Source organism: Dactylosporangium thailandense (assembly GCF_059739745.1).
In genome coordinates this window covers 4,617,839-4,673,315 of the sequence record NZ_AP029195.1, presented here as the reverse complement: position 1 = coordinate 4,673,315, position 55,477 = coordinate 4,617,839, and the positions used below count along the sequence as shown (strand labels likewise).

56 protein-coding genes and 4 pseudogenes (2 of these 60 cut by a window edge) are annotated in these 55,477 nt (G+C 71.2%); 42 read left to right on the top strand and 18 right to left on the bottom strand.

The genetic code is table 11. The annotated features are described in order from the left end of the window. A protein-coding gene (locus AC6JBM_RS20175) for a S8 family serine peptidase (protein WP_497985132.1) crosses the window boundary here: on the bottom strand, positions 1-682 show its 5' end (the start). Its footprint begins 881 nt before the window's first position; only the first 682 of its 1,563 coding nucleotides appear in the window; the start codon lies at positions 680-682; its stop codon lies beyond the left edge, outside the window. Between the two features lie 165 nt (positions 683-847). On the opposite strand from AC6JBM_RS20175, the gene AC6JBM_RS20170 reads away from it, so the two are divergent. The 8 genes from AC6JBM_RS20170 to AC6JBM_RS20135 all read left to right on the top strand — a co-directional run bounded on the left by AC6JBM_RS20170 (position 848) and on the right by AC6JBM_RS20135 (position 10,976). Then, complete coding sequence (locus tag AC6JBM_RS20170) at positions 848-2,905, top strand: hypothetical protein (protein WP_497985131.1); 2,058 nt, start codon at positions 848-850, stop codon at positions 2,903-2,905. A 1,396-nt stretch (positions 2,906-4,301) separates the two neighbouring features. Further along, positions 4,302-5,948, top strand: coding sequence for an RICIN domain-containing protein (locus tag AC6JBM_RS20165; protein WP_497986498.1), 1,647 nt, complete (start codon positions 4,302-4,304; stop codon positions 5,946-5,948). Between the two features lie 158 nt (positions 5,949-6,106). After that, positions 6,107-6,847 carry a carbohydrate-binding protein gene (locus tag AC6JBM_RS20160; protein ID WP_497985130.1) on the top strand — a complete coding sequence of 247 codons (741 nt, stop codon included), beginning with the start codon at positions 6,107-6,109 and terminating at the stop codon, positions 6,845-6,847. Between the two features lie 9 nt (positions 6,848-6,856). After that, on the top strand, positions 6,857-8,047 hold the full coding sequence (locus AC6JBM_RS20155; protein WP_497985129.1) for a sensor histidine kinase: 1,191 nt from the start codon (positions 6,857-6,859) through the stop codon (positions 8,045-8,047). After that, positions 8,044-8,703, top strand: a complete 660-nt coding sequence (locus AC6JBM_RS20150; RefSeq protein ID WP_497985128.1) for a LuxR C-terminal-related transcriptional regulator — start codon at positions 8,044-8,046, stop codon at positions 8,701-8,703. Before AC6JBM_RS20155 ends, AC6JBM_RS20150 begins: the two co-directional genes overlap by 4 nt. A 154-nt stretch (positions 8,704-8,857) precedes the next feature. Next, a complete protein-coding gene (locus AC6JBM_RS20145) occupies positions 8,858-9,214 on the top strand; it encodes a hypothetical protein (RefSeq protein ID WP_497985127.1) in 357 nt (118 codons plus the stop codon). 632 nt (positions 9,215-9,846) lie between these two features. Next, on the top strand, positions 9,847-10,491 hold the full coding sequence (locus tag AC6JBM_RS20140; protein WP_497985126.1) for a hypothetical protein: 645 nt from the start codon (positions 9,847-9,849) through the stop codon (positions 10,489-10,491). Positions 10,492-10,670: 179 nt separating this feature from the next. Then, positions 10,671-10,976, top strand: a complete 306-nt coding sequence (locus AC6JBM_RS20135) for a CoA-binding protein (RefSeq protein WP_497985125.1) — start codon at positions 10,671-10,673, stop codon at positions 10,974-10,976. On the opposite strand, the gene AC6JBM_RS20130 is transcribed toward AC6JBM_RS20135, so the two are convergent. The 6 genes and pseudogenes from AC6JBM_RS20130 to AC6JBM_RS20105 all read right to left on the bottom strand — a co-directional run bounded on the left by AC6JBM_RS20130 (position 10,952) and on the right by AC6JBM_RS20105 (position 13,941). After that, entirely contained in the window at positions 10,952-11,785 is an 834-nt protein-coding gene (locus tag AC6JBM_RS20130) for an alpha/beta fold hydrolase (RefSeq protein WP_497986497.1), read from the bottom strand. The two genes, AC6JBM_RS20135 and AC6JBM_RS20130, sit on opposite strands and share 25 nt — an antisense overlap. Then, positions 11,782-12,237: a malonate decarboxylase holo-ACP synthase gene (locus tag AC6JBM_RS20125; RefSeq protein WP_497986496.1), complete on the bottom strand. Its 456-nt coding sequence runs from the start codon at positions 12,235-12,237 to the stop codon at positions 11,782-11,784. The genes AC6JBM_RS20130 and AC6JBM_RS20125 overlap by 4 nt, the downstream gene beginning before the upstream one ends. 189 nt (positions 12,238-12,426) lie before the next feature. Continuing rightward, positions 12,427-12,519 (bottom strand): annotated as a pseudogene (locus AC6JBM_RS20120) (malonate decarboxylase subunit alpha); the annotation flags it as partial. Positions 12,520-12,627: 108 nt separating this feature from the next. After that, positions 12,628-12,802, bottom strand: a pseudogene (locus AC6JBM_RS20115) (malonate decarboxylase subunit alpha); the annotation flags it as partial. A gap of 197 nt (positions 12,803-12,999) precedes the next feature. After that, a pseudogene (locus AC6JBM_RS20110) lies at positions 13,000-13,206 on the bottom strand (malonate decarboxylase subunit alpha); the annotation flags it as partial. 102 nt (positions 13,207-13,308) lie between these two features. Beyond that, the gene (locus AC6JBM_RS20105; RefSeq protein ID WP_497985124.1) at positions 13,309-13,941 is read right to left on the bottom strand and encodes a hypothetical protein; all 633 of its coding nucleotides are present in this window, start codon (positions 13,939-13,941) and stop codon (positions 13,309-13,311) included. A 44-nt stretch (positions 13,942-13,985) separates the two neighbouring features. Between AC6JBM_RS20105 and AC6JBM_RS20100 the strand changes: the two genes are divergently transcribed. The 5 genes from AC6JBM_RS20100 (at position 13,986) to AC6JBM_RS20080 (ending at position 17,840) form a co-directional block, all read left to right on the top strand. Then, positions 13,986-14,204: an ArsR/SmtB family transcription factor gene (locus AC6JBM_RS20100; protein ID WP_497985123.1), complete on the top strand. Its 219-nt coding sequence runs from the start codon at positions 13,986-13,988 to the stop codon at positions 14,202-14,204. Positions 14,205-14,273: 69 nt separating this feature from the next. Continuing rightward, a complete protein-coding gene (locus tag AC6JBM_RS20095) occupies positions 14,274-15,044 on the top strand; it encodes an SDR family NAD(P)-dependent oxidoreductase (protein WP_497985122.1) in 771 nt (256 codons plus the stop codon). After that, positions 15,041-15,892 (top strand): SDR family NAD(P)-dependent oxidoreductase, encoded by an 852-nt coding sequence (locus AC6JBM_RS20090; RefSeq protein WP_497985121.1) that lies wholly within the window; start codon positions 15,041-15,043, stop codon positions 15,890-15,892. Before AC6JBM_RS20095 ends, AC6JBM_RS20090 begins: the two co-directional genes overlap by 4 nt. Before the next feature lie 767 nt (positions 15,893-16,659). Next, complete coding sequence (locus tag AC6JBM_RS20085) at positions 16,660-17,118, top strand: GNAT family N-acetyltransferase (RefSeq protein WP_497985120.1); 459 nt, start codon at positions 16,660-16,662, stop codon at positions 17,116-17,118. Continuing rightward, positions 17,088-17,840 carry an NADPH-dependent F420 reductase gene (locus AC6JBM_RS20080; RefSeq protein WP_497985119.1) on the top strand — a complete coding sequence of 251 codons (753 nt, stop codon included), beginning with the start codon at positions 17,088-17,090 and terminating at the stop codon, positions 17,838-17,840. Before AC6JBM_RS20085 ends, AC6JBM_RS20080 begins: the two co-directional genes overlap by 31 nt. A gap of 164 nt (positions 17,841-18,004) precedes the next feature. Here AC6JBM_RS20080 and AC6JBM_RS20075 read toward each other — a convergent pair whose 3' ends face one another. Further along, on the bottom strand, positions 18,005-18,436 hold the full coding sequence (locus AC6JBM_RS20075; protein WP_497985118.1) for a PPOX class F420-dependent oxidoreductase: 432 nt from the start codon (positions 18,434-18,436) through the stop codon (positions 18,005-18,007). Positions 18,437-18,684: 248 nt separating this feature from the next. Here AC6JBM_RS20075 and AC6JBM_RS20070 point away from each other — a divergent pair, with 248 nt between their 5' ends. Then, entirely contained in the window at positions 18,685-19,518 is an 834-nt protein-coding gene (locus tag AC6JBM_RS20070) for an LLM class flavin-dependent oxidoreductase (RefSeq protein ID WP_497985117.1), read from the top strand. A gap of 56 nt (positions 19,519-19,574) precedes the next feature. On the opposite strand, the gene AC6JBM_RS20065 is transcribed toward AC6JBM_RS20070, so the two are convergent. Genes AC6JBM_RS20065 through AC6JBM_RS20055 form a run of 3 tightly spaced genes read right to left on the bottom strand, consistent with a single transcriptional unit; the run spans position 19,575 to position 21,810 of the window. Beyond that, complete coding sequence (locus tag AC6JBM_RS20065) at positions 19,575-20,219, bottom strand: isochorismatase family protein (RefSeq protein WP_497985116.1); 645 nt, start codon at positions 20,217-20,219, stop codon at positions 19,575-19,577. A gap of 35 nt (positions 20,220-20,254) precedes the next feature. Next, positions 20,255-21,286, bottom strand: coding sequence for an LLM class flavin-dependent oxidoreductase (locus AC6JBM_RS20060; RefSeq protein WP_497985115.1), 1,032 nt, complete (start codon positions 21,284-21,286; stop codon positions 20,255-20,257). Further along, on the bottom strand, positions 21,283-21,810 hold the full coding sequence (locus AC6JBM_RS20055; RefSeq protein WP_497985114.1) for a hypothetical protein: 528 nt from the start codon (positions 21,808-21,810) through the stop codon (positions 21,283-21,285). Before AC6JBM_RS20055 ends, AC6JBM_RS20060 begins: the two co-directional genes overlap by 4 nt. A gap of 56 nt (positions 21,811-21,866) precedes the next feature. Here AC6JBM_RS20055 and AC6JBM_RS20050 point away from each other — a divergent pair, with 56 nt between their 5' ends. The 8 genes from AC6JBM_RS20050 (at position 21,867) to AC6JBM_RS20015 (ending at position 31,727) form a co-directional block, all read left to right on the top strand. Beyond that, complete coding sequence (locus AC6JBM_RS20050; protein ID WP_497985113.1) at positions 21,867-22,538, top strand: TetR/AcrR family transcriptional regulator; 672 nt, start codon at positions 21,867-21,869, stop codon at positions 22,536-22,538. Positions 22,539-22,977: 439 nt separating this feature from the next. Further along, positions 22,978-24,522 carry an APC family permease gene (locus tag AC6JBM_RS20045; protein ID WP_497985112.1) on the top strand — a complete coding sequence of 515 codons (1,545 nt, stop codon included), beginning with the start codon at positions 22,978-22,980 and terminating at the stop codon, positions 24,520-24,522. A 132-nt stretch (positions 24,523-24,654) separates the two neighbouring features. Continuing rightward, on the top strand, positions 24,655-25,455 hold the full coding sequence (locus tag AC6JBM_RS20040; protein WP_497985111.1) for an alpha/beta fold hydrolase: 801 nt from the start codon (positions 24,655-24,657) through the stop codon (positions 25,453-25,455). 3 nt (positions 25,456-25,458) lie between these two features. Continuing rightward, positions 25,459-26,592: an LLM class flavin-dependent oxidoreductase gene (locus AC6JBM_RS20035; RefSeq protein WP_497985110.1), complete on the top strand. Its 1,134-nt coding sequence runs from the start codon at positions 25,459-25,461 to the stop codon at positions 26,590-26,592. After that, a complete protein-coding gene (locus AC6JBM_RS20030; protein WP_497985109.1) occupies positions 26,589-27,791 on the top strand; it encodes an acyl-CoA dehydrogenase family protein in 1,203 nt (400 codons plus the stop codon). The genes AC6JBM_RS20035 and AC6JBM_RS20030 overlap by 4 nt, the downstream gene beginning before the upstream one ends. Before the next feature lie 26 nt (positions 27,792-27,817). After that, entirely contained in the window at positions 27,818-29,017 is a 1,200-nt protein-coding gene (locus AC6JBM_RS20025) for a GNAT family N-acetyltransferase (protein WP_497985108.1), read from the top strand. Positions 29,018-29,025: 8 nt separating this feature from the next. Beyond that, complete coding sequence (locus tag AC6JBM_RS20020) at positions 29,026-30,423, top strand: LLM class flavin-dependent oxidoreductase (RefSeq protein ID WP_497985107.1); 1,398 nt, start codon at positions 29,026-29,028, stop codon at positions 30,421-30,423. Further along, complete coding sequence (locus AC6JBM_RS20015; RefSeq protein WP_497985106.1) at positions 30,420-31,727, top strand: NtaA/DmoA family FMN-dependent monooxygenase; 1,308 nt, start codon at positions 30,420-30,422, stop codon at positions 31,725-31,727. Before AC6JBM_RS20020 ends, AC6JBM_RS20015 begins: the two co-directional genes overlap by 4 nt. Here the strand turns inward: AC6JBM_RS20015 and AC6JBM_RS20010 are convergent. After that, positions 31,705-32,250, bottom strand: coding sequence for an OsmC family protein (locus tag AC6JBM_RS20010; protein ID WP_497985105.1), 546 nt, complete (start codon positions 32,248-32,250; stop codon positions 31,705-31,707). The genes AC6JBM_RS20015 and AC6JBM_RS20010 overlap by 23 nt on opposite strands. Positions 32,251-32,302: 52 nt before the next feature. On the opposite strand from AC6JBM_RS20010, the gene AC6JBM_RS20005 reads away from it, so the two are divergent. The 11 genes from AC6JBM_RS20005 to AC6JBM_RS19955 all read left to right on the top strand — a co-directional run bounded on the left by AC6JBM_RS20005 (position 32,303) and on the right by AC6JBM_RS19955 (position 44,590). Next, on the top strand, positions 32,303-33,421 hold the full coding sequence (locus AC6JBM_RS20005; RefSeq protein WP_497985104.1) for a helix-turn-helix domain-containing protein: 1,119 nt from the start codon (positions 32,303-32,305) through the stop codon (positions 33,419-33,421). 234 nt (positions 33,422-33,655) lie between these two features. Beyond that, on the top strand, positions 33,656-35,263 hold the full coding sequence (locus tag AC6JBM_RS20000) for an ABC transporter substrate-binding protein (protein WP_497985103.1): 1,608 nt from the start codon (positions 33,656-33,658) through the stop codon (positions 35,261-35,263). Between the two features lie 2 nt (positions 35,264-35,265). Next, positions 35,266-36,222: an ABC transporter permease gene (locus AC6JBM_RS19995; protein WP_497985102.1), complete on the top strand. Its 957-nt coding sequence runs from the start codon at positions 35,266-35,268 to the stop codon at positions 36,220-36,222. Beyond that, positions 36,219-37,091, top strand: a complete 873-nt coding sequence (locus tag AC6JBM_RS19990; protein WP_497985101.1) for an ABC transporter permease — start codon at positions 36,219-36,221, stop codon at positions 37,089-37,091. Before AC6JBM_RS19995 ends, AC6JBM_RS19990 begins: the two co-directional genes overlap by 4 nt. 9 nt (positions 37,092-37,100) lie before the next feature. Further along, the gene (locus AC6JBM_RS19985; RefSeq protein ID WP_497985100.1) at positions 37,101-38,828 is read left to right on the top strand and encodes a dipeptide ABC transporter ATP-binding protein; all 1,728 of its coding nucleotides are present in this window, start codon (positions 37,101-37,103) and stop codon (positions 38,826-38,828) included. A 2-nt stretch (positions 38,829-38,830) separates the two neighbouring features. Next, entirely contained in the window at positions 38,831-40,081 is a 1,251-nt protein-coding gene (locus AC6JBM_RS19980) for an acyl-CoA dehydrogenase family protein (RefSeq protein ID WP_497985099.1), read from the top strand. 1 nt (position 40,082) lies between these two features. Then, on the top strand, positions 40,083-41,126 hold the full coding sequence (locus AC6JBM_RS19975; RefSeq protein WP_497985098.1) for an LLM class flavin-dependent oxidoreductase: 1,044 nt from the start codon (positions 40,083-40,085) through the stop codon (positions 41,124-41,126). A 32-nt stretch (positions 41,127-41,158) separates the two neighbouring features. Next, positions 41,159-42,073, top strand: a complete 915-nt coding sequence (locus tag AC6JBM_RS19970; RefSeq protein WP_497985097.1) for a hypothetical protein — start codon at positions 41,159-41,161, stop codon at positions 42,071-42,073. A gap of 16 nt (positions 42,074-42,089) precedes the next feature. Beyond that, positions 42,090-43,382 carry an NtaA/DmoA family FMN-dependent monooxygenase gene (locus tag AC6JBM_RS19965; RefSeq protein WP_497985096.1) on the top strand — a complete coding sequence of 431 codons (1,293 nt, stop codon included), beginning with the start codon at positions 42,090-42,092 and terminating at the stop codon, positions 43,380-43,382. A gap of 20 nt (positions 43,383-43,402) precedes the next feature. Then, positions 43,403-43,915, top strand: coding sequence for a flavin reductase family protein (locus AC6JBM_RS19960; protein ID WP_497985095.1), 513 nt, complete (start codon positions 43,403-43,405; stop codon positions 43,913-43,915). Between the two features lie 363 nt (positions 43,916-44,278). Beyond that, positions 44,279-44,590 carry a hypothetical protein gene (locus AC6JBM_RS19955; RefSeq protein ID WP_497985094.1) on the top strand — a complete coding sequence of 104 codons (312 nt, stop codon included), beginning with the start codon at positions 44,279-44,281 and terminating at the stop codon, positions 44,588-44,590. 76 nt (positions 44,591-44,666) lie between these two features. Here AC6JBM_RS19955 and AC6JBM_RS19950 read toward each other — a convergent pair whose 3' ends face one another. Further along, positions 44,667-45,617 carry an NAD(P)-dependent oxidoreductase gene (locus tag AC6JBM_RS19950; RefSeq protein WP_497985093.1) on the bottom strand — a complete coding sequence of 317 codons (951 nt, stop codon included), beginning with the start codon at positions 45,615-45,617 and terminating at the stop codon, positions 44,667-44,669. Between the two features lie 59 nt (positions 45,618-45,676). On the opposite strand from AC6JBM_RS19950, the gene AC6JBM_RS19945 reads away from it, so the two are divergent. Next, positions 45,677-46,054, top strand: a complete 378-nt coding sequence (locus AC6JBM_RS19945) for a MerR family transcriptional regulator (RefSeq protein WP_497985092.1) — start codon at positions 45,677-45,679, stop codon at positions 46,052-46,054. Positions 46,055-46,099: 45 nt separating this feature from the next. Here AC6JBM_RS19945 and AC6JBM_RS19940 read toward each other — a convergent pair whose 3' ends face one another. After that, positions 46,100-46,498, bottom strand: a complete 399-nt coding sequence (locus AC6JBM_RS19940; protein WP_497985091.1) for a hypothetical protein — start codon at positions 46,496-46,498, stop codon at positions 46,100-46,102. A gap of 32 nt (positions 46,499-46,530) precedes the next feature. Between AC6JBM_RS19940 and AC6JBM_RS19935 the strand changes: the two genes are divergently transcribed. The 4 genes and pseudogenes from AC6JBM_RS19935 to AC6JBM_RS19920 form a co-directional block, all read left to right on the top strand. After that, on the top strand, positions 46,531-46,854 hold the full coding sequence (locus AC6JBM_RS19935; RefSeq protein WP_497981682.1) for a transposase: 324 nt from the start codon (positions 46,531-46,533) through the stop codon (positions 46,852-46,854). After that, the gene (locus tag AC6JBM_RS19930; RefSeq protein WP_497985090.1) at positions 46,851-47,636 is read left to right on the top strand and encodes an IS3 family transposase; all 786 of its coding nucleotides are present in this window, start codon (positions 46,851-46,853) and stop codon (positions 47,634-47,636) included. The genes AC6JBM_RS19935 and AC6JBM_RS19930 overlap by 4 nt, the downstream gene beginning before the upstream one ends. Next, on the top strand, positions 47,576-48,925 hold the full coding sequence (locus AC6JBM_RS19925; protein WP_497986495.1) for an IS30 family transposase: 1,350 nt from the start codon (positions 47,576-47,578) through the stop codon (positions 48,923-48,925). The genes AC6JBM_RS19930 and AC6JBM_RS19925 overlap by 61 nt, the downstream gene beginning before the upstream one ends. A 10-nt stretch (positions 48,926-48,935) precedes the next feature. Then, positions 48,936-49,232, top strand: a pseudogene (locus tag AC6JBM_RS19920) (integrase core domain-containing protein); the annotation flags it as partial. Between the two features lie 199 nt (positions 49,233-49,431). Here AC6JBM_RS19920 and AC6JBM_RS19915 read toward each other — a convergent pair. Both AC6JBM_RS19915 and AC6JBM_RS19910 read right to left on the bottom strand, forming a co-directional pair. After that, positions 49,432-49,749 (bottom strand): hypothetical protein, encoded by a 318-nt coding sequence (locus AC6JBM_RS19915; RefSeq protein WP_497985089.1) that lies wholly within the window; start codon positions 49,747-49,749, stop codon positions 49,432-49,434. A gap of 241 nt (positions 49,750-49,990) precedes the next feature. Next, positions 49,991-50,962, bottom strand: a complete 972-nt coding sequence (locus AC6JBM_RS19910) for a hypothetical protein (RefSeq protein ID WP_497985088.1) — start codon at positions 50,960-50,962, stop codon at positions 49,991-49,993. A 115-nt stretch (positions 50,963-51,077) separates the two neighbouring features. On the opposite strand from AC6JBM_RS19910, the gene AC6JBM_RS19905 reads away from it, so the two are divergent. From AC6JBM_RS19905 to AC6JBM_RS19895, 3 genes are all read left to right on the top strand, one after another. Further along, positions 51,078-51,233 carry a hypothetical protein gene (locus AC6JBM_RS19905; RefSeq protein WP_497985087.1) on the top strand — a complete coding sequence of 52 codons (156 nt, stop codon included), beginning with the start codon at positions 51,078-51,080 and terminating at the stop codon, positions 51,231-51,233. 62 nt (positions 51,234-51,295) lie between these two features. Beyond that, the gene (locus AC6JBM_RS19900; protein ID WP_497985086.1) at positions 51,296-51,820 is read left to right on the top strand and encodes a SigE family RNA polymerase sigma factor; all 525 of its coding nucleotides are present in this window, start codon (positions 51,296-51,298) and stop codon (positions 51,818-51,820) included. Between the two features lie 2 nt (positions 51,821-51,822). Beyond that, positions 51,823-52,665, top strand: a complete 843-nt coding sequence (locus AC6JBM_RS19895) for a hypothetical protein (RefSeq protein WP_497985085.1) — start codon at positions 51,823-51,825, stop codon at positions 52,663-52,665. Between the two features lie 93 nt (positions 52,666-52,758). On the opposite strand, the gene AC6JBM_RS19890 is transcribed toward AC6JBM_RS19895, so the two are convergent. Beyond that, complete coding sequence (locus AC6JBM_RS19890) at positions 52,759-52,974, bottom strand: hypothetical protein (protein WP_497985084.1); 216 nt, start codon at positions 52,972-52,974, stop codon at positions 52,759-52,761. A 38-nt stretch (positions 52,975-53,012) separates the two neighbouring features. On the opposite strand from AC6JBM_RS19890, the gene AC6JBM_RS19885 reads away from it, so the two are divergent. After that, complete coding sequence (locus tag AC6JBM_RS19885) at positions 53,013-54,491, top strand: Hsp70 family protein (protein ID WP_497985083.1); 1,479 nt, start codon at positions 53,013-53,015, stop codon at positions 54,489-54,491. A gap of 25 nt (positions 54,492-54,516) precedes the next feature. Here AC6JBM_RS19885 and AC6JBM_RS19880 read toward each other — a convergent pair whose 3' ends face one another. Continuing rightward, positions 54,517-55,477, bottom strand: the 3' portion of a protein-coding gene (locus AC6JBM_RS19880) for a substrate-binding domain-containing protein (RefSeq protein ID WP_497985082.1). 842 nt of this gene lie beyond the right edge of the window; the window shows 961 of its 1,803 coding nt (coding positions 843-1,803); its start codon lies beyond the right edge, outside the window; it ends in the stop codon at positions 54,517-54,519.

The following is a 55,477-nucleotide window of genomic DNA, read 5'->3' as shown; positions in this document are numbered from 1 at the left end:
CGGTGTCGCCCCGGCCCGTGCCCGCCACGACGTCGGTGCCGACCGTGACGTGCCCGGTGAGCGGCGCGAGGCTGCCGTCCGCGCCGGAGTCCACGATCGCGACCAGCTGACCCTTGCCGCTGGTGTGGGTCAGTGCCGTCTCGGGCGCGAGCCGGAGCGTCGCCCAGTCGGACTGGGCCGAGCCGGACGTGGCGGCCACGCTGCACGAGCCGCCGGCGCCGGGGGCGGTACTCGGTGCGATGGAGGGCGCCGGCGGCTTCGGAGCGGCGACGGTACTGGCCTGACCTGGACTTGGCGCCGGGCCGGACGCCGCGGGCGCCGTGGTGGGCAGCAGGCCGTACTGCACGCCGGGGCCGACCGCGTCCCAGGGCAGTACCAGCTGCCACCCAGCGTGCAGCTGGTTGCCGTCGGCGAGCGCGCTGCCGTCGGGCTGCGGGCGCCCGGTGTTGAGGTCGAAGACCTGGACGGAGCGCGCGCCGTCGCCGAGGAACCGGGCGGCGATCTCCACCAGGTTCTCCGGTGTGCCGTTGTACGACGACGTGACCGTGTAGTACTTCACGAAGTCGTCGTTGTCGGACGGAGCCGCCGCGACCGGTGGCGTCGCGAGGCCGATGATGCCGGCGCCGAGCGCCACGGCCAGCCCGAACCCCACCCCGGCGCGCCGGGCGGTGGACAACGTCATCGCATCTCCCAGGTCGCTGTTGGCATCACTACGGCCGGGGCCGGGCGTGAGTTCATCGCGGCCGGAAAATTGCCGGCCGCATGTGTGACCCTCCGGGGATCGGGACGCGTAGTAGGGGCGTTGACGGGCCGGTTGCGTCCCTCGGCCCCGGTCAGGAGGTGTCCTATGCAGCCAGCCGTGCGTCACCGCCCGGCCGGGGCACTCGAGCGTCGGCGCATCGCCGGCCTGTTCGACCTATGCCTGGTCCGGGACTCCACCGGCGCGGTGACCCTGCCTCACGGCCCGGCCGAGGCGCTGAGCGCTCGCCGGCTCGCCGATCTCGTCCTCGTAGGCGGAGGCGGCGAGGACGACGTGCGGATCCTGGTCGACGACGGCGCACGGTCGGCGGCGCTCTTCGGCGAGCTGGCCGGGTTGCTGGGCCGCGACGTGCTGGTGTCCCCGGCCGGCACGGCGATGTCGTCCCGGCGGGCTTCCGGCGGCGCGCCAGAGCTCGTCCCGGTGGACGCCGAGGGCAACGTCCGGGACTGGCAGGTGATCCAGCCGCCGGAGTTGGCGACCGCGCTGCCCGGCTGGTTCACGCTGAGCGGCGGTACTGTCCGCCACCGCCGGGGCACGGTCGCGCTCCCGCTGCCCAATGGGCTGGCGCTGGCCACCCGGGCGGACTTCGTGAGCCGCCGGGCGTCCACCGCCCGGCTGCGCGCCGGGCACCCGGACCTGACGACGGTCGCGGTGACCGTCCGCGACGGCGGGTTCGTGATCGGCGCATATGACGGGACGCAGGACGTGCGCTCCGCGGCCGGCCTCGCCGCGGCCGTGGCCGACCTGCCGCTGTTCGGCACCGATCTGCGGCTGTGGCTGGCCTGGCCGTCCGCGCCGCACGAGCGCAGCCGCCTGGCCGCGCAGGCCGCCGAGCTGGCGCGGCTCAGCGGCGCCACCGTGTGGACCCCGCCGATCGGCGGCCGCGCGGTCGTCATGGACGACGGCGGCGACCTCGGCGCGATCGACGCCGACGGGCGTCCGGCCGGCTGGCACGACTACCCGCCGACGGGCGAGCACCGCTCCGCGGCGTTGGAGACCGATCGGCACGGCCGGCTGGTCCCGGCCAAACCGATCACGATCAGTGCCCCGCCGGTCGCCGCTGCTGATGATGAGGTCCCTCCGCCGGAGGTGGCGCCGCTCGACGTGCCCCCGTCGGCCGATGCGCCTCCGCCGGACGAGGTGCTCCCGGAGCTGGCGGCGCCGGTCACCGACGGGGTCCTCGAGCGTCGGCACGAGGACCCCGGCCCACCGGTCGGCCTGCGGCCGCCCATCGCACGCCGCTCGCGCCGGGGCAGCGCCCACGGGGTCGCGTGGCTCCCGCGCCGCCCGCCGGTCAATACCGAGCCGTTCGAGGTGTACGTCCCCTGCGCCACGACGCCGCGACGGGCGGCGGTCGACGGGGTGCCGAGCCCGGACCTGTTCCTGCTCGGGCGACTCGAACCCCGGCCGATCACCGAGCCCAGAGCCCCGCAGTACCTCCTGCGGATCCGGGTCGAGGCCGGCGGAGCGGTCGAGCTCGGGCACCTCAGCGTCCGGGTGCCGTCCCACCTGCAGCATCTGGTCCACCTCGGCCTGTACCTGCTGCCGATCGGCTGGCTGGAGCAGGCGCGCCTGGTCGGCGGGTACGAGCTGACCGAGGGTGGCCCTGTCCCCGTCGACCGGATCGCCGACGAACCGGTCACGATCCGCAGCACCGGTGCCCGGCACGGGATCGACGGGCTGCCGAACGAGGCCGTGCGGTGGCCGCAGCGACGGCCCGGGACGGCGTACGCGATGGTGCCGGAGACGGGAACCGAGGCCGGTCAGCCGGGCCACCGGCTGCCGCTGCTGCGCCGCCGACCGCGGCCGGAGGACGGGTTCCGGCTGGTGCAGCTGCGCATACCGCGCCGCCGGGCGATCGACGCCGGGCGGACCGCGGCCGCACTGGGCCAGCTCACCGCACTGCGGCCCGGGGACGCCGAGCCGGCGGAGGCCGATCAAGGCCTGGTGCTACCGTCCCGTTCCTACGAACGCGTCGAAGTCCGGCGCGTCTACCTGCCCGTCGACGGCCGCTGGCGCCGGGCTGCCGGCGCCGCCGCGCCCCTGGCGGACCTCCTCCGACCGGCCGACGCGCAGAGCCCAGCGGGCCCGGAGCGCGCCGCCGACGACGATCGCGACGCTGCGCCCGGCGCTGCTGCCGACTAGATCGCGCACCTCGCGCAGCTCCTGGCCGTGCAGGGCGCCGGCAGCGCAGAACACGGCGCCGGTGAACGGGGCATCGGTGGCCGTCCCGGCGAGTACTGTCATCCCGCCGTCCGGGTCGGGACCGTCCGCGCCCCGGGCCGGTAGGGCATTGTCGAGCACCGCCACGTCGAGTCCGCGGGCGGCCAGCCGGCGGGTGATCGTGCCGGCCAGCCACTTGCGGTCCTCGGCCGCCCCGGCCACGGTGATGACGTCCGGCGCGCGGGCGAGGTCGAGGTACAGCCGCCGGCCGTCACCGGATCCGAGGATGACCGGCACCATGCCGGCGCCGGGCGCCCGTTCGCCCGGTCCGAGCCAGCGGTAGGCCGGTCCGGAGGGCGCGGTGCGCGCCCCGATGAGCGAGACGCCGATGGTGTACCCGCCCTCGTCCACCTCACCGAGCAGCGCCGGGAAGGAGCCGGGGTCTTGCTCGTCATCGCGGATCGGCGGGCCATCCGGCTCCCCTTCGTCAGCGGGTTCGTTGCCGGTCGGGTCAACGGCGGGTTCGATGCTCGCCGGTGGAGCCGGGCGCTGCAGGACGGCCCGCGGGATACGGACGGTGGGGGAGGCGGCGGCGGCCGGTCGGTCCCACCACGCGTCGGCGGGTGCGGGCACCGGCCGGCGGCGCCGCGGCATCTTCTTCGTGAAGGCCAGCGCCATGGCCGCGAACAGCACCATGAGGACCACGGAGGCGATCCGGATCAGCGCGGTGTCCGCCAGGGCGGACCCGGCCCCGGTCGAGGCGGTCCCGGCCGGTGGCGCCTCCGGCGGGCCGGACGCGGGCCCGGGCGGCCGGGATACCGCCGCGGAGGGTGCGCCCGCCGCGGGCGTGAACTGCGGGAGCGGACCGGTGCGCACGCCTGGGCCGCCGGCGTCGGGCGGCAGCACCAGGATCCACCCGGTGTGCAGCTCCAGCGGGTCGGTGAGCCGGCCGCCGTCCGGCTGCGCCCGGTCCTGGTTCAGCACGAAGATCTCCTGCGCCCGCTTGCCGCTGCCGAGCGTCTTGACGGCGATCTCGTACAGATATTCGCGCTGCCCGTTGAGGGGCGGCCCGACCACGTAGTACTTCACGGTGTCCGCCGACGCCGCGAGCGGATGGACGAGCAGGGCGAGGAGCCCGCTCAGCACCGCGACGACGAGACCCCGCCGATTCGTCATGACCGTACAACGTTACGGGCGCCGGGAATGTTCATCGGCCACACGCATCGAGCCGCGGCGCTCGGGCGGTGTCCTGAGCCCCCGGATGGGCCCCTCCGGGCCTTTCGGCTCACTCGGCCCGGCCGGTGGACCGGTTAGCGTTCACGGCAGAGCCGATTTGGGTCTTTCTGTGCTCCGGTGAAGGGAGCGGGTGGTGGCGGCGATGTCGGACGGCGGCCGGCGGCTGACATTCTGGTGGACCGGCATGAGCCGGCGCACGTCGGCGGTGGTGTGTGCGCTGCTGACGCTGGCAATCGTGGCCGCCGGGCTGGTCGGCTACGCGGTCACCGCGGTTGGCAGCAACACGCTGCAGGGTACGGCGATCGACGACGCGACCGCGCGGACGGTGTCCCTCGCCGCACTGTCGTGCCCGCAGCTGTCCGGCCCGAAGCTCGCCGGCCAGTTGCTGGCGAACGCGGGACTCGCGGCGGACGGCACCGCCCCGTCGCGGCCCGGTGACGCGCCGGCCGGGCTGACCGGCGGGGCGTTCGAGCGGTGGAAGCCGTGGCCCAACGCGAATCCACGGGATCGCTCGGCCACCGTCTACGCGCTGGCCCATTTCATGTGCGACCTGGCGGGCCAGGTGCGGCTGACCGGACTCGCCGGCGACCAGTGGCGGCTCGCGCTGGCCGCCTACCACTCGGGCCTGCCGGCGGTCGGCTCGGCCCGGGGGATACCCGAAGCCGCGAAGGGCTACGTCGGTACGGTCGAGGGCTACACGGCCTGGTACGCCCGGCAGTCCGCCTTCGGCGGCTCCGAGCGGCCGCCGTCGCCGAGCACCTCGGCGCGCTTGGGAGTCCCTCCGGCGGCGGGCTCGCCGGCAGCCGTCCCCGACAAGTACCTGGCGGCCATCGGCGCGGCCGGTAGCGTCTGCCCGCAGGTCACGCCGGCCCGGATCGCGGCGCAGCTGATGGCCGCCTCCGGCTTCGACCCGAATCACCGCTCCGCAGACGGCGCGATGGGCATCGCCGGCTTCCGCAATGACGTGTGGAGCTACTACGGGCCCCCGTCCGGCTCACCGTGGGACCCGGAGCTGGCCGTCTGGGTGCTCGGCACCGCGATGTGCGATCTGCTCGGCACCTTCACCAGGGTGGGCGGCGATCCCTACGACTCCGCGCTCGCGGCGTTCCGCACCGGCACCACGGCCGTCCGGCAGGCCGGCGGGGTGCCGAGGGTGCCTGGCGTTGCCGACTTCGTGTCGCGGGTGGACGGCTTCGCCGACTTCTACCACACCGTCGGCGCGTTCGGGCCGCCGAGCCCGATGCCGTCCACGGCGCCGCCCACGCCGAGCCCGTCGCCGGTCGCGACGACGGGTCGCCCGCCGGCATCACGGGCCACGCCCACGCCCACGCCGACGTCGATGCCGACTGTGACGAAACCGGCGCCCACGCGGTACAAAATCATCAATGTCCTGAGTGGCAAGGTGGTCGCCGTCGCCGGCTCGTCCCGCAAGGAGGGCGACGTCGTGGTGCAGGCGGCGGACGGCACGGACGCCTCGCGGCTGTGGATCCTGATCGCCGACACCGGCGGCACGGTGCGCATCCGCAGCGTCTTCAACGGATTCGACCTGTCGCCGCAGAACGCCTCGACCAGCGAGTTCGCGTTCATCACGCAGGTGCGCGACACGAGCACGCCGGCGACCCGCTGGCAGCTCGTCGACACGGGCGGCGGGGTGTACAAGGTCAAGAACGCGGGGAGCGGCTTCCTGCTGGCCCTGCAGCGGATGGTCACCACCGACGGCACCAAGCTGTTCCAGCACCACGACAACGGCACGGCCGACCACCTCTGGCGGATCGTCCCGGCCGGCTGACGTCGATGCTGCACCGGACCGGAACGGCCGGCATGGCGATCGTCACATAGCCGGTACGCAGGGTCGATCTGCGCCGATGACGGATTTGTTTGATTCCCTGGCAAACCGTCAGTACGGTGAGCGCAGAACGCACGGCCAATGCCCTAGGAGTACGTTCCGTGACCGTCCCGGAGGCATCCACCGAGCCGAGCGATCCACCGGTCGTCGGGCCGGCCGGTCTGGACGGAAGTCTGCGGCCCCGGCACTGGGTCGGCATCGGCGTCCTCGCCAGCAGCGTGATCGTGGCGGCGTTCGTCCTGCCACCCCTGATCATGACCGGTGACGGCACGCCGCCGCAGGGCGCGGGCGGCCCGGCCCTGACGCCGGCCTCGACGCCGGCAACGGGCGCGAGCCCGACCGGCCTAGCCGGCAGCGCGGCGCCGGACGCGGACGGCGGACCGATGCTGGCGGGCACGACCGAGACCTGCGCGCCCGCATCGACCGGTCGGCCCACGGCGACCGGCGCACCCAGGTCGACCATGCGGTTCGAGCCGCTCACCGTACAGGCCGAGGACCCGGCCAGCACGCTGGTCGGCGGCGCCGCGGTGAAGGACTGCGAGCTGTGTGACGGGGGCGCCCGGGTGCGCTACATCGACGGCGATGCCAGCGTGACGCTGCACTTCGCCGTCCCGTCCGCCGGCAACCGGCAGATCACCGTGGTCTACGAGCTCGACGGTCGGCGGCGGCTCAAGACCTCCGTCAACGGCAGCGAGCCGCTCTCGGTCACCCTCACCGGCACCAGCTGGAACAAGCCCAGCTCGTACATGTTCTCGGCCGCTGTGCCGGCGGGCCGGGTCGACATCCGGTTCTACAACGACGAGGGCCCGGCTCCGGACCTCGACAAAGTCGTCCTCTCCTGAGGGCGGACGATGCACCGGATCGCCGCTCAGGCCGCCGTCTGCCGAGCCCTGCTGCTGGGGCGCCTGGTGCTCTCGTTCGCCGCGGTGGGCGTGGGCATCCGGCTGGTCGGTGACTCTTCACGGCAGTTGCTCACGCTGGCCGTCATCGGCATCGCCACGGGATTGCAGCTGTGGGCGTTGAGCCAGTTCCCGCAGGTCGTGCGGTGGCGGCTGCTTGCGCTGGCCGCGGACTCCGTGCTCGTGCTGGGGGTCCTGCTGTCCAGCCAGGGCGGGGTGGCCTACTTCTGCTTCGCGGCCGCCTCCGCCGCGCTGGCCGGATCGCTGCTGGGCACCGCCGGTCTGCCGTTGTGGGGCGGGCACGCCGTGCTGGGTTTCGCGGTGTCGGTCCAGGTCCTCCGCGCCGCCGGCCCGGTACCGGGCATGCTCGCGCAGTTCGTGGTGGCGCTGCCAATGACCGACCTCGTGTGCGGCCTCGGCGCCGCGGCGCTGACCGGCGCGGTCGCCCGCTATCTCGAGATGTCGATGGCCGCCACAGCCGCGGCGCAGCGCGCCGCCGCCGCGTCCGAGCGGGCCCGGCTGGCCCGCGAACTGCACGACTCGGTCGCCAAGACCCTCCGCGGGGTCTCCTTCGCCGCGCTGGCACTGCCCGCCTCGCTGCGACGCCAACCTGACCTGGCCGAGCAGCTCGCCCTGACCATCTCGGCGGGGGCGGACACTGCCGTGCGCGAGTCTCGTGAGCTGCTGGCGGCGCTGCGCCGGGACGTACCCGACCGGCCGTTCATCGACACCGTGCGCATGGTCTGCGACGCCTGGCAGGACAGCGCCGGCATCCGCGTCGAGCTGGTCGCCGCCGCCGTGGAGCCGCCCCTCGCGGCGCGCTACGAGCTGGCCCAGATCCTGTACGAGGCGCTTCGCAACGTCGCCGCCCACGCTCGCGCCACGCTCGTCATGGTCCGGCTCGCGGCCACGGCCGGGACGCTGGAGCTGTCCGTGCGCGACAACGGCACCGGCTTCGCCGTACCCGAGGACCTGACCGTCCTGTCCGTCGCCGGCAGTTTCGGCATCATCGGCATGCGGGAGCGGGCCCAGGCGGTGGGCGGGACGTTGGACATCCGATCACGCCCCGGCGCCGGCACCGAGCTCGTCGTCCGGGCTCCGGCGACGCCCGAGGACGCGCACAGCAGGAAGGTGTACCGATGATCGACGTCCTGATCGTGGACGACAACCCGATCGTACGGGCGGCGATCCGGGCCTACCTCGCCGCCGCCGACGACATCCACGTCGCCGGTGAGGCGGGCGACGGCCGCACGGCGGTCACCGCCGTGCAGCGGCTGCGGCCCACGGTCACCCTCCTCGACCACCGAATGCCGATCGCCGACGGGCTGAGCATCATCGGTCAGCTCGCCGAGCAGACGTCGGTCCTGGTCCTGACCAGCGACTCCGGCGAGGCGCTGATCGCCGGGATGCTGCGCGGCGGCGCGCGGGGCTACCTGGTGCACGGCGAGTTCGACCCGCCGGACCTGCTGCGCGCGGTGCGTGCGGTCGCCGCCGGGATGGCCTGGCTCTCCCCGGTGGTCGCCGCCGTCACCGTCTCGACGATGCGCGAGCAGGCCGCCCGCGACCAGGCCGAGCTGGGCCGGGCCGACCGGCTGCGCGAGATCCGGGAGCAGTTCGGCCTGACCCAGCGCGAGCGGGAGGTCCTCGACCTGCTGTGTGGCGGGCACTCCAACGCGGCGATCGCCCGGCGGCTGCTGCTGACCGAGAAGACCGTGAAGAACCACCTCCACCACATCTTCACCAAGCTCGGCGCCAACAATCGCACCGAGGCCGCGATGCGCTGGTCGGGCCGCCAGTAGCGGCGCAACGACCGGCACCGCTAACACCGGCCGTCCTGCGCGCCGGCCTCGACGCGGCGCAGCCACAGCGCCCGTGCTCCCCGGCGGGGGCCGGGCCCGCACCACGTACGCGTACGACCAGGGTGCACCGTCGACGGGCGCACCGTTCGACCTGGTGACCACGAAGACGACCGCGCTGTGCTACGGCACCGCGACGTGCGTGGCCGACGACGCGCGCACCACGACCACGGCGTACGACTGGAATCTGCGCCAGCCGGTCACGGTCACCGAGGACCCGGGCGGCCTGGCGCTGGCCACCCGCACCGGCTACGACCCGAACACCGGTCAGGTCGTCACCACCACACAGCCGGCCGGTGGTACCACCACGAACACTCCGGCCACCCGCATCACCGTCCACTATCGTCCGGGTTCCGGCTCCGGCTACACGGAGTGTGACAACCACGCCGAATGGGCCGGGCTGGCGTCCGGACCTTCACCTACGACGGGGGCACCGAACGCCGCGGCCTGCTGACGCAGGTCACCGACACCCAGGCCGGCACGATGACCGGGACGTACGATGCCGGCGGCCGGCTCGTCACCGAGGCGTGGCCGAACGGGATCAACGTCGCCATGCGCTACGCCGAGGACGGCATGCTCGACGGCATCGCCTACGAACAACCGGGTTGCGGCCAGAGCACCTGCACCCTCTACACCGAGAGTGCCGGCCGGTCGGCGCACGGCCAGATCCGCGGCCTCACGTCGTCACCACCCAGCGTTACGTCAACGACACCGTCAACGGCGCCTGCACCACCCGGGTCCAGGTGTTCAACACCGCCTCCGACCGCACCACCCTGACCACCTACGGCGCGGCGACCGGCGGCGCCTGCCAGAGCACCACCTCACCGTCGGACACGACCTGGACCTACGACACGGCGAGCCGGGCGTTGACCTTCGACATCAACTTCGGTCGTCCCGTGTTCGGCAACTGGCGCTGGGCGTCGTTCACTCTGACGATCAAGGGCTCCAGCTTGCTCAGATTCGGCTTCGTCCCGTTCTCCAAGAGGTCTGATCCCGGGTTCGCCGCCGGGCCGACGGCCGACGTAGCTCGGCCCGGCGGCGCTACCCTGGACCACATCGGCCATACCGACAGATCCGGGACGCTCCATGGTCATCGAGTTCGGCGCATTCCAGGAACGGCTTTCCTTGTACCTGGCGCAGCGCAGGGCAATGCCGTTCCTCGCCGCCGGGCACATGTTCCAGCTCGACCTCGTCGCCCGCCTGCGCTCGGCCCGGCTGGCCGCGCCGGTGCGTCTGCAGGTGACCGACGCCGAGCGGCCCGCCGGGGACTACCTGTTCGCCCTGTACACGTGGCAGACCCTCGGCGCCCGGCCCGAGTCGCGGGTCGCCGGGTTCGCCGTCGACCTGGACACGCTCGAACCGGCCCCCGACGTCGCGCAAGGCCTGCCGCAGCTGCTGTTGCGGGCTGAGGCCACGGACCGGCCGGTCGACGGCAGACGGGCCGGTCCCATCCTCGACGCTCTGGTCGAGCAGCAGCGGCGCCAGGACCTGGCCGAGGCCACCCCGGCCAGCTCGGAGCACGTCGATCGCACCCTGCGGCGGCTCGACGCCCACCATCACCGGGCCACCCGACTCGCCGCAGCAGAGTCGCCCGTCAAGCACGAACGGGTCGACCGCACGTACCTGCTTCGGCGGGCGGCGATCGAGGCGAGCCGGACCGCTGACGTCGTCGGCCGCCGGCTCGCCGCCGGGACCCTCGTGGTGCGGCCGGTCGGACCTTGCAGTATCTAAGGTTCCGCACTGGCCTGGCGTCGTGATGGCGGCTCGTACTGCAACGGCGGTTGGGTTGACTGTGCACCGAGCACGCGGGAGAGGTGTCGCCAGACGGAATGCGCGCCTGCTGCGCTGGGCCGACTGGGACGTCGACGCCGTCCGCGACTACTTCATTGAGCTACCCGAGCCTGCGGGACGTGCCGGTCCCGGTCGACATCGTCAACGTGTTCCGCGCCCCGGACGCCTTGCCGGGCCTGGCCCGGGACGCGGTCGCGACCGGCGCGGGGACGTTGAGGACCAAGTCCGGTGTGATCAACGCCCAGGGCGCGCAGATCGCCGAGGACGGCGGGCTCACCGTGGTCGTGGACCGCTGCCTGAAGTTCGAGCACGCCCGGTACGTCGGACGGATGCACTGGCTCGGGGTTCAACACCCAGCGCATCACGTGTGTCCGGGGTGGCCTGCAGTAGCCGTTCCCGCTCAGGTGTCGGGGCAGGTCGCGTAGGCGGCGGCGAGGATCTGGTCGGTGACGGCCTCCGGGTGGGAGATTAGGGTCAGGTGTGACCCGCCGGGGACCCGCAGGATCTTGGCGTTGGCGCGTTGCGCCATGGACTGCTGCGAGTCCGGCGTGATGATCTTGTCGGCGGTCCCGATGACGTACCGCGACGGGATCGTCTTCCACGCCGCCGCCTTCGACGGGGTGGTGAACGCGCTCATCGCGGCCGGTCGTTGCCCGGCCCACAGCGCCGTCGCGGCAGGCTTCGGCAGGTCGGGTCCGAACGACTGCAGGAAGACCGGCTGCTTCAGGTACAGCAGCACGTCGCCCGAGGGCGCGCCCGGGAGCGACACCTGGTCGTAGAGCGTGTCCGCCGGCCCGCCCAGCGCGGAGGTCTTGCCGCTGAGCTGCCCGGTGGTCTCACCGACGGCGGGTGCGGCCGCATCGACGTAGACCAGCTGCTTTACGTTGGGGTTGCCCGCGGCGGCGTTGGTGATGACGGATCCGCCGTACGAGTGCCCGACGAGGACAATCGGCCCGTCGATCGTCTTGAGGAACGCGGCCAGGCCGGCGGCGTCACTGGTGAGCCCGCGCAGCGGATTGGCGAAGGCGCGCACCTTGTACCCCTCCTGCTGCAACCGCTCGGTCTCGCCGGACCAGCTCGATGTCCCCGCCCAGGCGCCGTGGACGAGCACGACGGTCGGTTTCACGGCGCAGGCGACGGCCGATGGGGTCGGCTGCGCGTTCGGCGGGCCGCTCACCGTGAACCCCGCCAGTGCCAGGACGGTCGCCAGGATCTGCTTGCAGCGCGTTTTCATCGCAATTCCTCCCGCTGCAGACGGTGCATGGTGGCGGGGATGCCGACGGCGAGGTCGCTCGCCGCCGTAGTCACCGGCATGCCGGTGGCGAGTTCGAACCCGGCGCTGCCCACCGGCCCCCAGTCGGGGCCGAGCTCGTCGAGGGCCGGCCGGATCGCCCGCAACGCCGCGAGTGCGGGGGTCCGCTCCGGCGGGCCTGCACCGCACCTGAGGTCCTCCGGCCGGGCGATGGTCAGCACGCACTGGACCGGGACCGCCGTGGCGTGCCGCTGGTGCCTCGCCGGGCCCCGCATGCCGACCGGGAGGTGACCACGCGCGGCGGTGCCCCGGCGCACGACCGCCCACGGCGCCCGGGCCAGGGAGTCGGCCACCCACGCCGGTTCTGCGCCGGGGAGCCCGCCAGCGAGTCCGTCGGTGAGGTGGACCAGGTCGTGCGGGCGGGCGGCGGTCATCGCTGGCTCCATTGGGCGGTGAGGGCGGCGCGGACGGCCTGGGACGCCTTGCGGGCCGTCTCGCCTGGTCCGAGTCGAGGCGCCGGGACAGGTCGGTGGGTCCGGTGCTGGCGTCGGTCGCGGCGGCGCGGACCGCCGCCGCGCGTCCATATGCAGCGTCGAGCCGATGAACATGTCGATCGCGTACTGCCCAGCGAGCTGGCACAGCACCCGGTTCGAGCGCAGCGGCCCCTCGGCGCCGGTGAAGAAGACGTCGGGTCGTTCGGCAACGTACCGGTTCATGCCGGACTCGCCGCCGAAGCAGTGCACCGAACAGCGGCTCCAGGAAGAACGGGCGGTCGGCCCGCTCGATCAGGTCGATCCAGTCACCCGGGATGTCCACCTGCGGCAGCGCCCCGGCCGGCACGATCTCGTCGGCCTGCACCACGACGACCCCGTCGTGAAATGCGGTCGCCTCGGCGATCGTCGGCGAGTCCTCGGTGCTCGGCCCGGTGTACAGGTTGCCGTGCTGGTCCGCCGACGCGGCGCACAGCAGCGCGCCGTCCGGCCGGAGGTCCACGAGCATCCGCGCCTACAGCTCGACGTAGGTGTGGATCGCGCCGACCGACACCGTGCCGTCCGCGACCAGCTGCGCCATCCGCACGCTCTGCGGCCCCGCGTAGGCCAGGTCCAGCTGCGTCGCCAGGCCCCGCTCGAACAGGTCGAGTGCTCGGCGTGGGACACCGACCCGATCAGCATGTGCAGGTCGTGCAGCCGGCCCGGGTCACAACCGGCCAGGGTCCGGCTCAAGAAGTCGGCCTGTTTCTGATTGTCACCCTCCGACGCCACCCGGTCGCCCGGGTGGATGACGGCCTCCAGCACCTGCCGCAGCGCGTCGGATCGGATCACCTTGCCGTCGACGTGCTCTGTGGCGGCCGCGATCCGCCGCCGCTTCGTGGTGCGTCGCCGGTCCCTGACTGTCTCGCTCATCGGCTTCCCACCAATCAGGAGACTCCGTGTTCGGTCTCCTACCGTACTGCGCTAAATCCGTTACGCCACAACGTTTGTGCCGTGACGGCGGGGGCAGGGTTGCTAGCAGACGCCGATGTGAATGTGCGCAATCGGACAGGCGGTGGTGTCAGTAGTCCAGTTCGTGTCCGTCGGCGTGGGCGGCGCTCGGCGGCGATGCCGATTTCTGCCAGCGTTGCCACATTGACGCCGGCGACGGTGAGCAGGTGCCGTGGTCGATCCATGTCGAGGTCGTCGACGACGTCGGTGCCGTGTAGGAGTCGGCACCATTCGCGATGTGCCTGGCGGATCACCTCGATGCGCCAGGTGCCGTCGGGCGTGCTCATCGCGCCGATCACCTCGAGCGGGGCCGGCAGTCGGCCGGCCGGGTGGTGGAACGGGCCGATCGGAGCCGTAGCGGATCGAGTCGGGGAAGTGGCCGGTGACGATGTTGCCGAGGAACCTGACGTACTGCACCGGCAGCGGCCGGTCGTACCCCATGAGCCGGGTGAGCCGGTCGATCTCGTCGCGCGGCGCGTTCGGCGGGACCAGCAGGACGGCGGGATTGCCCGTCGAGTAGAGCGCGACCGCGATCAGCTCCGTCAACAGACGGCCACCGAGGTATCGCCAGCTGACCGGGGGCCGCACCCGGCGCAGCGCCGACCTCACCCGCGGGGTCGGCGCCGCGACCGGCCCGTCAATCTCGGTGACCGTCACGGCGCTCCTTCTTATTCATATTCAAACGATGGTTTAGACCGCGGATGTACGTCGATGTGCTGCGGGCGGTCGCCGATCCCATCCGGCTGCGCGTCGTGCAGACGCTCGCCGATGGCCGGCCGCATGCCAAGTGCAGCGCCGAGTGGGGCGTCGGGGTGCACAAGCCGACGATGACGCATCACTTCCGCCTGCTCCGCCAGGCCGGCCTGACCCGTACGGCGCAGCTCGAGGTTCGCTTCCGCAGCGCCTCCTCGCCGCCCTGACCGCCCCGGCGCCGGGAGTGTGACGAGGCACTGCCGTGCTGAGCCTATTATTCCGATAGGATCAGTGGGATGACGGAGATCTCCGGATCGGTCGTGGTGACGGCGGCCGGCAGCGGCATCGGCCGCGCGACCGCCGAACTGTTCGCCGAGCGCGGCTACGGCGTCGTGGCGGTCGACATCGATGCCGGGCGGCTGGCTCCGCTGTCCGCGGTGAGCGGGATCGTCACCCTGGCCGGCGACGTGGCCGAGGAGCAGACCAACGCCGAGATGGTCAGCCTGGCCCGGCGCCGGTTCGGCCGGCTCGACGCGGCGGTGCTCAACGCCGGCATCGGCGGGGCCCCGCCGCTGGAGGACGACGGCGCGATCGCGGCGCTGGACGCGATCCACGCGGTCAACGTGCGTGGCGCGGCGCTCGGCATCCGGGCCGTCGCCCCAGCCCTACGGGCCGCCGGCGGGGGTGCGATCGTCGTCACCGCCTCGGTCGCCGGGCTGCGCGGAGACCCGTACACCTGGGCGTACAACACCACGAAAGCCGCCGCCCTCAACCTGGTGCGCTCGGCCGCGCTCGACTATGCCCATCAGGCCATCCGTATCAACGCCATCGCCCCTGGGCTCACCCGGACCGCCCGGACCGCCGGGCTGCACGACGACCCGGGGCGCGCGGCCGAGCTGACCCGCCGCATCCCGCTCGGGCGCTGGGCCGAGCCCCGCGAACAGGCGGAGGCCATATGGTTCCTGGCGTCGCCGGCCGCGTCGTACATCACCGGCGAGGTACTCGTCAGCGACGGCGGCCTGAGCGCCGGCAACGGCATCTTCCTTCCTCCGGCCGCCTCGTCATGAGGACCGTCGTGGTCACCGGCGGCACCGACGGCATCGGCCGGGCGCTCGCCGAGCGGCTGCTGCGCCGCGGCGACCGGGTCGTCGCCGTCGTCCGGGATCCGGACCGGGCCCGCGAGCGTCTTCCGGGCGCGGTCGTCGTCGCGGCCGACCTGAGCCTGGTGGCCCAGGCGCGCGAGGCCGTCGCCGCGGTGACGGCGGTCGCGCCGGTGGTGGACGCACTCGTGCTGTGCGCCCGGACCTACCGCAGCGAGCGGACCGAGACGGCCGAGGGCCTCGAGGAGACCTTCGCGCTGTTCTATCTCAGCCGGTACATCCTGGGGCACGGCCTTGCGCCGGCGCTGGTCCGATCGCGGCGCCCGGTGATCGTCAACGTCGCCGGTCCGGGCGCCCCGCTCGGCGTGGTGCGCTGGCACGATCTGGAGCTCCGCCGCGACTACCACGGCGGCGCCGCGCTCGGCCAGGGCGGGAAGCTCAACGACCTGCTCGGCGTGGCCTGCGCCCAGCGGTACCCGGACATCGCCTACGTGCTGGTGCATCCGGGCGTGACCGCGACCGGTTTCGCCGGTACGTACGACGCCGAGACCCAGTCCCACATCGACACGATGCGCCGCACCGCCAAGCCGCCCTCCGCCGCCGTGCCGCCGATCCTCGCCGCGATCGACGACCCGCCCGACGAGACGCCGGCCGCATTCATCGAGGGTCTGCGCTACCCCGTCGACGGGCCGGACTTCGACGCCGGTGCGGCGGCGCGCTTGTGGGCGCTGACCCGCGAGCGGCTCGACAGCCTCGCCGGCCGGGGCGGGCGACCAGCCGGTTCGTCGATGTGGGTCCATCCGTCCGCCTCGTGATACCTGGACGGTCGGCGGTAAAGCGCGTGGGCCCGGTGCCGGTCAGGATGGGGGAGTGACTCCAGAGGAGATTGTCGGCGCCGTCATCGAGGCCGGGGCGGCCGGGCTGAAGGTCGGCGAGCTGCCGATCGGTGCGGTGGTGCTGGCCGGGTGACGACGTGGTCGGCTGGGCCTACACCCATGAGCGGGGGCACGGCCGCCGGCTGGTGCACGCCGAGGTGCGTGGAGTCGCCCGACGACCGTGCCGCCCGGGTCGCCGCGAGCTGGCAGCCGGGCATCGGCACGCGCTGGCATCAGTCACCGGCGGTGTTCGGCGGCATCCGCCGGGTCGAGAGCCGGGAGCAGTTCCGGCGGTACACCGGGACGGCGGCCGACTCGCCGCTGCGTCGACCGCGCCCGCACGATCGCCGAGCTGCCCGACTGACAGCCGAGCGGGCGGGGCGCCCGGCGAGCCGGCCGCAACGGTTGACGTCGCTGCGAACGTTCGCTCGGACCAGACCAACGTCGGCGGTCAGTCGGTCCGGTCAAGCTGATGCTCCGGGACGCCTGCGGCGCGGGTGTCGGGCGGCGCGAACTCGGCGCCGGGCCGCAGGCTGTCGCCGATGAGCGGCTGCTGGCGGTCGCGCGACGCAGCGTAGACACCTGCCGGTATGTCGGTAAAGCCGATCGTTGAAATAGTAATTGAGATCGCGTTTTGTCGACATTTTCCTCTGTGCGTGGGAGGCTCGCCGGAGGCAGCTCAGTTCACAATGTGGGATGCGAGTCGGATGTTGACCGTGCAGGTCGAGAGCGTCGGCTGGGACGACGCGGCTGCGGTGACGTTGCGGGAGGCGATGGCCGCGGAGATGCGCCTGCGGTACCACGACCGGTTCAACGACCGCAACGGAGTCGACGCGGACACCGTCGTCTACACGGGCGTCGCCTACACGGGCGACCGGCTGCCGGTCGGGCACGCGGCACTGCGCCGGCTCGGCGCCGAGCTGGAGCTCAAGCGTATGTACGTCGTCCCGTCACACCGTGGCACAGGCGTGTCGCTGGCGTTGCTCACCGCCGTCGAGCGGGCCGCGCGGCGACTCGGCGGGCGGCGCCTGCTGCTGCAGACCGGCGATCGGCAGCCAGACGCGGTCCGCCTGTACGAGAAGGCCGGCTACACCCGCATTCCGATCTTCCCGCCCTACGAGACGCAGACCTACTCGTGCTGTTTCGAGAAGGTCCTGCAGCACTGAGCGCGGAGCCGGTCGATCGGCTCGACATCATCATCCACAAGCTCATCTATGCGCCGGGCTCGTCCCGGTTGGAGGCTATCGTGACGACATTCGGCATCATCGGGGCAGGCAACATCGGCAGTCAGGTCGCTCGGGCGGTGATCGCGCTGGGGCACGACGTGGTGATCGCGAACTCGCGAGGGCCGGAGACACTGTCCGCACTCATCGAGGATCTCGGTCCGTCGGCTCGGGCGGCGACTGCGCAGGAGGCGGGAGCCGCGGGCGACGTGGTGGTCGTCACGGTGCCGTTCGGCAGGTTCCGTGAGGTTCCGGTCGAGCCCTTGGCCGGCAAGATCGTGCTCGACACCAACAACTACTACTGGGAGCGCGACGGCCGCTTCGGCGAGCTCGACCGGGGCGAGGCGACCACGTCGGGGCTGCTGCAGCAGCACCTCCCCGAAGCCAAGGTCGTCAAAGCGTTCAACCACATCGCCGCGGCCGACATCACCGCCGACGGCTCGCCGTCCGGCACGCCGGGCCGGCGCGCGCTGGCGGTCTCGTCGGATCACCCTGAGGCGGTCGCGTTCGTCACGAATCTCTATGACCGCATCGGGTTCGACGCGGTCGACGTCAGCCCGCTGAGCGAGTCGTGGCGGGTCGAGCGCGACCGGCCGGCCTACGTCGCCAAGCAGAACAAGGCCGAGCTGGAAGCGAACCTCGCGAAGGCACCACGCACGATCTGATGAGCCGCCGCTTCTGCATCCGGACTTCAGGCGGGCCACCGGCACCACCCACCCGCCGGCTGCCGGCGCAGTGGCTCAGCCGGGCCGAGACGCTGGCGGCAGACGACCAGCCTGACCACTGACCAGATTGCCGCCCGCACCCGTACCGCGCGGTGACCTTCCGGTCAGCCGATCCGGGCGCCGTACACGTGGTCGACTGTCATCGTCATGAGCACCCTCCGGTCGGAGACCATCACCGACCGGTACTCGTCCCAGTCCGGGTGCTCCCCGGCGGCACGGCGGTAGTAGTCCACGAGTGCTTCGACCTCGGGACCGTAGGGATCGGTTCCCGGCCCGGTGAGTGTCGCCGTGCCCTCGGCGGTGGCCCACGCCAGGCCGTCGGGGCTGGTGACCTCCAGTGTGGCTCGTGGGTCTCGACGCAGGTTCGCCGTCTTGGCCCGGCCCTGGGTCATCGAGACGTGGATGACGCCGGCCTGCCGGTCGTAGAAGGGCAGGACGGGGGAGAGCTGGGGCCGGCCGTCCGACTTGATGGTCGCGAGGACGCCGAGCCGGCTCTGCGCGAGCAGGGCGTGCGGGTCGAACGGTGGGACCGTCATGGCCGGATCCCCGGGGGCCTGCGGAACTGCTCGATCATCGCTGCTCCCTCGACGTGGACGGTGGTGCGCCGGCGGCCATGGCCGGACCAACCGTACACGCGCTCCACCGTGCCTATCGAACTTCAAAGTGCCCATGGCGGACCGGGAATCAGCACCCTCGCGGCGCTGCTCACCTGTTCTGGACGGCGCGTGCCGTTCGCCGTCCACGCCTTGTCCGTGGACGGCTGTGACGACCACGGGAGCACACAGTGAAGTTCCTGGCGAGCACCCTTCTCGCCGCGGCGGCCCCGCCGGCGACCGAGCACGACCGATTCGCCGAGGCGGTCGATCTGGCGGTGTGGGCCGAGCGGCTCGGCTACGACGCGTTCGGCCTCGGCCAGCGGCACAGCCCGCACTTCCTGTCCTCCTCGCCGGCGATGACCCTCGCGCACATCGCCGCCCGGACGACCCGGATCCGCCTGGTCACCACGGTTGCCGTGCTGTCGCTCAGGGACCCGGTCCGGGCGGCCGAGGACTACGCCACCCTGGACCACCTCAGCGACGGGCGTCTCGACCTCATCATCGGCAAGGGCAACGATCCGGCCTCGCCGGCGGTGTTCGGTGCCGCCGACGACGAGCTCTGGGACCGGCTGGAGGAGAGCTACGAGCTGATCCGGCGACTGTGGCGGGAGGACGGCGTGTCGTGGTCGGGGCGGTTCCGGCCGCCGCTGCGCGATGCGTCGATCCGGCCACGCCCGTACCAGCGCCCCGCGTTCGAGGCGTTCCGGCACCTGCCCGCCGCCTCGGTCAACGGGCTTCCCTTCGACAGCCTGGAAGACTTCATCGCGCACGGATCCGCGCTCGTCGGCAGTCCCGAGCAGGTGACCGAGCAACTGCTGCGACTGCATGAACGGTTCGGCAACCAGGTGTTCGGCGTGGGCGTCGAGGGCTTCTTCCTCACCGACCTCCCCACCGCCAGAGCGCACCTCGAACGGTTCTTCGCCGAGGTCGTGCCGGTGGTGCGGGCGGAGATCCCCACACCCGACTGGACTCCGGCCGGCCGGGGCGGCGAACTGGGTGACCAGGTGGCCTTCCTTCGGTGAGGGCCGGCGCCGTAGTCGCCGACGTTGCCGGTCCGTGTGCGGCCCGGCGTCTGGGCTCAGGCGTCGGTGGGCGTCAGCCGGCCCTGGTTCACTCCGGCGAAGAAGGTGCGGCCGGCCATCGTCATGGCCGGCTGGTAGGCGGCCATGAGCTGCGTGCGGTAGGGCGCGTCGGTGAACCGCGGGTCGAGCTGAAACTCGGCGGCAACCGACCACCAGGTCACCGGTACGGCACCGGCCATTGTCATCCGTTGCACCGCGACGTCGTGCGCTTCCCGGCTCAGGCCGGCGGATGCGTCGACGACTACGTACGGCTGGTAGCCCTCGCGTAGCGCCCCGAGCACGGTCTGCAGCACACAGCCGTCGGTGGCGATCCCGCCGATGAGCAGCTTGCGGCGCCCCGTCGCGCGCACCGCCTCGGCGAAGGCGGGGTCCAGGAAGGAGTTGAAGGCGGTACTGCGCTCGATGACCGGCTGGTCGCCGATGACTTCGAGCAGTTCGGGATAGAGAGGGCCGGACGGCTTGGACGCCTCGCCGTTGGTCACGACGAGCCCGCTGCCGTAGAGCTTGGCGGTCTTCGCCAGGCCTACGACGTTGGCGAGATGCTCGCGCAGATCGTGCGAGCGCAGCAGGTTGGCGAAGCCGACGGCGTAGTCCACGAGGACGACGGTGGCGTTGTCCGGGGACAGCGGTTCGAGATCCATGGTGATCCTTCACAAAGTGTTCGCTCGGTGGTTCGTCAGCCGGTCATGGCGCGCACGGCGGGCGCGATCTCGGTGCCGAGGCGGTGCAAAGAGGCCTGCACGAGGGGGGACGGCAGCCCGCCCCAGTCGATCAGGAGCAGGACCCGGTCGAAGCTGATCACGTCGTGCAGCTGCCGCAGCTTCTCCGTCACGTGGCCGGCGGTGCCGATCATCAGCGCCCGGCCGGGTCGCAGCCCGTCGGCGAACGCCTCGGGCGAGACGACGTAGCCGGTGCCGCCCGGCCGCTTCGGGCGGAGGAAGTCGCGATAGTACGGGTACGTCGACGCCGCCTCGTCCGGCGTCCCGGCGCCGAAGTAGTGCGCGGCGATGCCGACGCGGAGGCTGTCGTGGTGGCCGGCCCGCCGGCCGGCTGCACGATAGAGATCCACCAGGCGACGCAGGTGCTCGGGCGTCCCGCCGAGGTAGCCGAGCATCAGAGGCAGGCCCAGCTCACCGGCGCGGGCCGCGCTGGCCGGTGTGCCGCCCGCGCCGACCCACACCGGCAGCGGGTCCTGCAGACTCCGCGGTGTCACCCGGGCGTCGGCCAAGGGCGGCCGGTGCGCGCCGCGCCAGGACAGCACCGGCTCGGCGCGTAACCGCAACAGCAGCGCCAGCTTCTCGGTGAACAGTTCGTCGTACCGTTCGATGTCGGCGCCGAACAGTGCGAAGGGTTCCGGGTAGGCGCTGCGGCCGACCGTGATCTCCGCTCGGGCGCCGCTGAGCAGGTCGAGCGTGGCGTAGTCCTGGTAGACCCGGACCGGGTCGTGGACGCTGAGCACGGTGACAGCGCTGGTCAACCGGATCCGGGTGGTCCGTGCGGCCACCGCGGCCAGCACCGGGACGGGGGACGAGACGACGAAGTCGGGGCTGTGGTGCTCGCCGACCCCGAAGACGTCGAGCCCCGCCTCGTCGGCCTGCACGCCCAGGTCCACGATCTGGGCCATCCGCGCGGACTCCGGCACGGCCGTCCCGTCGACGGTGCGCGGCTGGTGATCTGACAGCGTCGCCACGCCGATCTCGACGGTCATCGCGGATCGGGGACGCGGGTGGCGTGCTCGTCGTCGACGGTCAACCAGCCGCCTCCGAGGTCGGTCTCGCCGACGTGGTGGTAGTGGTCCGGCCCGGTGCGGGTGAACGTGTCCCGCAGCGGCACCGTCTGGCCGCCCACCGTCATCGTGCCGAGAAAGACGAGGCGGTCGCCTTCCCAGCCCTTCGACCGCTGGGTGGCCCTACCGCCGTTGCCGTCGAACCATTCCGCGACGAACTCGCCGGCGACCGCGTCGTAGCCCCAGACGTAACGCGCGGTCAAGGGCGCTGGATTGTCCTCGGTCGCGAGTTCCTCGGTTCGCACGATCGTCCAGAAACCGCGGTCTTCGCTCGTGCCGACGATCTTCATCTCGATCGTCTTCGCAGCACCGAACGGCGTGTCGTGGAACTGGCCGGCCGCGTGCCAGGCGCCGACGAAGAAGTCAAGGTCGCGCATGCGGGGATCCGGTTGAGGGATGGACATGGCGTTCTCCAGTTCTCGCACTAAATGGAAGCGGTCTTCCATTTAGGGGACGCTAGCATATGTGGAAGGCTCCTTCCACATGACTGGTGGTGTGACTGGTGACACGGGCGGCGGACGGATCCGGTGGTGACGGCACGGCAGTTCGGCCGAGGCGCGCGGACGCTGAACGCAACCGGCAGCGGGTGCTCGCGGCGGCGGCCGAGGTGTTCGTCGAATCGGGCATCGACGCGCCGATGAGCGACGTGGCGCGGCGGGCGGGCGTGGGCATCGCCACGCTGATGCGCAACTTCCCGGCACGCGAGGACCTCATCGCGGCCACCTTCGACGATGCGATGGCCGCCTATGCGGAGGCCGCCGCGGCGGCCGCCGCCGCCGGGGACCCTTGGGAGGGGTTCTGTGACTTCATCCGGTACGTGTGCCGCATCCCTTGCCACGACCGGGGGTTCACACAGGTCCTCACCACCATGTTCCCCGGCGTCGAACGGCTCGAGGCGCAGCGGCAACGCGCCTTCCGCGACTTCGTCCGCGTGGTGTCACGCGCGAAGGCCGCCGGGCGGCTGCGCGCCGACTTCTCCCCGCACGACCTGCCACTGTTTCTCATGGCCTCCGGCGGAGTGGCGCGCTCGCACACACCGGCGCTGGCTGCCGCCGGGCACCGCCTGGTCGGCTACCTGCTGCAGTCCTGCGCGGCACCCGGCACCGCACCGTTACCGTCAGCGCCGCCGCCACGGGCGCTGTATCAGGCGCTTGAGGCCGGTCAAGCGCGCTGAGCCCTCCGGCGGCCGGGGCGGGGTTCAGGCCCGGTGCAGGCGGGAACCGGCGTCGACCGGTATCCGCGCGCCCGTGACGGCGGCGAGTTCGCCGGCGGCGGCGCAATTCCCTAGTAAACCTATAGGCTTTGCGGTATTGTGATCCCGTGTCCCAGGCAGCTCACCTCTTTGGCCAGCGATACCTCGACCTGTGCCGCCATGCCGGCTCCCGCGGTCGCTGTCGGTCCTGAAGCTGCCATCGGCACCGCGTGTCACTGCGCGTCGCGGCCGCGACGCCGGCGAGACCGCCGGTCCTGATCTCATCCCGTCCGGCCGGTGCTACGGAGGTTGTGTCCGTCGCGCACCGCCCCCGCCGGCCGGTACATCGCCGTACCCGGCGAAGCCCCCTGCCGTGGGCTTGCCCTGTCTTCCTCCCGCACCGCGCCGAAAGGTCCCCACCGTGGCCACACCTGAATCGACATTGACCGACGGCATCAGACCGTCCACCGCCGGCGAGGGCAACGACCTTCCGGCCGGCGCCGTCTCCGGCCTGGGCGTGTTCGGCCAGGGCCTGGCGGCCGCGGCTCCGAGCGTCGCGATCGCGAGCGTTCCCGGCTCGCTGTTCCTGGTCGCCGGCAAGGGCGCCTTCTGGGCGGCGATCATCGGCGGAGCCCTCGTCTACCTCATCGCCGCTTCGATCGCGTTCCAGGCCCGGCGGACGGTCTCGTCCGGCTCGCTGGGCACGTACGCCGGCAACGGGCTCGGTCCGGTGGCCGCGTTCGTCACCGGCTGGGCACTGATCCTCGGGTACATCGGCTTCGCGGCCGGCGGCGTGCTCGGGGCCGTGTTGTACTTCAACTCGTTCCTCCAGGAGATCGGCCTGCACACCGACCACCTGGCGGTCAAGGTGCTCCTGCTGGTCCTCGCCTCGGCGGCGGCGTTCTACATCCCGTTCCGCGGCGTCAGCATGTCGGTCAAGCTCGGGCTCGGGTTCGAGGTCGTGTCGCTGGTGGCGATCTTCGTCATCCTGATCGCGTCCTACATCCATTACGGACCGCACCTCGACGCCGAGCAGTTCAGTCTCCACCACCTCGGCGCCAGCACCACCCTCATCGCCGCGGTCACCGCCGTCGGGTCGTACGCCGGCTTCGAGAGCGCCGCCTCCCTCGGGCACGAGGCACGCGACGCCCACCGCAACGTTCCCCGGGCGGTGCTGCGCCTGGTCATCATCCTGTCCGCGCTCTACCTGGTCGCCACGTATCCGGAGATTCTCGGCTTCCAGGGCTCGAAGAAGCTCGACGCCGACAGCACACCGCTGCCAGTCGTGGCGGAGAACGCGGGCGTCCACTGGGTCACCTACGTCGTCACGCTGTCGCTCGGCACGGCGATGATCGTGTTTTCGGCCGCCGTGATCAACTCCGGCGCGCGCAGCCTCTTCACGCTGGCCCGCGAGCACGCCCTGCCCCGCTCGCTCGGCCGGGTCCACTCCGCTTTCCGTACGCCGCACGTCGCCATCACGTTCGTCAGCGTCGTCGGCTTCGTCATCGGCCTGATCGGAACGGTGAACTCGGTCGGCCGTTTCCAGTGGGACGTCTACGTCGGCATCGTCTCCAGCTACGCGTACCTGTTCGCCTACCTACTGGTCGCCATCGCGACGCCGCTGTGGCTGCGCAAGATCAAGGCGCTGACGCCGGGTGCCGTCGTGGTGGCGGTACTCGCGGCGCTCGGCATCCTCTACGTGATCTACAAGAACCTCGTCCCGGTCCCGGCCGGCGCCTACAAGTACCTGCCGTACGTGTTCCTCGCGCTGCTGCTGGTCGGCCTGCTCCGCTTCCTGTGGCTGCGCGCCACCCGGCCGCGGATCGCCGCCCGGGTGGGCTCCATCCAGACGCTGTCGGAGGCCGAGCAGGAGCGACTCGCCGAGCTCGGCATCCTCGACGCCGTGACCGGCGGCCATCGCGCCGACCGCGCGGTGGACAACCTCGGCAGCGACTCATCGTACTGACCCCCGTACGACCGGCGACGTACGCCGGGCCGCGGTCAGCGGAGCGCCGCTGTCCCCCTGCGGACCCACCGCGACCACCAGGCGACCTGGCACTGAGCCACCGGATCCACCGAGTTCTTCGAGGACCACGACATGCCGTTCTTCACCAGCTCCGACACACGCCTCTACTACCGCGCATGGGAGGTGGACCAGCCGGTTGCCGCGTTCGTCTTCCTGCACGGCGGCGGGGAACACTCCGGTCAGTTCAGCCGGCTCGCCTCGCGCCTCAACGCCGCCGGCATCGACGTCCACGCCATTGACCACCGAGGCCATGGCATTTCCGACGGAGAGCGCGGGGTGGTCCGATCGCTCGACGTGCTCGCGCGGGACGCCTCCGCCCTGGTCGGCATCGTCCGCGAGCGCCGGCCCGGACTACCGCTCGTGATCGGCGGTCACTCGCTGGGCGGCTGGGTCACGGCCGCGGTCATCACCGCCGATCCGGCGCCCTTCGCGGGCGCGGTGCTCACCGGGGCCAGCCTGCGCGGGCGTACGGCGCTCGACGGCCCGGCGCCGGGGGAGAGCTTCGCGTTCGACACGTCGGTGCTGGCCGCCGACCCCGACTATCTCGAGGAGCTCGCCAAGGATCCCCTTGTCCAGCTGGTGCTTCCCGAGCCCGAGGTCACCGCGGCGGCCCTCGCCGCCGCAGCCGACGAACTCGCCACGACCTTCGCGGACGTGACGCTGCCGGTGCTGTTCGTCAACGGCACCAGGGACGCGCTGGCCCCGATCGAGGACGCGCGGCGCTGGCGTGGCACCCTCGCGAACGCCCGCCTGGTGGAGATCCCCGGCGGCCTGCACAACGTGCTCAACGACGTCGACCACGTGCGGGCCGTCGACGCCGTACGCGACTTCGTCCTGCATGTCGCCGCGCGCCCGGCCGTGACGGGCGCTTGACCCATGCCGATCCATCTGCACTGGTACCTGCCCACCAACGGCGACAACCGCGACATCGTCGGCTCCGGCGACGGCTCGCAGCAGACGCTGGCCGCCGTCCGGTCCGGATTCCGGCCACCGTCGATCGACTACCTCGGCGGCATCGCGCGAGCCGCCGAACAGCTCGGCTTCGAAGCCGTCCTCACCCCGACGGGCACGTGGTGCGAGGACGCCTGGATCACCACGGCGGCACTGTCCAGCGTCACCACCCGGCTGAAGTTCCTGGTCGCGTTCCGCCCCGGCCTCATCTCACCGACCCTGGCCGCCCACCAGGCGGCGACCTTCCAGCGGATCTCGGGCGGGCGGCTGCTGCTCAACGTCGTCACCGGCGGCGACTCCGCGGAACAGCGCCGCTTCGGCGACCATCTCGACCATGACCAGCGGTATGCCCGGACCGAGGAGTTCCTCACCGTCCTGCGCGGCGTGAGCGACCCCGCCGAGCCGTTCGACTTCCACGGCACGCACTACGACATCGAGCAGGCATCCATCCCGTTCGCGCCGTACGCGCCGCCGGCGATCTTCTTCGGCGGTGCCAGCCCGGCGGCGGAGGGGGTGGCGGCGCGGACGGTCGACACCTATCTCGCCTGGGGTGAGACACCCACGCAGATCGGGGAGCGGCTCGCCCGCATGCGCAAGCTCGCCGAGGAGGCCGCGCGGACCCTCTCGTTCGGCATCCGCTTCCACGTGCTCAGCCGCGACACCTCCGCGCAGGCATGGGCCGAGGCGGACCGGCTGCTGGAGCGGATCGACAACTCCCGCATCGAACAGACCCGGCGGACCCTGGCGGCCAGCGAGTCCGTCGGGCAGCGGCGGATGCTCGCGCTGCACGGCGGTGACCGGCGCAACCTCGAGATCCACCCCAACATCTGGGCCGGCTACGGCCTGGTCCGCGGCGGGGCCGGCACGGCGATCGTCGGCAGCCACGAGGAGGTCGCCGACCGGATCGCCGAGTACCACGACCTCGGCATCGACCACTTCATCCTCTCCGGCCAGCCGCATCTGGAGGAGGCCTACTACTTCGCCGAGGGCGCCGCCGCCGAGCTTCGCAGCCGCGGCCTGCTCGCCCGTCACCCCGACCGAAATGGAGCAGGAGCATGACCAAGGCCACGATCGCGAGCTCGAACTCACCGCTGTTCGTGAAGGCCGAGCCCTCGGCGTACTTCAGTGACGAGGACTACCAGCGCTTCCACGGCCGCGCGGCGGGCTACGACCGGGAGAACAGGTTCTTCGCCGAGGACTTCGAGGACCTGCGTGCGCGGGGGTATCTGCGGGCGGCGGTCCCGGCCGAGCAGGGCGGCGGCGGGCTCAGCCTCACCGCCGTGTCGCGCGAGCAGCGGCGGCTCGCCTACTGGGCGCCGGCGACCGCACTCGCGGTCAACATGCACCTGTACTGGACCGGTCCGGCCACGGCGCTGACCGGCGCTGGGGTCGAGGACCTGGGCTGGCTGGTGCGCGCCGTCGCCGACGGCCAGGTGCTGGCCGCCGGGCACGGCGAGCGGGGCAACGACCTGGGCCTCGACGACTCCGTCACCGCAGCGGTCCCGCAGTCCGACGGGTCCTACGTGGTGACCGGCCGCAAGACGTTCACCTCGCTCTCCCCGGTATGGGACAAACTCGGCATCCACGCCCGCGACGACTCCGATCCCGAGCACCCGCGCATCGTGCACCTGTTCGTCGACCGCGACGCGCCCGGCGTCTCGACCGAGAAGACCTGGGACGCGCTCGGCGTCCGGGCCACCGCCAGCGACGACACGCTGCTCGACGGCGTGCGCGTCCCCGCCGACCAGGTGGTCGGAGCGCACGAGATCGGGCAGCCCTACCCGCCGTACGTCGCCGGGATCTTCCAGTGGTACCTACCGCTGGTCGCCAACGTGTACTTCGGGATCGCCCGCCGGGCGCTGGACCTCGCCGAGCTGACCGCACAGGACCGCAAGTCGCTGGCCCTGCCGGGCAAGACGCACGCCGACAGGCCGGCCGTCCAGCGGCAGCTGGCCCAGGGCGAGATCCTGCTGGACGCCGTATGGTCGCTGCTGGAGCGGGCCACCGCCGACCTCGACGCCGGGGTCGATCACGGCGACTGGTGGACCCCGCGGCTGTTCGCCGTCAAGGAGTTCGCCGTCACCACCGCCCGCCAGGTGGTGGACATCGCCGTCCAGGTCGTCGGTGCCTCGTCGGTGAGCCGGACCAACGAGCTCGAGCGACTCTACCGCGACGTGCGCACCGGGAGCCTGCACCCGCCGAACAGCGATCTCGTACTCGACGTCATCGGCCGGACCGCCGTCCACCGCTTCCCCTGATCCGCGCCATCCGAGAGGCGATCGTCATGAGCATCCACATCCGACCGCTGACCACGCCGGACGAGGTCAACGCCGGCTTCAGAGTCTTCCTGCGGGCCATGGTCGGCCTGCCGTTGCGCGACCTCGACGCCACCGAGCTGACCGAACCCGGCCGCTACCTCGGCGCGGTGGACGGCGACGTCGTCGTCGGCAGCGCCGACTCGTACACCAGCTGGCTCATCGTCCCCGGCGGCGCGCGAGTTTCGCACGCGGCCGTCACCCACGTCGGCGTTCTGCCGACCCACCGGCGGCGGGGCATCGTCAGCGACCTCATCGCCCGGCAGCTGCGGGAGGCGGCGGCCCGCGGGGAGGTGATCGCCTCGCTACGCGCGTCGGAGGCCGTCATCTACGAGCGCTTCGGCTACGGCGTCGCCACATCGGCACAGCCCGCCCGGGTCAACCTGAAGCGGGCAGCGCTGCGCGCGGAGGTCCCGGCCGGCGGCTCGATCCGGCTGGCCGACCGGTCGGTCACCACGCAGCTGCTCGACGGCATCTACGCGCGGGCGGCCTGGACCGGCGCCATCCACCGGCCCGACGGCTGGTGGCGGCTCCAGCAGATCCAGCGCGACGCCGACTCGGTGACCCACTACGTGGCTGTGCACAGCACCGACGGCGCCGACGACGGATACGTGATCTACCGACCGGAGAACACCGGCGCCTGGTTCACCAGCCCCGAGAAGACCGTGACGGTCAGCGACTTCGTGGCGCTGAACGACAACGCCCGGGCCGGCCTGTGGCGCCACCTGCTCTCGCTCGACCTCGTCGACGTCGTGGCCTTCGACGCGCTGGCGCTGGACGACGTGCTACCGCTCGCGGTCGTCGACCGCCGATCGGTCGCCCTGGGTACGGCGCGCGACGAGACGTGGCTGCGGCTGGTCGACGTTGAGGCCGGGTTACGGGCCCGTGGGTACGAGGGTGAGGAGACCGTCGTGCTCGAGGTGCGCGACGTGCTGCTGCCCGCCAACGACGGCAGCTACGAGATCGGCGCCAAGTCCGTGTCACGCACCAGCGCCCCACCCGACCTCACCGTCGACGTCGCCACCCTGGCCGCCGCCTACCTCGGTGGCACGAGGTGGCGTCAACTGGCCTCGGCCGGGCGGGTCACCGTCCATTCACCGGAGGCTGTACGCCGCATCGACACGCTGTTCGCGGTCGACTCGCTGCCGTTCGCCGGCACCATCTTCTAGGACCAGCCATGAACCATGACCCGTTGATCCTCTCGGCGTTCACCATGTCCACGGTGTCGCACGGCAACACCGGCCTCTGGCGTCATCCGGACGACCGGACCGCCGGCTACACCACGCTGTCGTACTGGGTCGACCTGGCGCGGCGGCTCGACGCGGGCGGCTTCGACCTGCTGTTCATCGCCGATGCCGTCGGGCAGCTGGACGTCTACAGGGGCAACGCCCGCGCGGCGCTGGCGCACGGCGTCCAGACGCCGGTGACCGACCCGCTGCTGGCCGTTTCGGCGATGGCGGCCGCCACCGAGCGCCTCGGCTTCGGGGTCACCGTCTCGACCACGTACGAGCACCCGTACCTGCTGGCGCGCAAGTTCAGCACGCTGGACCACCTGACCGGCGGCCGGATCGGCTGGAACATCGTCACCTCGCTGCTGGACAGCGCGGCACGCAACATCATCGCCCGCGACCGGCAGATCGGCCACGACGAGCGGTACGCGATCGCGCAGGAGTTCCTCGAGGTCACCTACAAGCTGTGGGAAGGCTCGTGGGAGGACGGCGCGGTGCTGCGCGACCGGGAGCGGAGCATCTTCACCGACCCGGACAAGGTCCACGACATCGGCCACGCCGGCACGTACTTCTCGGTCCCCGGCGCCCATCTCGTCGAGCCGTCACCGCAGCGCACGCCCTTGCTGCTACAGGCCGGAACCTCGCCGGCAGGCCGGGCCTTCGCCGCCCGCAACGCCGAACTGGTCTTCGTCGCCGACCCCCGGCCCGAGGTGCTGCGGCGCAACATCGACGACATCCGCGCCCAGGCGGCCGGTTTCGGGCGCCGGCCCGAGCACATCAAGTTCATCACCTCGGTGACCGTCATCGTCGACAGCACCGACCAGGCCGCGCAGGCCAAGGCGAATGACCTGCGCCGCTTCCGCGACACCCGCGGCGGCCTGGTGCTGCTCTCCGCGCTCAGCGGCGTCGACTGGTCCGAGCACGACCTCGACCGGCCGATCGAGCAGTTCGAGACCGACGCCAGCCGTTCCGTGCTGGCGGCCGTCGACGATCCCATCCTGCGGCAGCGGCTCACCCTGCGCGACTACGTCGACGGGCTCAGCGGCTTCGGCGGCGAGGTTCTGGTGGGCAGCGCCACGACCGTCGCGGACGCGCTGGAGGCGTACGCCGGCAAGACCGGCGTGGACGGCTTCAACTTCGTCTACCTCATCACGCCCGGCAGCTTCGACGACCTGGCCGAGCACCTGATCCCCGAACTGCGCCGCCGCGGCCGGGCCCGCGAGCACACCGACGCACGCACGGTCCGCGAGGCGATCTTCGCCGGCGGTCCGCGGCTTCCACACGACCACCCGGGCGCGGGCTACCGCCGGCTGCCCGTGACCAGCGCTTCAGGAGATTCCCGATGACCCGTCAGCTGCACCTTCTGGTGCTCGGCAACCCGAGGTTCGGCAGTTCGTGGCGCTACCCGGGCGTCGTCAACGGACCCGCCGCCGTGCTCGAGTCGGTGATCGAGACGGCCAGGACCGCCGAGCGTGGCACCTTCGACGCCATCTTCTTCGCCGACACCCTGAACTACGGGCCCGAGGCCGCGTGGCCGAACAAGGCGACCGAGGACTTCGAGCCGTTCACCACCATGGCGGCGCTGTCACGGGAGACCGAGCGACTGGGCCTCGTCGTAACCGGCTCGGCGACGCTCCAGGCGCCGTACCATCTGGCGCGTCAACTGATATCGCTGGACCACCTCAGCGGCGGCCGAGCCGGGTGGAACGTGGTGACCAGCTTCGCCGAGGCCGCGGCAGCCAACTTCGGGGACGCGGGGGTGCTCGCCCACGACGAGCGGTACCGGGTCGCGGCCGAGACCCTCGAGGTGGTCCAGAAGCTCTGGGACTCGTGGGGCCCGGACACGGTGGTCGAGGACCGCGCGGCCGGGGTCTACAACGACCGCCGGAAGATCCGCGTGCCCGCGCACAAGGGAGAGTTCTTCGCCGTCAAGGGTCCGCTCGGCGCCGCACCCTCACGACAGGGCCAGCCGGTGATCTTTCAGGCAGGGTCTTCGACGGCCGGGCGCGCGTTCGCCGCACGCCACGCGGAAGTCGTCTTCACCGGGCAGGGCGACGTCGACCGCGGGCGCGCCTTCGTCGAGCAGATCCGCCGCGAGGCGAGTTCGTCCGGGCGGGAGACGCCGCCGCTGGTGACCCCGTCGCTGGGCTTCATCGTCGGCTCCACCGAGCAGGAGGCGACAGCCCTGGAGCGCACGGTCTTCGAGCACTTCATCCCGGAGTACCAGATCGGCTGGCTTCAGGAGGTCGACATCGACCTGACCGGCGCCGACCTGGACGGGCCGGTGCCGCTGTCGGCCTTCGCGGCGTCGACGCAGACCCATCAGACCGCGCTCGCCGGTTATCGGGCGCTGGCGACCGAGGGCAACCCGACCGTACGCGAGTTCCTGTTCCGCACGGTCACGGCTTTCGGCGCCCGCGTCGTCGGCTCGCCCGAGCGGATCGCCGACGAGATCGAGCGCTGGTACACCCACCGGGCCGCCGACGGCTTCATTCTCGCTCCGTCGGGGCTGCCGGGGCAGCTGGAGGCGTTCGTGGACCACGTCGTGCCGATCCTGCGTGCCCGTGGCCTGTTCCGGCACGAGTACCACGGCGACACGCTCCGCGACCACCTCGGGGTGCAGGCGGTCAGGACAGCTCGACAATCGTGATGAGCGGGGTCTCGCGGTTGATCGTCTGCGCCACCGGCGAGCCGGCCAGAGCGCGGTCCCAGATGTCGCGCAGCGTGTCGTCGTCTGCTTCGCCGGACATGGCGGCCCGCAGGTCGATGCCGCGATAGCCCGGATTGCCGACGGACTCGATGCCCGCCCACCGCAGCGCGTTGTCGAACGTGCCGGACACGTGCACCACCAGTGAGGTGAGCCGGACGTTCTGCACCGTGGCGTGCATGACGACGCCGGCGATGAGGCACCCGGCGATGGAGGCGAGCAGGTACTCGTGCGGGGTCGGGGCGGTGTCATCGGCGGCGACATCGCCGGGCTGGTCGAACGCGATCTCGTGCCCGCGGACGGTCGCCTTGCTCTGGAACCCGGTCAGCCAGGTCGCCTCGATGTCCCACGGTCCGCTGAACTCCCGCACCCGCCGGGCGTCGCTGAGCTGCTCCATGATCAGCGCGCGGTTCTCCGCGCGGATACCGTTGACGTCGCGTCCCACGGCCTGCTGGCGTGCTGTCATGACCCCAACGTTAGTGTGCAGCTGTCAGTCGATTGCGAACAGAAGGCTGCGGGTGGCGGTGGGCGGCGAGGACGGCGGGCGGGTCGCCCTGTTCGGCATCCCGCAGCTCGACCAGCTCCTGCAGGGGCTGTTCTGGGGCGAGAACGTCTTCTGGGCGCTCGACGGCGACGACGCCGGCATGGCCCGGTTCGCCGAGGGTGTGCTCAGATGCATCGCCCGGGCGCCGTCGTTCGCCCGGCGCATCATCGTCGACACGCAGCCGCGCCGGTGGACGGCACCGGACGGCTTCGAGCACTACCCGGCCGGCTCAGGCCTGCACGACCTCGTCACGGACCTGAAATCCGCGACGGACCATGCCGGCGGGCAGGGCGTCGTGCTGGCCATCAATCTGCGCGCCCTCGCCCGGGGCGACGACGATCGCGCGGCCGCGCGGGCGACGGCTCAGCTGGGCCACTTCGCGCTCCAGCACGGCGTGGTGACGCACTGGTTCGATGCCGCATGGGACCAGACCTCGGGAGTGCAGACGCTCGCCCAGTGCGTGATCGAGGCGCGCGCCGGTCATCTGCGCATCGAGCGGGCGGACGGCCGGCGCTCCCAGGTCCGCGGCGCCATGCTGCCCTACCGGCTGGGCGAGGAGGGCCTGACGGTCGAGGCCACCAGCGCGGCGTCGCTACTGGGTCGTGGCCTGCGCTCGATCCGCCACCAGCGCGGCTGGACCCAGGCTCACCTCGCCGAGCTGGTCGGGGTGTCGGCCAGCGCGATCTCGCAGGCCGAGCGTGGGCAGCACGCGTTGTCGCTGGAGACCGTGCTCGAGCTCTCCGACAAGCTCGGCATGTCGGTGGACCACCTGCTGCGGGGCCGCCCGCCCTCCTACGAGCTGTCCCGGGCCGACGGGAGGGCGGGCGGGGCGCCGTATCTCATCGACAGCGAGTCGCTGGGCCTGCGCACGACCGTCGTGCGGATCCCGCCGCGTGGCGCCGCCGCGCCGGCGTTCCGGGCCAACAAGGCGCAGGTTCTGCTCGTCGCCGTCGGGCTGGTCCAGGTGGTGCTGCCGACGGCGCGGCCCATCCTGCGGCAGGGCGATGCGCTGACGGTGCATCAGGCGGGCGTGAGCAGCTGCCGCAACCTGGGCGACGACGAGGCGATCGTGTTCTGGCAGGAGTACGACTGACTTCAGCTCTACTTTAGTTGCTCTTGGAATGACCGAGATCTCAAGAGGTTGACTTTAGTTTGAGCGACGTGCCATCCTCGCGTGTATTCCTACTTCTCCGATATGTATAACGGGTAATCGGCCACGCCGATCTCGCGGCTTGACTTCTCTGGCCCGCGTGGCCATCCCCATGCGCCCGTGACGCGTCGCAACGACGACGCGTGCGCCCATGCTCCACGAAAGGATCGACCAGCCATGGCCATATCCCAGCGCTCACTGCTCGCCTGGACCGCCGTGACCGCCGGTGCAGCCCTGCTGCTGGCCGGCTGCGGCTCCAGCTCCGGCTCCTCGGCGGCCGCGGACTCGAAGCCCCGCGACGGCGGCACGCTCATCGTCGGCCAGTACCAGGAGGTCACGCAGTTCGACCCCAACCGCCAGTACTCGTGGGAGACCTGGCGGATCGACCGCAACATCTACGAGACCCTCGTCAACGAGGATCTGTCCGCGCCGATCGGCGTCCCGAAGATCGTGCCCGGGCTGGCCACCTCGTGGACGGTCAGCCCCGACGCCACCACCTACACCTTCAAGCTGCGCCAGGGCGTCAAGTTCACCGACGGGACGCTGTTCGACGCGAAGGCCGTGCAGTTCAACGTGCGCCGCTTCACCGACCCCACGTTTCAGTACTACGACAAGGTCAGCGCCGCGACGATGGGGCTGGTCTACGCGGATCTCGCGTCGTTCAAGGTGATCGATGACTCCACCGTGGAGTACGTCTTCAAGCACCCATTCCTCGACTACCTGCGGCAGATCCCCAACAGCGGCAACGCGGCGTCGGGCATCTTCAGCCCGGCCGCCCTGCAGAAGTACGGCCAGGACGGGCTCGCCGACCACCCGGTCGGCACAGGGCCGTTCAAGTTCCAGGAGCGGGTGCGCGGCGACCACACCACGCTGGTGCGCAACCCCGACTACTGGGGCGCCCGGCCGCACCTGGACAAGGTCATCTTCAAGCCGATCGGTGACGACCAGAGCCGCGTCGCCGCGCTGCGCAGCGGCGCCGTCGACCTGATCAGCCGCGTCCCACCGGACTCGGTCGCGACCCTGGAGAAGGCCGGCTTCTCGGTGCCGACGAACAAGAACGTTCCGCAGATCATCTACTACAACTTCAACTACACGAACCAGTATCTCCAGGACAAGCGGGTTCGGCAGGCGATCATCCATGCCGTGGACCGCAAGACCCTGGCCGAGAAGATCTACAAGGGCTATGCGGAGCCGGCGACCTCGATCATCAACCAGGGCAACGAGGCGTACGACGCGTCCGCGGTCGACTACCAATTCGACCCCGAGGCGGCCAAGAAGCTGCTCGCCGACGCCGGCTACCAGCCCGGCGAGGTGAAGTTCACGATCCTGACCGACACCACCGGACAGCCCACGGCGGAGTTCATCCAGCAGCAGCTCAAGGCGGTCGGCATCGAGGCCTCGGTCGAGTCGTTCGAGTGGATCACATACGGGACCCGCTCGGCCAACCTCAAGCCCACCGACGGCATCAACCTCGGCGAGTGGGGCTACATCGCCCCCAACTGGGTCAAGATCGCGCACAACTACAGCGTGGTCAACCGGGACGGGGACAAGTACTCCGACACCAGCGCGGCGACGAACAGCGCGATCGACGCGGCCGCGCACAACCCCGACCCCGCCAAATCGAAGGAGCTGTGGCAGGCAGCGGCACAGGCCTGGGCCAAGGACGCCACGATCTTCCCGCTGATCTCCTTCAATCGTTACTACGCGGTCTCGCCACGCGTCGGCGGGTTCGTCTGGCCGCAGCAGGACCACTACGACCTGTCGCAGATCTGGGTGGCGAGCTGACGATGTCGCGCCGGATCCTGTGGCGGCTGGCGAACCTGGTACCGCTGCTGTTCGTGATCAGCCTGCTGGTGTTCTTCATCTCGAAGGCCGGCCCGGCCGACCCCGTCAAGGACGTACTGAGCGAGAAGATGTCGCCCGAGCAGATCGAACAGATCCGCCAGGCGTACGGGCTCGACCAGCCCGCCTGGAAGCAGTACCTGCACTGGCTGCGGGACATGTTCACCAACGGCGGCGGCATCTCGCTGAGCGTGCGCAGCCCCGTGTCGGGCATCGTGTTCCCGGCCTTCCTGAACACGATCATTCTCGGGGCGGCGACGACCGTGGTCGCCGTCGTGCTCGGGGTGCTGATCGGGTTCGTCTCGGGGATCCGGCACGGCCGGCTCATCGACCGGGCGGCGATGCTGCTGGTCCAGATCGGCAGCAACCTGCCGATCTACTGGTTCGGTCTGATCGTCATCTGGCTGACCGCGGTCCAGTGGAACTGGCTGCCCCCGGGCGGCATGCACGACCTGCGTGGCGACGGCGGCTTCGGCGACCTGCTGCTGCACCTGATCGCCCCCGCCTTCGCGGCCTCCCTGGTGTCGATGCTGATCATCGCCCGGTTCGTCCGGGCGGCGGTCATCGAGAGCGCGGGATCGGACTACATCCGCACCTACCGGTCGCAGGGTTTCGGGCGCGCGGCGATCCTGGGCAAGCACATCGGCCGCAACATCCTGCCGCCCATCGTCAACACGACCGGGCTCACCATCGGCTCGGTCATCACCGGCGTGGTGTTCGTCGAGACGATCTTCTCCTGGCCCGGTCTCGGCAGCGTGCTGCTCAACGCGATCGCCGGCAGTGACTACCCGGTGATCCAGTCCGGCATCCTGCTGGTCGCCGCCACGTTCGTGGTCGTCAACCTGATCACCGACGTGCTGCTCGACCTGCTCAACCCGCGGCTGCGGCACGGTGGCGCATGACCACGACCACAGCCGAGGTGCGCGCCGGCGCGCCGCCGCGACTGAGGCGGTCCGCGGCCGCCCGCTTCCTCCGCAACCGCGAGGCGCTGCTCGGGTTGCTCGTCCTGATCGTCGTGATCGGCATCTCCGTGCTGGCGCCGTGGCTGGCCCCGTACGACCCGAACGCCGGCGATCCCGGCAACGTGCTGGCCCCCGTCGGCTCGGCCGGCCACCTGCTCGGCACCGACGACCAGGGCCGTGACGTGCTCAGCCGGCTGCTGTACGGCGGCCGGGGCGCATTGATCGTCTCGATCGTGTCGGTCGCGGTGGCGCTGCTGATCGGGACGCTGCTGGGGCTGTACGGGGCGTTCACCGGCCGGCGTACCTCCGGGGTGCTGATGCGGATCATCGACCTGATGTTCGCGTTCCCGGTGATCCTGGTCGCGCTCTCGCTGGCCGCGATCATCCACCCCGGACCGTGGGTGCTGATCGGTACGGTGGTCTTCGGGGCCGTGCCGTACGTGACCCGCATCGTATTCGCGGAGGCGAAGATCGAGCGGGAGAAGGACTACGTGGAGGCGGCGCGCTCGCTGGGCGCCTCCGAGGCCACCATCCTGCGCACCGAGGTCCTGCCCAACCTCCTCTCCGCGGTCGTGATCTACGGGACCAGCCTCGTCGGCGTCAACATCGTCTTCACCGCGAGCCTGAGCGCGCTGGGCCTCGGCATCCAGCCACCCAGCCCGGACTGGGGCCGGATGATCTCCGAGGGCGCCAAGGTCCTGGTGACCGGCAACCCCGGCGTCGCGACCTTCCCCGCCATCGCCATCCTGCTGGTCGCCCTGGCCTTCAACTGGCTCGGCGACGGCCTGCGCGACGTCCTCAACCCGTGAGGTGACCCGATGACAGCCGTGCTCACTGTCGACGGCCTGCACGTCGACTTCCAACTGCCCGGGGCGGTCGTGCACGCCGTTCGCGGCGTCGACCTCGACGTCAGCCCCGGGGAGGTGCTTGCACTGGTCGGCGAGTCCGGATCCGGCAAGAGCGTCACCGCGGCCGGCATTCTCGGCCTGCTGCCGCGAAACGCCCGGGTGACCGCCGGCAGTATCCGCTTCCAGGGCACTGAACTGGTGGGCCTAGGGGAGCGGCAGCTCAACGTCTTCCGCGGCGCCGGCATCGGCATGATCTTCCAGGACCCGGTGACCTCGCTCGATCCGTCGTTCACGATTGGCAGCCAACTGCGCGACACCGCCCGCCTGCACCTGCAGGTGTCCCGGAACGAGGCGCTCGAGGTGAGCCGGACCTGGCTCGACCGGGTCGGGATCGGCGACCCGGACCGGGTGCTGCGCTCCTATCCGCACGAGCTCAGCGGCGGCATGCGGCAGCGGGTCATGATCGCCCTCGCCGGACTGTCGGGCCCGAAGCTGCTCATCGCGGACGAGCCGACCACCGCGCTGGACGCCACGGTCCAGAAGCAGATCCTGGACCTGCTCCTCGGCCTCGCCGGCGAGGCCGGCACCGCGGTCCTGCTGATCACCCACGACTTCGGTGTCGTATCGCACACCAGCTCACGTGTCGCGGTGATGCGCGAGGGGACGATCGTCGAGATCGGACAGACCGCGCAGGTCCTGGGCGCGCCGTCGCACCCGTACACCCGCACCCTGATCGACTCGGTGCCCGAGATCGGGCAGCGCCACCTCCGGGACGGCCACCAGCGGCGACTGCTCGGCGCCCCGGCGGCCACGTCCCGCGTACGCCTCAGCGAACGTGCCGAAGCCCCCCGGCCGCCGGCCGACCGCCCGATCCTGCGGCTGCACGAGGTCACCAAGGAGTTCGCGATCGGCGGGCTCGGCACCGGACGACACCGGTCGACCGTCCGCGCGGTCAGCGAGGTCTCCCTCACCGTGCGCCGCGGCGAGATCTTCGGACTCATCGGCGAATCCGGCTCCGGCAAGTCCACGCTGGCGCGGCTGTCCGGCGCGCTGCTGCCACTCACCGCGGGCTCGGTCACCTTCGACGGCGCCGAGGTCACCACGGCCGGCAAGCAGGGCCTGCGGGACCTGCGGCGCCGGTTCCAGTACGTCTTCCAGGACGCCGCCACCGCCCTCAACCCGCGGATCAAGGTCGGCGACCAGATCGCGCGGCCGCTGCTGCGGCTGGGAAAGGCGACCGGCCGCCGGGAGGCCACCGACCTGACCCATCGAGCGCTGGAACTCGTCGGCCTGAACGCCGGCTACGCGGACCGGTATCCACGCGAGTTCTCCGGCGGGCAGCGGCAGCGGGTGGGCATCGCCCGCGCCATCGCATTGGAACCCGACCTGCTGATCCTCGACGAGCCGACCTCGGCGCTGGACGTCTCCACTCAAGCGGCCATCATCAACCTCCTGCTCGACCTCAAGGACGAGCTCGACCTGACCTACCTGTTCATCGGCCACAACCTGGCGATCATCGAGTTCGTCTGCGATCGCATCGGCGTCATGCGCCAGGGCACGCTCGTCGAGACGTTCCCCGCCGGTGAGCTGTTCTCCACCGACCGGCAGCCGGCCACTCGCGCCCTGCTCGACGCGGTCCTGCCCGTCCGGGCCCGCCGACGCGAAGACCTCCTCGCTCCCTCCACCGTCAAGGACTGATCATGACCACGACTGAAACCCCCGCCGGGCTGACCTACCTGCGTCCAGCCACCGCCACCGCCGCCGAACTCTCCGAGGGCTTCCAGCCGGTCTTCCACCGGATCGCCGAGGGCAACGTCGCCCGGGAGAAGGACCGGATCTTCCCCCACGACCAGGTGCAGTGGCTCAAGGACGCCGGATTCGGCCGGGTCCGCATCCCGGCGGAGCTCGGCGGTTTCGGCGCCTCGCTGGAGCAGACCTTCGTATTGCTTGCGGATCTCGCCGAGGCCGACGCCAACGTCGCGCACATCTGGCGCAACCACCTCGCCTTCGTCGAAGACCGGCTCAACGCGGCGCCCTCGCAGGCCAACGACCGGTGGATCCAGCGGTTCCTCGCCGCCGAGTTCGTCGGCGGCGGGTGGACCGAGGCCAACAACGGCACGTTCGCCAACCTCAAGACAACGGTGCGCCGCGACGGCGACCGGTGGCTGGTCAGCGGCGCCAAGTTCTACGCCACCGGCAGCCTCTACGCCGACTGGCTCGACGTGCTCGGCAAGGGCGACGGCGACACCGTGCTGACCGCCCTCGTGCGCCGCGACGACCCGGGAGTGCAGCTGGTCGACGACTGGACCGGCTTCGGCCAGCGGACCACCGCCAGCGGCAGCGCCACCTACACCGACGTTCCCGCGGCGGATGGCGACGTCTTCCCGGCCAGGGAGCGCTTCGTCTATCAGGGGCACTTCTACCAGACCGCGATGCTGTCCGTGCTGACCGGCATCACCCGGGCGGCGCTGCGCGACGGGACCAGCGCACTGAAGGCCCGCGGCCGCAACTACCCCCAGGCGCTCGACCCCGCACCGACCCGCGACGGCCAGCTGCTGCAGGTCATCGGCCAGGTCTCCGTGCACGCCTTCGCGGCCGGGGCGGCACTGCGGGCGGCGGCGCACACCATCGACCTGGTCGCGGCGGCCCACGCGAGCGGCGACGAAGCGCTCCGCAAGCGGCGGGTCCTGGATGCCGAGGTGGCCACGGCGCAGGCGCAGCTGGCCATCATCGACGCCGCGCTGCAGGCCACGACGACCGTCTTCGACGCCCTCGGCGCGTCCGGTGTCTCCGAGACGCTGCTGCTCGACCGGCACTGGCGCAACGCCCGCACCCTCGCCTCCCACAACCCGCGGGTCTACAAGGCGCGCATCCTCGGCGACTGGATCGTCAACGGCGCCGATCCGGTGCCCGACCTGTCCTTCACCCACCGCGGCGGCCAGGGCAACTGACATGTCACACCGGCCGCTTCGTCTCGGCTTCGCCCTCAACTTCCGCACCACCTCGCGCGCCATCGACGACGTCGCGCGGGTCTACGACGAGGTCATCGACACCATCGCGTACGCCGAACAGCTGGGCATCGACAGCGTGTGGGTGGGCCAGCACCACTTCGACAACACCGACGGCCCGTTCGCGTCGCCGCTGCCGTTCCTGGCCGTGGCGGCGACCCGGACCTCGCGCATCACGCTCGGCACCGGCATCACCACCCTGCCGCTGGAGGACCCGCTGCGGCTCGCCGAGGACGCGGCGGTCGTTGACGCGCTCACCGGTGGCCGGCTGCACCTCGGGCTGGGCACCGGTGGTGCCAACCTGGAGGGGTTCGCGGCGTTCGGACAGTCGGCCGACCAGCGGCACGCCGTGTTCGACCGGAAGGTCGCGGCGCTGCACGCGGCGCTCGACGGCCGGCCGCTGGTGCCCGGCGCCGACGGGCCGCGGCTGTATCCGGACGGCGCGCGGGTGCGACGACACCTGTGGCAGGCCGCGACCAGCATCGAGCGGGCGGCCGCCGCCGGCCTGGCCGGCGACGGGCTTCAGCAGGGCGCCTTCTTCGACCCGGCCGACACCGGTCAGGCGCCGAAGGTCGCGGCCTACCTGGAGGCGCACGAGCGGGCCCACCCGGGCGACGCCTCACGGGTCGCGGTCTTCCGCTTCGTGTACGCCGGACGCGACAAGCAGACGGTACTGCGGGAGGTCGAGCCCGTGCTCGGGCCGAGGCTGCAGGGGCTTGCCGACCGGGCGGCGTTGAGCGGCAACCCGCGGCTGCGCGGCCTGAGCGTGCGTGAGTACCTCGACCTCGTGCCGTTCTACGGCTCCGCCGACGACATCGCCGAGCGGGTCGGCACCGACCCGGCCATCGCGGCCGGAGCGACGGACTTCGTCGCCAACTTCTCCTACCGCGACGACTTCGACGCGGCCAACGCCCGAGCCCGGCTGCACGTCCTGGCCACGCAGATCGGGCCGGCGATCGGATGGCAGCCGGCCGGAGCGCTGCGATGACCCGTGCCGCCCCACCAGCGAAGGGAACACCGATGCCCGCCCCGTACCTCGCACTAGGCCTCGCCGGTCCGCATCTCATCGAGCTGACCGGCAACACGGACCTGCTCGCCCGGTGGGATGCGCTACCGGTCGCGTTCACCGTCCTGGGGATCGACCGGATCGACGGCCACGACCCGGCGCCGCTGACGCTGGACAGCAGCGCCGTCGGCGCGAGCCTCGCCGGCCGCACGAGCCGGGCGCGCTTCCTCATCGTCGCCAGCCCGCAGCGCGACCACCCCTACAACCTGGCCCGCCGGGTGGCATCGCTGGGGCACCTCGCCCGGGGGCGCAGCGGCGTCCTCTTCGGGGTGGCGGACGCGTATGCCGCACCCGGCCCGGACGACACCGGCGCCTGGGGCGGCGCCGGCCTGGGCGCCGGTGCGCCGCTCACCGCGGCGACGGCGCTCGACGCGGCCCGCGCCGTCCGGGCGCTCGAGCAGAGCTGGCCCTACGACTCCATCGTCGGCGACCGCGAAACCGGCATCCTGGTGCGGTCCGACGAGATCGTCCACATCGACCACGACGGCGCCTACCACATCGCCGGCCCCCTGAACGCTCCGGAGCCCGCCACCGGCGCCTCGCTCATCGCCTGGTACGCCACCACGCCGGACGACGTCGTCGCCGACTCGGCACCGGTCGACCTGGTCGTCGGCACCGGCGGGTCCGTCCGCGTCGCGCCCCTCGGCCTGCGGCCGCCGGACAGCGACGCCGGCGGCGTCCTGCTGCGGCCGACCGTCGACCAGAGCCTGGACGAGGTGCTGACCGAGGTCGAGCGATTGCTCGCCGACGGCTTCACGCCGTCGCCGCCGGGCGGACCGCTGCGCGCTGCCCTCGGACTGATCGCCCCGGCGCGCCCTGCCAGCGGTCGCGCCGCGTTTCCCGTGCCCGAACCCCACCCCTCTCTGTGACCCCGGAGCAGACATCATGACCGATCGCCGTACGGGACACGTCATCCTCGGCATCAACGTCCTCGTCCTCGGCTATCTGCCGGCCGCGTGGCAGTCGCCGCTGCTGAAGAAGGACTCCTTCATCGACCCGGACTACTGGGCGGGCATCGGCCGCGCGGCCGAGCGGGGAACACTCGACGCGATCTTCCTGGCCGACGGGCCGGTGCTCGGCGATCCCGCGTACGACGCCAACCCGATCCGGCTCGAACCGACCGTGAACTGGGGCTACGTCGCCGCCGCGACCGAGCACGTCGGCCTGGTGTCCACGGCGTCGACGACCTTCAACGACCCCTTCGAGCTCGCCGAACGGTTGCTCTCGTGGGACACCCTCTCGGGCGGCCGCGCGGGCTGGAACATCGTGACCACCCGCGGCGCGGCGGCCGCCCGCAACTTCGGACTGGCGGACGTGCCGCTGCGCGATGACCGGTACGAACGGGCTGCCGAGTTCGTCGACGTCGTCACGGCGCTGTGGGACTCGGCCGCGACCGGCCACGACGTGCACCACCACGGCGACTTCTTCGACATCGACGGCCGGCTCCGCGTGCCGCCGTCCGCGCAGGGCCGCCCCGTGCTGCTACAGGCGGGCGGATCACCCAAGGGACGGGCTCTGGCCGGCCGGGTCGCCGAGGGCGTGTTCGCGGCCGAGCTGACCAAGCAGAAGGCGATCGAGCACTACCGTCTCGTCAAGCGCCTCGCCCGCGACAACGGCCGCTCGCCCGACGACGTGAAGATCCTTCCCGGCCTGCTGCTCAGCCTCGGCAGCACCGAGGAGGAGGCCAGACGGCGCAGCGACGAACTGCACGACGCCGGCCCCGCCTCCTACTCGATCCAGTGGCTGTCCCAGTCGATCGGGTACGACGCCTCGAAACTCGAGCTCGACGAGCCGTTCCCCGAGGAGGTCCTGGCCGCGCCCGCCGACCCGCAGACCTTCCAGGGCAGCATGGGGTTCCGCGAGTCGATCGTCACCCAGATCCGGCGCACGAACCCGACCGTGCGCGAGTACCTGAAGCAGACCCGCTACACCGGCTCCGGCCACGCCGGCTTCGTCGGCACGCCCGAGCAGCTCGCCGACCACATCGAGGACTGGTTCCACTCGGGCGCGATCGACGGCTTCAACCTCCAGCCCGACGTCCTGATCGACGGGCTCGACGTGATCGCCGACGAGCTCGTGCCGATCCTGCGTAGGCGGGGCCTCTACCGGCACGAGTACGAGACCCGCACGCTCCGCGCGCACTTCCAGACCGCCTCGCCGACACCCGACCTTGGCTGACCACCTGAAAGCGGATGGACATGACCGATCCTTCCCGGCCGTTCCCCACCAACCAGGATCTCGACCCGGTGCGCCTGCGCCAAGCGTTCGGCATCTTCCCCAGCGGCGTCGTCGCGGTCGCCGCCCAGGTCGACAGCGCCCTCGTCGGCCTCGCGGCCAGCTCCTTCACGTCGGTCAGCCTCGACCCGCCGCTTGTGTCGTTCTCCATCGCCAACGTGTCCAAGACATGGCCCGACCTGCGGCGCGCGGCGCACCTGGGCGTTACGATCCTGGCCGACCGGCACGGCGGCCTCGCCCGCCAGCTCGCCGGCCCGCCCGAATCTCGCTTCGACGGCGTCGAGGTCCTGCTGAGCGAGCACGGCGCGGTGACACTGCCCGACGGGCTCGCGCAGTTCGACACCACGATCTACCGCGAGGTAGAGGCGGGCGACCACACGATCGTGCTGCTCCGGCTGCACGCAGTTCAGCACGCCGACCACTCGTTACCCCTGGTCTTCCACCGCAGCGCCTTCGGCTTCCGCAGCGAATGGTGACACAAGGCGACACGGGGGTGGCGGTCGAAGCGACCTTGCGAGGAAGCGAGCCGAGACCGGATCCAGGCGGCGTGCCGGGGGTATGGCAGGCTGCAGTGACTGTGAGGGTTGTACATCCTTCAACGTGCCGGCAAGTTCCGGAGTCGTGTACTCGCCTGCGGCGATGTGCCGCCGGGGTTTGTGGTGATCAGTCGTCGATCTCTCGAGCAGGCACGCGGGTGGGCCGCAGACAACGCGCGGTGGGCTGCAACTTCGGTCAGCAGGTATCGGGATGCGGATGACCTTGACCGGCGCCGCCCCCGGCTGTACTGACCTGCACACCCATGCACCGTTCACGCTGCTGCGCGCGGCGTTGGAGAACGCGTGTACCGCCTTGTGGCTCACCGGCGCACAGAGCCGCGGCTTCGGGCCGTCGCCGACGCACGCGGCATTACTGCGGCCGCGCTCAAGGCTCACCTGTCGCCGACCGAGATCCTCAAGACCGTCGGGCGGCAACTGTGCCCGGACCCGGACGACGAGTCCCTGGTCGTACAGCTATGGAGCCTGTGCAGCGCCTTCGCGCACCGCGACTGGTGGGTCCTGCCGCTGCTGGACATCGAGGTCCTCGGACCCGCCTCACCCGACGTCTCGCAGGTCCGGCTCGCCGCGCCCACTGAACCTGCGCGTAGCCGATGAGCAGTCCAGGAGGCGCGCACTCGTGCCGACGTGCGTGCATCCGATCTTGCGGCTGGGCGGTGCAGTTGTCCGCGGTTCAGTGCGACAACTGGGGCGGCGACGGCTTTGGCGTGGCCAGCTCGGCCGAGGCGTCCGCGTGGTCGGCTTCGGCGAGAAACTGGGCGAGCCGGGCGTAGCTGTCGCCGCCATAGCCCGCCGCGGCGGCCCGGCCGATGATCCGTTGTACGGCTTGAAGCGTTGTGGTGTCGATGCCGCGAGCGGCGGCGGCGGCACTGACGTGAGCCACGGCGGAGCCTGCCGAAGCGATACTGGAGACCTCGGCGGGAAAACGGCCGACAGCAAGCTGATCGGCAAAACGGTCGGCCATGTCGGGCAGCAGGCCGCCGATTCCCTTGGCGAAGCGGGCGAACGCGGCGGGCTCAATTCCCTCGGCGATGGCCAAGGCGAAGGCGTGCGCGAGTCCGCCGACGGACATGGCGAACAGATCGAGCAAGGCCATCTCGTACGCCGACCCGATACCAATGTCGTCGCCGAGGTAGACGCTGGTGCCAAAGGCCTCAAGCAGGGCGCGGCTGCGATCGAACAGGGAGCGCGGGCCACTGTAGAGAATCGTTGCGGCGCGGGTGCCGACCGTGGGCGCCGGTGTCAGGATGGCGCCATCCAGGTAGCTGATGCCGCGCTGTGCGGCCCAGTCCGCCATGGCGCGCGCTTCTCCGGCGTGGCCACTGCTGAGGTTGACGAGCGTGCCCGTGGGCCAGTCGGCGACGTCGGCCACACTCGCGCGGACAGCACCATAGTTGATCATGCACGCGACGGCGATCGAAGCTCCACGCACCGCATCGGCCGCCGTGGGCGCGAGCACAGCACCTTGGGCCACGAACGCTTGCGCCTTCTCTGGCGTGCGGTTCCAGACCACCGTGGGATGACCGCCAGCGAGCGCCGCGGCGGCGAGCGCCCGGCCCATCGGGCCAAGCCCCAGCACCCCAATAGTGGAGCGCAGTTCGTGCTCAACGTTGTTTTCTGTCACGGCAGTGACGCTAAACCCTCACGTTGACGTGAAGGTCAAGTCCTGATGTGCTTGGGGACGTGCGGATCAGCGAACTGGCTCGACTGACCGGCGCCACCCCCCGCGCCTTGCGCTACTACGAGGAGCAGGGTCTGTTGAAGCCCGCCCGTCGCGCGAGCGGCTACCGCGACTACGACGAGCAAGCCGTGTATGCGGTGGGGCACATCCAACTGCTGCTCTCCGCCGGCATAGGCACCACCGCGATCGCCGAGATCCTGCCCTGTGTCCCCGACGGCACGACGGTGCTCGCACCCACCTGCCCCGAACTCCTCGACGCGCTGGCCGAAGAGCGCACCCGAATCACCACGTCCATCGAGAAGCTCGCCGCGGCCCGCGGCATCCTGGACCGCCTTATCCAAGCACCCCTAACCCTTGCTGACCAAACCCGGGCGACATGAGCCCTTCCGCGCTCATGCCCTGATCCGGAGGGTGAGCCAGCCCACCTAACCAAGATCACACGCGCGGAGCCGCGATGCGGCGCGACGCGTTGGTAAGTCACACTTCGGTCCTGGCCTGCCGCCACAGGCGCAAAGCGCGATGACGTAACGGCTGGGGCAGCTGCGGCTACGCATCTCGGCGAGCACACCGAGGAGACCGCTGCTTGGCCAGCCGGATTCGAGCCACGTGAGGACAAGGCCCGGCCAGTAGCGGCCCCACGAGGTCAGCGCGAACCGCAGCAGGGCAAGCAGCAGCGTTTCGCTCGTGGGGCTGGCCGAGGACAGTGTGGCGACGACATCGGCCGGCCGGCGCTCGAGCAGTGGCAGCAGCCACGCCAGGTGATCGGCGGCGGAGTTCGACGGTTCTCGTTGGCCGGATTGGGCCTGACCCGCTTTGACGGACATCCGAGATCAGGAGACTTGGGGTCTCCGGGAGGATGTCCAGCATCATGGAGAGCGTGGGGAAGAAGCGATCGCGGCCGCGGCGGGCGTTCACGCCGGAGTTCAAGGCTGAGATCGTCGAGTTGTGTCAGCGCGGGGATCGCACCGTTGGGCAGGTAGCCAGGGATTTCGACCTGACCGAGACCGCGGTTCGGCAGTGGGTGAAGCAGGCCGAGCTGGACGCCGGCACCCGCGATGACGGGCTGACCTCGGATGAGCGCGCGGAGCTGGCGCGGTTGCGGCAAGAGAACCGCCGGCTGCAGCAGGATGTCGACATCCTGAAGCGGGCGACGGCTTTCTTCGCGAGGGAGACCCGGTGAACGTGTATCCGTTCATCGAGGCGGAGCAGGCCGGCAAACACAGCGTCAAACGCGCGTGCGAGCTGTTGAAGGTCTCCCGGTCCGCCTACTACGCCCGCAATGAGCGCAGCACCCGCGAGCTGGTCGACGAGCAGCTCACCATCAAGATTCTCGAGGTGCACGCGGCGTCGAACGGCACGTACGGGGCGCCGCGGATCCACGCCGAGCTTGCCGACGCGGGCCTGCGGCATGGCCGTAAACGCATCGCCCGGCGGATGCGGGCCGCCGGGATCCGGGGCAAGAGCCCACGCCGGTGGCAGGCCACCACGATTCCCGACCTGACCGCCGCAGCGCGGCCGGACCTGATCGGCCGGGATTTCACCGTCGACCCGGCGGCGATCGACACTCGATGGTGCGGCGACATCACCTACGTCAACACGTGGGAAGGCTGGCTGTATCTGGCCACCGTCATCGACCTCGCGTCGCGCCGGGTCGTGGGCTGGGCCGTCGCCGATCACCTCAAGACCGACCTGGTCGACGCCGCCTTGACCGACGCGCTGCGCCGCCGCCGGCCCCGCGACGGGCTCATCTTTCATTCCGACCGCGGCTGTCAAGGCGAATTCAACCGATCGTCGCAACACCTTCATCGCGGAGGTGGGCGATGGGTAGGAACACGAAGCTGGAGCGGGTGCCGGAAGGGGCGCGGAGGCAGTGGGCGGCGGACCGGGCGTTGCGGGCGCCGATGCGGTCGCCGGGTCGGCCTGAGCCGTCACGCGCGGTGCAGCGGCAGTTCTGGCGGCTGATCGCGACGGGGGTCACGACGGTCGAGGCGGCGCTTGATGTTGGCGTGTCGTGGCCGGTGGGGGCGCGCTGGTTTCGGAACGCTGGAGGCATGCCGCCGATCAGCCTGGACGAGCCTTCGGGCCGCTATCTGTCCTTCGCCGAACGGGAGGAGATCGCGCTGCTGCGGGCGCAGGGCAAGGGCGTGCGGGAGATCGGCCGCAGGATCGGCCGCGACGCGGGGACGATCTCGCGTGAGTTGCGGCGCAACGCCGCAACACGCGGCGGCAAGCTGGAGTATCGGGCTGTGGTGGCGCAGTGGAAGGCACAGCAGGCGGCCAAGCGTCCGAAGACAGCCAAGCTGGTGTCGAATCCGCGGCTGCGCGAATACGTCCAAGAGCGCCTGAGCGGCAGCGTCCGCCAGCCTGGCGGCGAGCTCGTGACCGGGCCGAGGGCTCGGGCCTGGAAGGGACGCAACAAGCCCCGCCGGGAGGACCGCCGCTGGGCGACCGCGTGGAGCCCGGAACAGATCAGCAACCGGTTGCAGCTGGACTTCCCGGATGATGAGTCCATGCGCATCTCGCATGAGGCGATCTACCAATCGCTGTTCATTCAGGGCCGGGGCGCGCTCAAGCGTGAACTGGTCGCGTGTCTGCGCACCGGCCGGGCACTGCGGGTGCCGCGCGCCCGGGCCCGGCAACGCCGCGACGGCATGGTCACCCCCGAAGTGATGATCAGCCAACGGCCGGCCGAGGTCGAAGACCGGGCCGTGCCCGGACACTGGGAAGGTGACCTGATCATCGGGCTGGACAGGTCCGCGATCGGGACCCTCGTGGAACGAACCACCCGCTTCACCATGCTGCTGCACCTGCCCCGCATGGACGGTTGGGGCGTCGAAGCGCGGTCGAAGAACGGCCCGGCCCTGGCCGGACACGGCGCCGAAGCCGTCCGCGAAGCGATCGCCGCGACGATCACCGCCCTGCCCGAGCAGTTGCGCCGCACGCTCACCTGGGACCGCGGCAAAGAACTCGCCCAGCACGCGAAGCTGACGATCGACACCGGCGTGCAGGTCTACTTCGCCGACCCGCACAGTCCATGGCAGCGCGGCACGAACGAGAACACCAACGGGCTGCTCCGGCAGTACTTCCCCAAAGGCACAGACCTCGCCCGCTGGAACACCAGTGAACTCGAAGCGGTCGCCGCAACGCTGAACAGCCGGCCACGCAAAGCGCTCGAGTGGAAGACGCCTGGCGAAGCCTTCAACGAGCTGTTATCGTCCACTCAGGACAGTGGTGTTGCAACGACCGGTTGAAACCGGTCAATACACCAGCGCGCAGCATGCCCGCCTCGCCCGCCAGAACGGGGTGCGGCTCTCGGTCGGCCGCCGGGGTCAGTGCTGGGACAACGCGGTCGCCGAATCGTTCTTTGCCACGATCAAGACCGAACTCATCCACCGCCAGGCCTGGCCCACCCGCACCGCTGCCCGTCAGGCGATATTCGAGTACATCGAGGGCTGGTACAACACTCGCCGCCGGCATTCCAGCCTCGGCTACCTCAGCCCGGCCGCCTACGAAACCCCCACCAAAGTTCGGCCGCTTACCGCCCTCAAGGTAGCTTGAGGATCAACACATCGACCCTGTCCGTCAAATCGGGTCAAGCCCAGATACACACAGCGTCCTGTCACGCAGCATGTCGGTCATCGCGCCATCACCTCGTGATCTGCCGATCGCAGGCGGGTGATGCTGGTTTGCACACATGCCGCTGGTTGGGTGTGACGACACGCGGCACCACGTGCTCCTCGCTCACCTGGAGTCAGCATCAGCACAGTGGTGATCGGTAAAGGACCTCGACGTTGACGATGTCATTGTCCACCACGTCAAGGTTGAGGTAGCCCGGCCACGGCGGATCAAGGCATATGGTGCGGTGGCCCTTGCCGTAGCCGCCGACGGGTCGCGGAGCGGTGGAGAAGCTCTGACAGAAGTCGTCCCCGCAGCCGCACGTCTGCACGACGCGCAGGTTCTTGACCTGATCGATCAACGAGTCGTCGCCATGCGCCCGCAACGCCGCGGCGAGTTCGGTCGCAAAGATCGGCCACCTCGCGTGCACCAAAGGCGCCTCGGCCGGCCCGATCACCACGACATGTACGCTACCGCCGAGCGGGGTAGAGGTCACTCATCTGCCGCTGGTGTTGCGCAGCGGCAAGACGCTGCTGGTAAACAGCTAGTGACAGGCTCGGCGAGGGCCGCGGCTTTGTGTCGTGTCGATGCGCGGAGGGACGGGCTCCGGCTGAGCCGGTCAGAGCAGGCTGCGTTGGCGTAACCGAGCGAACCGGTCGGGCGGCAGGCAATCGGCCAGGTTCCGTTCCAGGTCGACCAGCTCAAGGTCGACCGGGTACACCACGAAGTCGCCGGCGACCGGCAGCGTGTCCGACGAGTCGCGGAGGTTGAGCCGTGCCGCCACCGCACACAACAGTCGCCGGCCCGGACAGCGCGTCCGATCGGTAGTAGCTCAGTGCGACGCGGGCGGCAGGGCCGTCGATCGCCAGGGCCGCCACGGCGTCCGGGATCAGCGTGAGGCAAGCGTCCTCGATGGTCCGGCACGCCGCGTCGAGGTCGAATCCGGCCGGCGGCCGCTCGTAGCGCACTTCGGACCGGAGGCCCGTGACCTCGAGGACACGGACCAGGCCGCCGTCGTCGTGCTCGGCCGTCAGCACCGAAGTCGCCCGGCCGTCGTGCTCGATCTCGACGCGGCTGATGCGCCCATCGGTGTATGCGTACGACTCCCGCCCCGACCCGCGCCGCGCGACCATCTCGGCCGAACGCATCAGTCCGTCCCCGAAACGGTACTCGTGCAGGTAGATGGGCCCGCCCGTATCGAAGTGCGCCGCCTCGACCACGTCGCCGTCGTAATGGACGAAGGTCTCGTAGTACAGGCGGCCGTGAAGAAAGCCGCTGTACTCCTCGGTCACCACAGCGCGGCCCTTGGCGTCGAACCCGATGCGCAGGGCATCCCGGTCCACCGGCGGTCGGATGTCCAACCGGCGGCCGGCCTTGAGTAGGCCCCGTTCGAAGTGCAACGGACGAAGATCCAGACCCGGCCAGGTGTACCAGTCCCAGCGCCCGACGAGCGCGATCGCCGCTCGTTTTCGGGAGTCGTACTCGCCAGCGAGCTGAGCAAACCGCGCAGCAAGATCGGACATGTCAGGAACCCTACCGGGCTCCGCGCGCATCCGGATCTGCCGCAGGTTTCGCGCGGCGGTAGACGCGAACGTCGCTACGCTCCATGGCCGCGAGTCGGTTGAGCCGAACCGCGGCGCGGGGTACACGCTCGTGCCGATGAACATGATCATGGACCACCTTGGTGATGTGAGGCTTCGACCGTCCCATTGGACGCGTTACGGCGATTTCGTCGCCTCTGAAGATCCCGGCACTGGTCGTTCGTGATGGGCGGGATGCCGAGATCCCTTGCGCGGAAAGCTCTGCGTCGCCGACACCTGGACCGGCGCACGCCTGCGACCCACCAACGGGCTCGGGTACCGGCGGATCGCGAAGGACTCGGAGGTGGTGGGCGGCGTGGTGGCCTTCGTCCGCGACGAGGACCGGCGCAGGCTCGCCTCGTAATCCGTGCAACCTGCCGGCCCGTTGCTTACGTGAGTATTGCCGTCAGGGACGAAGGAGGTTGCATGGGATCGGGCATGAGCCGCGATCAGGAGTTCGGCGACTACTACGCCGCCCGGGGCGCGGCGTTCCGGGCGACCGCCTACCTGTTGTGTGGCGACTGGCATCTGGCGGACGACCTCACCCAGACTGCCTTCACCAAGCTCTACCTGGCGTGGCCCCGGCTCCAACGTAAGGAGCCCGTCGACCGCTACGTGCGGCGCACCCTCGTGCGGGTCTTCCTCGACGAGCGCCGCCGGCCGTGGCGCCGGGAGCGGCCGACGGCCGAGTTCGCCGACCTCGACCCGGGTGCCCCGGCCGGGACCGACCGGGTCGACGACCGCCTGATCCTGCGCCGCGCCCTGGCGGCGGTTCCCGCGCGCCAGCGCGCCGTAGTGGTGCTGCGGTTCTGGGAGGACCTGTCGGTCGAGGAGACCGCGGAGCTGCTCGGGATCTCGGCCGGCACGGTCAAGAGCCAGGCCGCCCGCGGGCTGGAAACCTTGCGCCGCCGCCTCGGCGTGCCCGACACCGCTGCTACGGGTAAGGAGTGACGATGCACGACAACGACGTGCGGGACCTGCTCGCGCGGGTGATCGGCGAGGACGGGCCGCGGCCGGCGAGCCGGGAGGAGATGGTGGCGGCCGGGCGGCGGGCCAGAAACCGCCGGCGCCGGTGGTGGGCCGGCGGAGTCGCGCTGGCCGCGGTCGCTGCGGTGGCGGCCATGACCCAGGTGGGACCGGTATCCGGCGCGCCGGGCACCGTCGCCGCGCCACGCACATCCGGCGCTCCAGGCACCGTCAGCGCGCCAAGCACCACCAGCGCACGCAGCCCGGGGGTGGCCAAGTCGCCCACCGGTCGTGCGGTGTCGAAAATCCCGGAAGCCCAGCAGCAGCGCGCCGACCAGATGCTGGCCGCGCTTATTGCGGGGATACCGGCCGGATATACCACTCCGGCGCCGGGCGCCACTCCGGCGGCGGGCAAACCGCTCACCCGTTACGGACTTGTGGAGGGCTGGCAGCAGACCGGCTGGCGCTACGAGGTCGGTACCGAGGTCTACCGCGACGGCAAGGCCGGCATGGTGCGGGTCTCGTCGTTCACCGACTACGGCCCGCCCGGCACCAACGATCCGTGCGCCGCCGCCTACCAGGCCGTCGGCTCGTACAACGGCTGTACGGTACTGACCGCGACCACCGGTACCCCCGTCGCGGTGTCCTGGCGGGGCGGTAGTGGCAAGGTGCCACGTGAGGTCCGAGCGACTTGGGTGGCCGACGACCGGGCGGTGTCCGTGGAGCAGGGGCCCGGCCCCCAGCAGCCTGGCCTCGGCATACTGGACCAGCCGGTCTTCACCGACCAGGAGCTGGCCGACCTCGCGGTGTCGCCCGACTTCCGCGGCTGAACCTCGGTCGCCCGACTTTCGCGGCTGAACCCGGGTCAGCCTTTGGAGCTGGCCGACCTCGCGGCCTCGCCGACTTCCACGGCTGATCCTCGGTCAGCCGGCGGAGCGGACGACCGAGAGCCGGCCTATCTTCATGGTGCCGACCCGCTGCCCGCGCTTGGCCACCACGGCATCGTGGGTGACCAGGACGAGCGTCAGGCCCCACTCGCGCCAGAGCCGGTCGAACAGTGCGGTGATGTCGTCGCAAGCGTCCCCGTCAAGGTTACCGGTGGGCTGGACGCGCCCGAGCCACCAGGACGCATCGATCAAGGCGGGACGGAAATGCGGGTGCCGCGTACGCTGCAACGATGGCTCAGGGCGTGCTGCTCGGGATTGACTTCGGCACCTTCAACACCGTGGCCATGGTGCGTCGCGGCAGCGGTGAAGCACGTTCCCTGCTCTTCGATGGGTCACCGTTGCTGCCGTCGGCGGTGCTCCTGGAAGGCCCAGGCGACGTGTTGTCCGGTGCCGAAGCCGTGCGGTCGGCGCGGGTGCATCCGGATCGGTACGAGCCCAACCCGAAGCGGCGGATGGCAGACGGGATCGTCCTGCTCGGCGGCTACGAGACCGACGTGGTCGACCTGGTCGCCGCCGTGCTGGGACGTGTGGCGTCGGAGGCGCGGCAGATCGTCGGCCAGTTCCCGGATCGTGTCGTGGTCACGCATCCGGAGACCTGGGGCAAGTCGCGGTTGAGCCGGTTGACCGCTGCCGCCGTCCGTGCCGGCCTGCCGAACCCGATCCTCGTGTCGGAGCCGATCGCTGCCGCCGCCTACTTCCTCGGCCAGGTCGGCCGGGTCGGCGCGGGTCAGTGCGCGGTGGTGTACGACTTCGGGGCAGGCACGTTCGACGCCGGTGTGGTTCGGCGCGACCCTGGCGGAGCGCTGACGGTACTGGCCAGTGAAGGGCTGCCCGAGGTGGGCGGCCTGGACCTGGACGCCGCGTTGGTGGAGCACCTCGGCCGGCTGATCGCGCAGCGGGACCGGGACGCTTGGGACCGGTTGCGGCGACCGGCCACCGCCGCCGACCGCCGTGCCCGGTGGCAGCTGTGGGAGGACGTTCGGCTGGCCAAGGAGTCGTTGAGCCGGCGTTCGCAGACGCTGGTGCACCTGCCAGTCCTGGACGACGCCGTTCCGGTAAGCCGCGACGAGTTCGAGCAGCTCGCCGAACCGGTCATCGCGCGGACGGTCGCGGTCACCCGCGCCGCGGTGCGCAGCGCGGGCATCGGGCCGTCAGACGTCGGTGGCATCTTCCTCGTCGGCGGGTCGAGCCGCGTCCCACTTGTTGCGACGCTGCTGCACCGCGCGTTCGGGATGCCGCCGACGGTTCTGGAGCAGCCCGAGCTCGTGGTGGCGGAGGGTTCACTGATCCTGCTCGACGCGTGCGAGGAGCGCACGCCGACCGGCGTCACGATGAGGCTGCCCGCCGATGCCGGGTCGGAGGAGACCGTTTCGCAGGAGACCGTTTCGCAGGCGCGTGGAACGGCCACCGGCCCGTCGCCCGCGCCGCAGGGCTCGCCGCAGCGGGTCATGCAGCTGTCGCCGGCCTCGCCGACGGCAGGCCGCGCATCGCGCGTCGACGAGGCCGGCGAACCGGGGCGGGGGCGATCCATCCGCCGCCACCTCACCGATCCGTGGAGTGCGGCAGCGGCCGTGCTGCTCGGTGCCCTGAGCGGCACGGTCGGCGGCCTCGCCGGTGCGAGCACGGCGGCCGTGTTGACCGCGGGAGCCGTGGTCACCGTGATCGTGCATACGGTGCGGGTGGCCCTCGGTATCGTGTTCGACCGCTGAAGACCCGGTTGTCAGGCGTTGCCCGCTAGAAATTACTCAGCACCGAGCTGAATATCTTGTCGACGCTGGCCGGGTCGCGCGCGTCGTAGGCGGCTGCCCGCGACACTTTCGCGATCTGTTCGAGGGTGTCCAGGTCGGCCTCGTCGCCGAAGGCGATACCGAAGATGCGAACCGAGTTCTCCAGGCGTGACCCGTCCAGGTCGCGGAGCAGCTTCGCCCTGTCGTTGTCGGCCGGATACTCGTTGCGCCCATCGGTGAGCAGCACGACTGCGTTGATGCGGTCGGCGTCCAGCCGTTCCCGCATGTACAGGTCGGCGGCCCGGGTCGTGTGGTACAGGGCCGTACCGCCATCGGCGCTCAGCGCCCGGATGACGCCGGTGAGTTGCTGCTTCGCGTCACGGATGCGCGACATCGGCAGCCGCTCGGTGTAGGGCTGCGCACCGTTCGGTCGCTGCCCCGAGAACGTCCACAGTGCCACCTCGTCATCGGGATGCAGCAGGTCGAGGCTCGCGATTGCCGCGTTCTTCGCGGCTTCCAGCTTGCTGATGTCACCGGCCGCCTTCTCCTTCATCGAGCCCGAGACGTCGAGGACGAGCAGCACCCTCGCCTTCTTCCGCAGGTCGTCCCAGCCGGCGAGGATCTTGTCCAGCACCTCTCCGACGGGTGACTGGATCAGGCTGATCTTCTGCCCGGCCGGGATCTGCAGGGTCTGCGCCAGTTCGGGGCCGGCGTTGCCCTGGTGGTCGCGGAAGCCCATCGCCGCGAACCTGGCCTGCTGGGCTGGTCGCTGCAGGAACGCGAGGAAGTCCGCGGCGGCTTCACGTTGTGCATCACTGGCCGAAGGCAGCACCACGTACGGGTGGTCGAGCATCAGCGTGCCGTCCCGCGGCACCATCGGCACGAGCGGCACCGTGGGCGCCTTGCCTTTCACCTTCGGGTCGCCGGTGGTGTTGCCCTTGTTGTAGAGGAAGGTGAGCTGCTCCTGA

Bases quoted from the DNA above. Each gene is read 5' to 3' on its own strand.
- AC6JBM_RS20170 (WP_497985131.1), top strand. From the start codon at position 848: ATGCAGCCAGCCGTGCGTCACCGCCCGGCCGGGGCACTCGAGCGTCGG.
- AC6JBM_RS20165 (WP_497986498.1), top strand. From the start codon at position 4,302: ATGTCGGACGGCGGCCGGCGGCTGACATTCTGGTGGACCGGCATGAGC.
- AC6JBM_RS20155 (WP_497985129.1), top strand. From the start codon at position 6,857: ATGCACCGGATCGCCGCTCAGGCCGCCGTCTGCCGAGCCCTGCTGCTG.
- AC6JBM_RS20150 (WP_497985128.1), top strand. From the start codon at position 8,044: ATGATCGACGTCCTGATCGTGGACGACAACCCGATCGTACGGGCGGCG.
- AC6JBM_RS20140 (WP_497985126.1), top strand. From the start codon at position 9,847: ATGGTCATCGAGTTCGGCGCATTCCAGGAACGGCTTTCCTTGTACCTG.
- AC6JBM_RS20130 (WP_497986497.1), bottom strand. From the start codon at position 11,785: ATGAAAACGCGCTGCAAGCAGATCCTGGCGACCGTCCTGGCACTGGCG.
- AC6JBM_RS20125 (WP_497986496.1), bottom strand. From the start codon at position 12,237: ATGACCGCCGCCCGCCCGCACGACCTGGTCCACCTCACCGACGGACTC.
- AC6JBM_RS20100 (WP_497985123.1), top strand. From the start codon at position 13,986: ATGTACGTCGATGTGCTGCGGGCGGTCGCCGATCCCATCCGGCTGCGC.
- AC6JBM_RS20095 (WP_497985122.1), top strand. From the start codon at position 14,274: ATGACGGAGATCTCCGGATCGGTCGTGGTGACGGCGGCCGGCAGCGGC.
- AC6JBM_RS20090 (WP_497985121.1), top strand. From the start codon at position 15,041: ATGAGGACCGTCGTGGTCACCGGCGGCACCGACGGCATCGGCCGGGCG.
- AC6JBM_RS20085 (WP_497985120.1), top strand. From the start codon at position 16,660: ATGTTGACCGTGCAGGTCGAGAGCGTCGGCTGGGACGACGCGGCTGCG.
- AC6JBM_RS20075 (WP_497985118.1), bottom strand. From the start codon at position 18,436: ATGACGGTCCCACCGTTCGACCCGCACGCCCTGCTCGCGCAGAGCCGG.
- AC6JBM_RS20065 (WP_497985116.1), bottom strand. From the start codon at position 20,219: ATGGATCTCGAACCGCTGTCCCCGGACAACGCCACCGTCGTCCTCGTG.
- AC6JBM_RS20060 (WP_497985115.1), bottom strand. From the start codon at position 21,286: ATGACCGTCGAGATCGGCGTGGCGACGCTGTCAGATCACCAGCCGCGC.
- AC6JBM_RS20055 (WP_497985114.1), bottom strand. From the start codon at position 21,810: ATGGAAGACCGCTTCCATTTAGTGCGAGAACTGGAGAACGCCATGTCC.
- AC6JBM_RS20040 (WP_497985111.1), top strand. From the start codon at position 24,655: ATGCCGTTCTTCACCAGCTCCGACACACGCCTCTACTACCGCGCATGG.
- AC6JBM_RS20035 (WP_497985110.1), top strand. From the start codon at position 25,459: ATGCCGATCCATCTGCACTGGTACCTGCCCACCAACGGCGACAACCGC.
- AC6JBM_RS20030 (WP_497985109.1), top strand. From the start codon at position 26,589: ATGACCAAGGCCACGATCGCGAGCTCGAACTCACCGCTGTTCGTGAAG.
- AC6JBM_RS20025 (WP_497985108.1), top strand. From the start codon at position 27,818: ATGAGCATCCACATCCGACCGCTGACCACGCCGGACGAGGTCAACGCC.
- AC6JBM_RS20020 (WP_497985107.1), top strand. From the start codon at position 29,026: ATGAACCATGACCCGTTGATCCTCTCGGCGTTCACCATGTCCACGGTG.
- AC6JBM_RS20015 (WP_497985106.1), top strand. From the start codon at position 30,420: ATGACCCGTCAGCTGCACCTTCTGGTGCTCGGCAACCCGAGGTTCGGC.
- AC6JBM_RS20010 (WP_497985105.1), bottom strand. From the start codon at position 32,250: ATGACAGCACGCCAGCAGGCCGTGGGACGCGACGTCAACGGTATCCGC.
- AC6JBM_RS20000 (WP_497985103.1), top strand. From the start codon at position 33,656: ATGGCCATATCCCAGCGCTCACTGCTCGCCTGGACCGCCGTGACCGCC.
- AC6JBM_RS19995 (WP_497985102.1), top strand. From the start codon at position 35,266: ATGTCGCGCCGGATCCTGTGGCGGCTGGCGAACCTGGTACCGCTGCTG.
- AC6JBM_RS19990 (WP_497985101.1), top strand. From the start codon at position 36,219: ATGACCACGACCACAGCCGAGGTGCGCGCCGGCGCGCCGCCGCGACTG.
- AC6JBM_RS19985 (WP_497985100.1), top strand. From the start codon at position 37,101: ATGACAGCCGTGCTCACTGTCGACGGCCTGCACGTCGACTTCCAACTG.
- AC6JBM_RS19980 (WP_497985099.1), top strand. From the start codon at position 38,831: ATGACCACGACTGAAACCCCCGCCGGGCTGACCTACCTGCGTCCAGCC.
- AC6JBM_RS19975 (WP_497985098.1), top strand. From the start codon at position 40,083: ATGTCACACCGGCCGCTTCGTCTCGGCTTCGCCCTCAACTTCCGCACC.
- AC6JBM_RS19970 (WP_497985097.1), top strand. From the start codon at position 41,159: ATGCCCGCCCCGTACCTCGCACTAGGCCTCGCCGGTCCGCATCTCATC.
- AC6JBM_RS19965 (WP_497985096.1), top strand. From the start codon at position 42,090: ATGACCGATCGCCGTACGGGACACGTCATCCTCGGCATCAACGTCCTC.
- AC6JBM_RS19960 (WP_497985095.1), top strand. From the start codon at position 43,403: ATGACCGATCCTTCCCGGCCGTTCCCCACCAACCAGGATCTCGACCCG.
- AC6JBM_RS19940 (WP_497985091.1), bottom strand. From the start codon at position 46,498: ATGTCCGTCAAAGCGGGTCAGGCCCAATCCGGCCAACGAGAACCGTCG.
- AC6JBM_RS19935 (WP_497981682.1), top strand. From the start codon at position 46,531: ATGTCCAGCATCATGGAGAGCGTGGGGAAGAAGCGATCGCGGCCGCGG.
- AC6JBM_RS19925 (WP_497986495.1), top strand. From the start codon at position 47,576: ATGCGGTCGCCGGGTCGGCCTGAGCCGTCACGCGCGGTGCAGCGGCAG.
- AC6JBM_RS19910 (WP_497985088.1), bottom strand. From the start codon at position 50,962: ATGATCATGTTCATCGGCACGAGCGTGTACCCCGCGCCGCGGTTCGGC.
- AC6JBM_RS19900 (WP_497985086.1), top strand. From the start codon at position 51,296: ATGGGATCGGGCATGAGCCGCGATCAGGAGTTCGGCGACTACTACGCC.
- AC6JBM_RS19895 (WP_497985085.1), top strand. From the start codon at position 51,823: ATGCACGACAACGACGTGCGGGACCTGCTCGCGCGGGTGATCGGCGAG.
- AC6JBM_RS19885 (WP_497985083.1), top strand. From the start codon at position 53,013: ATGGCTCAGGGCGTGCTGCTCGGGATTGACTTCGGCACCTTCAACACC.